Here is a 57671-nt window from a genome sequence, read left to right as displayed (position 1 = left end):
AAATACCGCCACCAGCACCCGCGGCGTGCCCTTCACGCCTTCGACCGTAAACGAAGGCGCCTTCAGGTAGCGCACGCTGAACAGGTAGAACACCTCCATGCAGACCAGCGTGTTGACCGCCACGGTTCGCGCTGCCTCAACCGTTGCACCTTGACCGCGCATCCACTCAAACATACCGAAAATGCCCGCCAGGAACAGCGCAGAGACGAAGAAGATCCGCCAGATAACGAATCGCGACAGCATCGGCTCGCCCTGCCGCCGCGGCGAACGCTGCATGACATCCGCCTCGGTGGGCTCGAACGCCAAGACCATCGCCAGCGCCACCGAGCTGACCATATTCACCCACAGCACCTGCACCGGCGTGATCGGCAAGGCGATACCGAGCAGCACAGCCAGCAGCAACGACAACGACTCGCCGCCATTGATGGGCAGAAGGAAAGTCACCGTCTTGCGCAGGTTGTCATAAACGGTGCGGCCTTCTTCCACGGCATGCGCGATCGAGGCAAAGTTATCGTCCGCCAGCACGATGGCACCGGCCTGCTTGGCCGCCTCGGTGCCCTTCATCCCCATGGCTACGCCCACATCCGCCTGCTTCAACGCCGGCGCGTCGTTGACGCCATCGCCGGTCATCGCGACCACTTCGCCATTGGCCTGTAGCGCCCGCACCAGCCGCAGCTTGTGCTCCGGGCTGGCGCGCGCGAACACGCGGGCTTCGGCGACTGCCTGACGCATCGCCGTTTCGTCCATCCGTTCCAGCTCAGGTCCGGTGATGGCCTTGATGTCATCCCCCATGCCGAGCTGTCTGGCAATGGCACTGGCAGTGACGCCGTGGTCACCGGTAATCATCACCACCCGGATGCCGGCAGCGCGGCACTCCGCAACGGCGCGTATCGCCTCCTCGCGCGGCGGATCGATGATGGCGACCAGCCCGAGCAGGGTGAGCCCGTTGGCCACATCGGCATGCTCGAGCATGTCCTTGCCGGCGGGCAGTTGCCGACGAGCAAGCGCTAGAACGCGGCGGCCGGCTTGCGCCTGCACCTCGACCTTCGCATGCCACAGGTCCGGCTCCAGGAGCCGCTCTTCGCCATCGGCCATCATCTGCTTGGCGCACATGGCCAGAATGCGCTCCGGCGCGCCCTTGATCAGCACCTCGCTGCCGCTATCAGTTGCGTGCAGCGTCGCCATGAAACGGTGCTCGGACTCGAAGGGGATCACATCCAGCCGAGGATGATCGACATGCAGATTAGTCGGTGACAACCCAGCTTTCATTGCCAGGGTCAGCAGTGCGCCCTCGGTGGGATCGCCGGCCAGCGTCCACACCTGATCCTTCTCGTGCAGGCTGGCGTCGTTGCACAACGCTGCCACGTGCATCAATTCATTGACCGCAGGCGATCGGGCCAGAAATGCAGCCGGCTCGATGGGCACAGTATCGACCCGCAGCGCGCCATGCGGTGCATAGCCGGCACCTTCGACCTCCAACGATTGGCCGGCGCAGATCACCTCCTGCACGGTCATTTCGTTACGTGTGAGGGTGCCGGTCTTGTCGGAGCAGATCACCGTCACCGAACCCAGCGTTTCGACTGCGGGCAGCCGCCGGATCACGGCGTTACGGGTCGCCATCCGCTGCACACCAATGGCCAGGGTGATGGTCATGATCGCCGGCAGCCCTTCAGGAATTGCCGCCACTGCGAGCCCTACCGCCGCAATGAACATTTCGCCGGCGCCCATGCCGCGTACCAGCGTGCCGAACAGGAAGAGCACGGCGCTGGTAGCGAGAATCACCATCGTCAGGATGCGGCCGAACGCCTCCATCTTGCGCAGCAGCGGCGTGGTGCCCTGCTCGACCGACTCCAGCATGCGACCGATGCGACCGATTTCTGTGGCCGCGCCCGTGGCGACGACCACGGCGCGGGCCTGCCCCTGGGTCACCAGCGTGCCGGCGTAACCCATGCAGAGACGATCCCCAATGGGCGCGTCATCGGCCACGGCCTCGACTTGCTTGTCCACCGGGACAGATTCACCGGTGAGCGCCGACTCGTCGATACACAGGTTGCGCGCCTGCAGCAGCCGCACGTCTGCCGGCAGGCTGTCGCCGGATGCCAGCAGCACCACGTCACCGGGGACCAGTTCAGCCGCATCGATATCCTGCTGATGTCCGTCGCGAAGTACCACCGCATGGGGCGCCAAAAGGTGGCGGATGGCCTGCAACGCTTTCTCCGCCTTGCCTTCCTGGACGAACCCGATAGCGACGTTAAGCACTACCACCACCAGGATCACGAAAGTATCGACCCAGTGCCCCATCAAACCGGTGACCAGCGCGGCAGCAATCAATACATAGAGCAGCACGTTGTTCAGATGGCGCAGCAGCCGTTGCAAGACGCTCGCGGGCGATGCTTCATCGAGACGGTTCGGCCCGTAGCTGGCGAGCCGATCCTTCACCTGATCGGGAGTCAGGCCTGCGGGCGACGCTTCAAGCTCACGCAATGCCTCATCAACCTGACAGGCGTGCCAGCAGTTCGCTCGGGTTTGCTGTTCGGGCATGGGATCCCCCTTGGTCTTGATTCGCTTGTGCCCAATGCGGCAACGCAGTGGTCTCATGAGAGCCGCATACAGACCAACATAGCTATCGCGGGGACACGCGTTGCAACACAGAGGCAGCGGTTGAATGTCGCAGCAGCACCGCGCAGCCTGTCGCTACGCCAAGCTATGCTTGGCCACTACTCTCAGGTGCGAGGATCTCTCATGAACAAAACGGTACTCATCATCGGCGCATCGCGCGGCCTCGGGCTAGGCCTCGCCAAGCAATTTTCCAGCGAAGGCTGGCAAGTCATTGCCACCGTACGCACCCCGCAGCAGGCCGACGCGCTCAGCCAGATTCCACGAGTGAGCGTGGAAACACTCGACATGAACGATGCGGCAAGCGTCGATGCGCTGGCCAGGCGGTTAGAGGGCACACAGCTGGATGTGCTGTTCGTCAACGCTGGCGTTGCCGGGCCGCAGGGCAAGCCGGCCAACCTGGCAACTGAAACGGAAGTCGGCCATCTGTTCTATACCAACGCCGTTGCGCCGTTGCGCCTGGCCGAACGGCTGCTGCCGCTGGTCAATACCAAACAAGGCGTGGTGGTGTTCATGAGCTCGATCCTCGGCAGCGTCGAGACCGGTCCAGGAATGGGCATGTCGCTCTACGGTGCGAGCAAGGCCGCGCTCAATCACATGACCCGCACTTTCGTGGCGGAGTTGGGCGAGACCGGAGTGACCGTGCTGTCGATGCATCCCGGTTGGGTAAAGACCGACATGGGCGGCGAGCAGGCGCCGCTGGAAGTCGAAACCAGTGCACGCGGCATGGTCGAGCAGGTTACCAAGGCACTGGGCACTGGCGGCCATCGGTACCTGGATTATCAGGGCGATCTGCTGCCCTGGTGATCCTGGCGCCGCTTCAACCACTTCACGAAGCATGAAGGCGCGCGCTGCGTACCGAAGCTGCGCAACGAAGTCTGGGGCGGCCTAATTACTCGGCCGCCTGCAAAACCACCCAATATCCGTCAGCCTCGCTGTGGTGCCTTGCGCACAGGGGAGCCCTTGGCGACGTAGTAGGCTGCGGTACTGCGTGGCAATGGCTGCCGCCCACGAATCCGGTCGGCAATTTTCTCGGCGATCATGATGGTGGTCGCATTGAGGTTGCCGGTGATGATCTGCGGCATGATCGACGCATCCACCACACGCAGGCCTTCCACGCCGTGGACACGACCCTGACCATCGACCACCGCCATCTCGTCCGTGCCCATCTTGCAGGAGCAGGATGGGTGATAGGCCGTCTCGGCATGCTCACGGACGAAAGCGTCCAGATCCGCATCACTCTGGGCCTCCACCCCCGGGCTCAGTTCCTTGCCACGGAAAGGATCGAGAGCCGGCTGGTTGATGATCTCGCGCGTCAGGCGGATGCCATCGCGAAACTCCTGCCAGTCCTGCTCGTGGGCCATATAGTTGAAGAGGATGCTCGGATCGACTTTCGGGTCGGTCGAACGAATCTGTATCCGTCCCCGACTCGGTGAGCGCATCGAGCCCACATGGGCCTGAAAGCTATGGCCGTCGTAAGCATTACTGCCGTTGTAGCTGACCGCAACGGGCAGGAAGTGGAACTGGATATTCGGCCAATCGAACTCATCGCGACTGCGAATGAAGCCGCCCGCCTCGAACTGATTGCTGGCGCCGATGCCGGAGCCGGCGAACAGCCACTGAGCGCCGATTGCCGGCTGATTCCACCATTTCAAAGCGGGATACAGCGAAACCGGTTGCTTGCATTCGTACTGCAGGTACATCTCGAGATGGTCTTGCAGGTTTTGGCCGACGCCAGGCAAGTCATGAACCACCTCGATACCGAGCCCCTTGAGCAGCGACGCCGGGCCAACCCCTGAGCGCTGCAGCACCTGAGGCGAGGCAATGGCACCGCCGCAGAGCAGCACCTCGCGGCGCGCTCGTGCAGTGGTCGCCTGCTCACGGCCGCGCAGATATTTCACGCCGACAGCGCGCTTGTTTTCGAACAGCACGCGGTCCGTCACGGCGTGAGTGACGATGGTCAGGTTCGGGCGATCCTTGGCCTGATCCAGGTAGCCACGCGCCGTGCTGGCGCGACGACCATTGGGCGTGACGGTGCGGTCCATCGGGCCGAAGCCTTCCTGCTGGTAGCCGTTCAGATCCTCGGTTTTGGGATAGCCGGCTTGTACGCCTGCCTCCACCATGGCGTGGAACAGGACATTGTTGCCGGGCTTGGGCGTGGTCACGCTGACCGGCCCATCGCCACCGTGATAGTCGTTGGGACCGATGTCGCGGGTTTCGGCCTTACGGAAATATGGCAGGCAATCCAAGTAGGACCAGTCCTCGAGACCGGGCATGGTCGCCCAGTTGTCGTAGTCCAACGCGTTGCCCCGGATGTAGCACATACCGTTGATCAGCGATGATCCGCCCAGACCCTTGCCGCGGCCACAGTCCATGCGGCGGTTGTTCATGTGGGGTTCTGGATCGGTCTTGTAAGCCCAGTTATAGCGCGTGCCTTGCAGCGGGTAGGCCAGTGCCGCCGGCATCTGAGTGCGGAAATCGAGGCGATAGTCAGGACCGCCGGCTTCCAGCAGCAGGACACTGACATCCGCGTCCTCGGTCAGGCGTGCAGCCAGGGTATTACCCGCAGAGCCGGCACCGATGATGATGTAGTCGTATTCCATGAATCCTCCTGTCGCGTTGGCGAGCGCTGTCCTGCGCTCGTCTCAGCCTGCTCGCTTAGAAAACCGACGCGAACTCGCCCAGCTCTACCTGTACGGACTTCAACCGCGTGTAATGCGCCAGCGACGAGATACCATTTTCGCGGCCAATTCCGGACTGCTTGTAGCCGCCGACGGGCATCTGCGCGGCAGATTCACCCCAGGTATTGATCCAGCAGATCCCGGCTTCCATCTGATGAATGATGCGGTGGGCGCGCGCCAGATCACGGGTGACAACACCGGCGGCCAGACCGTAGTCGCTGTCGTTGGCGCGGCGCACTGCCTCGTCCTCATCGTCGTAGGCCAGCAGACTGAGCACCGGACCGAAAATCTCTTCACGGGCGATGATCATGTCGTCGGTGCAGTCACTGAAGATGGTCGGCTCGATGTAGGCGCCACGGCCGAAATCGCCACCGGTGGCGCGCTCACCGCCGCAGAGCAGACGCGCGCCCTGCGCCTTGCCCTTGGCGATATAACCGAGCACGTTCTGCATGTGGGCGAAGCTGACCATGGGGCCGAATGTGGTCTGCTCGTCTTGCGGGTCGCCCATGCGGATGCGTTTGACCCGCTCGAGCAGCTTCGCCTCGAACTCACCCAACAAAGTGCGCGGCACGAAAACGCGGGTGCCGTTGGTGCAGACCTGACCGGAGCTGAAGAAATTGGCCATCACAGCGATATCGGCGGCGCGATCCAGATCGGCGTCGTCGCAGACGATCAACGGCGACTTGCCGCCCAGCTCCATGGTCACGTCCTTGAGCGATGAGCTGGCCGCACTGGCCATGACTTTTTTGCCCGTTGTCACACCACCCGTAAAGGACACCTTGGCGATGCGCGGATGCTCGGTGAGCAAGGCGCCGATTTCGGCACCCGTGCCGGTCAGCACATTGAACACGCCTGCGGGCAGCCCGGCTTCGGTGAAGATTTCGGCGAGCTTCAGCGCGCTCAAGGAAGTTACTTCGCTCGGCTTGAAGATCATCGCGTTGCCCGCGGCCAGAGCGGGTGCGGCTTTCCACAATGCGATCTGGATCGGATAGTTCCAGGCGCCGATCCCGGCCACCACACCCAACGGCTCACGGCGGGTATAGACGAAGCTGGTGTCGCGCAGCGGGATCTGTTCGCCTTCGATGGCCGGCGCCAGGCCTGCGTAGTACTCGAGCACGTCAGCACCGGTGACAATATCGACGCTACGGGTCTCCATCAGCGGTTTGCCGGTATCGAGAGTTTCCAGCAGCGCCAGCTCATCGTTACGCTCACGCAGGATGTCGACCGCCTTGCGCAGCACACGCGAGCGCTCCATGCCGGTCAGTGCGGCCCAGATCTTCTGGCCTTTCTCTGCGCTGACAACTGCTCGTTCCAGGTCGGCACTCGACGCCTGAGCCACTTCGGCAAGTACTTCGCCGTTGGCCGGGTTGATGCTCTCGAAGACCTGTCCACCGCTGGCCTCAATGTGGCTGCCATCGATATAGAGTTGTTGCCGTGGATAACGGGCCATGATTTACCTCTTCGAATGTCTGGGTGGCAACGGCCGGATAAGCCGCCGCCACGTTTCAGGTGCCACGACGAACCTGTAGGTTCGCCGTGATCGCAGTCAGGTGGCGCTTGCGGTGCCTGGTTCGGATGAGCCGTCCGCCAGGCTGCCTTTCTCGCGCTGCAGATGCAGAAATTGCATGTGGTGTTCGTAGTGATCGAGGATGTCTTCGATCAGCTGACGCTTCGAGTAGCCCATCAGGTCGTAGCCCAGGCTGCCCTGACGCAGGTGCACCTCAAGCCGGTAATAGTGCGCACTGCTGCTGGAGGTGCGTACCGCAAACGACGGCATGGAGCTGCGCACTGGCCAGATCTGATAGGTGAAGTCCATTTCACTGCCCAGATTCACGTTGAAAATCAGGTGCTCGTTGCCCGCCTCGCCTTCGATGATTTCCACCGGCACGCCTTTCTCTCCGAGCGCCTTCTGGATCTCTTCCATGGCTGGCCGGCATGTCTCTTTGAGGTAGCGGCGAATCTGCGACAGGCTCGGGAAGCTCATCGCGCGCGACAGCCGCTGGCTCCAGTTCATGTGGGCATGTTCAAGCGTTGCGCGGCCGGAAAGCTGCCCAGAAAGGCTCTTCTGATAACTGTCCGCCATCACCCCTTCGACGTGCAACGCCTTGAACAGACCGACCATCATGAACAACAGCACGATGGAGAACGGCAGCCCCATGATCACCACGGTGCCCTGCAGCGCACTCAGCCCGCCGGCAATCAGCAGCGCCAGGGTCAGCACGCCAATGATCCCGGCCCAGAGCACACGCATCCAGACCGGCGCATCGCTATTGGCGTCCTTGAGAATCGACGTGAAATTGGATAGCACCAGCGAGCCCGAGTCGCCCGAAGTCACGAAGAACACAATGGCCAGAATAGTGGCGACCGCCGTTGTCAGGCCTGCCCAAGGCAAGCTCTGCAGAAACAGATAGATCGAGGAGCCAGGATTGCTGACTGCCTGCGCGCCGAACTCAACGGCACCGTTCATGACCATGTCGATGGCACTGTTACCCATGATCGACATCCACGCCATCATGAAGGCCAGCGGCAGCAGCAGCGTACCAATCACGAACTCACGGATGGTGCGGCCTCGCGAGATGCGCGCCAGGAACAGTCCGACGAAGGGGCCCCACGCGATCCACCAGGCCCAGAAGAAGACTGTCCAGGCATTCAGCCAATCGGTGGGCTGGTCATAAGCGTAGGTATCGAACGACAGGCTGATGAAATTGGAAAAGTAGTCGCCAATGTTCATCACCAACGCGTTGAGCAGGAAGGTGGTCTTGCCGGCGAACAACACGAACAGCAGCAGCAATACCGCGAGCAGCATGTTGAATTCGGAGAGCCGACGGATGCCCCGCTCCACCCCGGTCGCCGCCGATATCGCGGAGAACACCACGATCAACACGACCAGCACCGACTGAGTCAGCGTGCTTTCAGGCACGCCGAAAATGTAGTTGAGGCCGAAGTTGAGCTGAATGATGCCAATGCCCAGACTCGTGGCGATGCCGAACACCGTACCCAGCACCGCCGCCGTGTCCACGGTATGCCCGATGGGCCCGTAGATGCCTTTGCCGAAGATCGGGTACAGCGACGAGCGGATCGAAAGGGGAAGCCCTTGGCGAAAGCTGAAGTAGGCTAGCGACATGCCCACCAAAGTGTAAACACCCCAGCCAGACAGCCCCCAATGCAAGAAAGTCAGCTCCATGGCATGCCGCGCCGCCTGCGCGGTGCCGCCTACGCCTACCGGCGGTTCCAGGTACTGGGTAATCGGTTCGGCGATACAGAAAAACAGCAAGTCAATGCCGATACCGGCGGAGAACAGCATCGCCGCCCAGGTAACGACATTGAATTCCGGTTTCGAATGATCAGGGCCTAGCCTGATTTTGCCGTAGCGCGTGGTTGCAATGACAATCACGAACAGTAGGTACACCAGTACGGCTAGAAAGTAGAACCAGCCAAAGGTGTTTGAAATCCAGCCCAGGACGGTATTGATGACCGTCAGGGATGGCTCCGTGAAAAACATCGTCCAGATCGCAAACAGTACGATGGCAACCGCCGAACTGTAGAAAACGACCGGGTTGATGCGATCCCGTGTTGAGTCGGTGTGGTCGGGTGAGAGCTCAGCCTCGTTCATCAGTTCTATCTCCGGAACTTGTTCTGGCTTTTAGGACATCGCGATGCGACGAAATGCGGCGGTCACGTTTCGCGACTGCCAAAGCGGCTGCACTGCTGCTGCCTGTATGCGGGGCTACGTCAGGGGCGACGTGCCAAAAACCGCCGTATAGCTCTGGCGAGCACGGCGCTGGAAAGGGGTGAAGCGTAGAGCCGTAAAACAAACCTAGCCTATGTTCGAAAAAGGGCGCGCATCCTACACGAATTTTCCAAACGCCGCACCTCTCGGCCGCCTCCGCGCGAGTGAAGTTCGATTCATAAAGAACGCATCCGCGCGGGCTAGCACCGCTGATCGGAGCTAGCAGCCGGGGCGCATGGCGCGACCCGCTACCGCAACGAGTAAGATGGCAGCCCCGCGCCTGGATGGTCAGCATGTCCTACTCCGTCTCCCCAATCGGCTTTGTCCACTCCTGCTTCAAAGAGAAGTTCGCGATTCCGCGCCAGCCGCAGCTGGCACCCGCTGCTCGCGGCGTGCTGGAGCTGGTCGCACCGTTCGACCAGCCCCACGCGCTGGAGGGATTGGAACAGGTGAGCCATGTCTGGCTACTGTTTCTTTTTCATCAAGCGCTGGAGGCCGAACCCCGGCTACGGGTGCGCCCGCCACGCCTGGGCGGCAATCGGATGGTTGGCGTTTTCGCCACACGTGCGACACACCGACCCAACGGCATCGGGCAGTCAGTGGTAAAGCTCGACCGAATCGAGCCAGGACGCCTTCATCTATCAGGGATCGATCTGCTCGACGGGACGCCCGTACTGGACATAAAGCCCTACGTCCCCTACGCCGACGCGATCACAGATGCCCATAATGGCTTGGCCGAGGACGCGCCCAACCTCATCGCCGTGCACTGGACCGAATCCAGCCTGCAGCAAGCGCAGAGCGAAGCGGCAAGGCTGGGCGAACCTCTGCAAGCCCTGATCGAGCAATGCCTGGCGCAAGACCCGAGGCCGGCCTACCAGACCCCAGCTCCGGAACGTCGTTACGGTACCCGTCTCTGGGATGTCGAGGTCCGATGGCACTACCCGAAGCCATCAACCATCACGGTATTGGAAGTGACACGAGCGGCCAGCTAGGCTGAGCTGAACCCGCGCAAGCGGCTCAGGAACGCCCTGCGTAGCGGCTCGAGCAGGTGCTCCTCAGCCCAGCGCACACGACAGGTAACCGTCATGCCCACATTCGTCGGTATCTACATTTACCCCGACGTCGAGGTGCTCGACTTTACCGGGCCCTATGAAGTGTTCAGCACCGCGACGCGTTTGGCGTTGCGTGACGGTCAGCCACCGCCCTTCTCGACCTCGACCATCGCTGCACGCAAGGGCCTGGTTCGCGCCAGGGCCGGACTGGTCGTGCAACCCAACTACAATTTTGCTAACCATCCACCCATCGACCTGCTGATCATTCCGGGTGGCGTGGTTACGAGCGAACTGGAGAACCCCGAGGTGGTGCAGTGGATCGAGAAAACCGCCGCGCAGGCCGGACTCACCGCCTCGGTATGCACCGGCGCATTCCTGCTGGCGAAAGCCAACGTGCTTTACGCACACAAAGTGACCACCCATTGGGAAGACGTCAGAGAGCTGAAATCTATGTTTCCGTTGTTGAAGGTGGTCGAAGGATGTCGCTGGGTGGACACCGGACGCTACGTGACCTCGGCGGGCATCTCCGCCGGTATCGACATGAGCCTGCACTTGGTCGAGCGGATCGCTGGCCACGAGCTGGCACCAGCCACCGCGCGGCAGATGGATTTCGATTGGCATAAGAACAGCTGACCCGCAGCGACGTCAGATCCCGCCTCGTTCACAGGCCACTACACTATTTAGGCGACGGCGTGAGCAACAACCGCTGAGTACCGTAGACCTTGTCCAGGTTCTCGGATTTGAACGGAAAGCTCATGTAACCACCCTTCAACCAGGCCTCGATGCCGTCTGCGTAGTGGGGGCTGGCCGGGTTGCCGGACTGACCCGTACTGTTGAGGCCGATCATGGGCTCGTCACGTCCGAAGTCGACAATGATCCGCATCGCCGGAATCAGCCAGGTATCGAAATTGTCGCCCCAGCGGTAAGCCGACACGTTCAAGGTGCTGTGATCGCCACCGGCCGCGACCGGGCCACGATCCAGATAGCCGCTGATTGCATTGATGCCGGCACGCTGGCTTGTCGACATGTGAGGCGCCAGTTGCGTAGTGCCGGTCTTCCAGGTGTAGGTATGCAGCTGCCCCCACTGCCAAGCACTTCGGTCCGCACCCAGGGCAGTTTCCACACGACTGACCGAGGCGGCAAGCGAACGCGCAAGAATGGCCGGCTTGTCTTCTTTACCCGGCGTGCCGACGTCATCCCAGAAAGGGCTGTCGTCGCGAGCCAGCAGGTGATCGGCTTGCGCCGAATAAGAGGCGTTCGCGGCCTCGACCAGCGCCCTCCATGCAGCGCTGTTATCAGGCCCCAGCTCGTCGAGAAAGGTCTGGCGCGCCGTCTCCATCAGGAAGGTTTCATACAGTGCAGCATCCGCAGAACTGGCGGCGAGCTTGCCATCGAAGCGCAGAAGGGTCGAAAGCGCTTCACGTGCCCGGCGCCGCTCAGGCTCGGCAAGCGTACCGATGGCGGATTTCAGCGGCTCCGCCATGCCCGGCGCCTGCAGCATCGTCTGCAGCTTGGCAGCAAATGTCGTGGTCTGGTCGTACTGCATCGCGATCACGCTGCGTGTGTCCTGCTTGCCTTGACCAAGCAGCTCGGCCATGCGCTCGGCGCGCTCGGGGTAGTACCAGGAATTGGACAGCTGCATGCCGTAGCCCTTGGGCACGGTGCGCTGATTGGCGGTTCCCAGCCAGCCTTGTATCGGATCCTGATCATAGGGGTGAAGCATGGGATCGGCGTAACCATCCCAGTCATAGCGCCCTTCCCAACCGGGCGACGGAAGCAGGCCCAACCCCTCACGCCGGTTCGGATAACGTCCGGTGACCTGCCAGCCGGTACTCTGCTGGTCGGCAAACACGATGTTCAGCGCCATAGCGCGGATGTCACGAGTCGCCTCGAACGCCTGATCGACGGACTGCGCACGGGTCAGGTCAAAAAATGCATCTAGCGTCTGATCAGCCTCGAACTGGTTGGTCTTCAGGGCCAGCCCGTAACCACTGCTCAACTGCAGCGGCTGCAAAGGATGTTTTCGCTCGCCTAGAACGCTGTTCAGCAGCGGCCCGTTGCGTGTCTCGTAGATCGTTTCGCGGATTGGGCGGCCGCCCTTGATAAAGAAGGTTTCATGTCGTTCACGAGCTGGTACCCACTTGCCATCGGCCAGGTAGAGCAACTGGCTGCCCTCGCGCCGCACCTGCTCGAGAAACAGGTCCTGGGTATCGCCCATGACCATGGTCATGCCCCAACCCAGCTTGCCGTTGAACCCGGAGACCACGGCAGGCACGCCGGCAATCGTCACGCCCGCAGCCTGGAATTTCGGCGAGCGAATCTGCACGTAGTTCCAGTACGAAGGCATCGACAGCGGCAGGTGCGTGTCATTTGCCAGGATCGGCTTGCCGCTACGGGTATTGCTACCGGAGATGGCCCAATTATTCGAAGCGGCGACGCCCAGCATGTTCAATGAAGCAACCTGGGTGGCAGCGCTATCGAGCGCTGCAAGCCCCGCAATATCGCCACTCAGCTTCAGCCCTTTGAGCTTCTCGGCCTCCTCGAACGGCAACGCCTCGTCGGGGTAGGTCGGCAGCAACCAGGCGACCTTATCCGCACCGACTTTCTGCGCCATGACCAGCGATGCGATTTCTTCCTGAAGATTGACCGCCAGGCCGAAATTCAACAGACAGAACACCAGCGCTGAATCTTCAGCCTTCCAGTATTCAGGCGTATAGCCGGCGGCGGCCAGGTCCATCGGCAAATTGTTGCGATGGCGGAAGATGTACGCGTTGACGCCTCTGGCATACACCTCGAAGAAGCGCTTCATTCGCGGCGAGCTTTCCTGATACAGCATCGCAGCGCTCTGCCGAAGATTCACAGCACGCATGAAGCGGTCCACCTCAAGCACGCCGGGTCCGGCCATTTCAGCCAAGCGCCCTTGTGCCATGAGTCGCATGCTGACCATTTGGCTCAGGCGGTCGGTGGCGTGTACATAGCCCAACCCGAACAGCGCGTCATGAAAGTTCGCCGTTTCGATCAGCGGCATGCCCAGCGCATTGCGACGGATGCTCACACTTTTGTCCAGACCGGTAATCGCCTGAACGCCGTGAGCAGGCGGCAGGCTGTCGCTGTAGCGACTGTCCAGATAGGCCTGGCAGCCGCTAAGGGCTCCACCTACAAGTGCGGCGCCCAAAAACAGGCGAACCAGAGAAAACGGCAGACGCAGTGGCATCAACGGCTCCTTGCAGGCAGGGCAGTACGGGTATGAAAAGGATGTGATCAGCCGTCGCGCTCAGGCGGCTTGGTGATTCTTTGGCAGTGCTTCGTCGAGCAGCCAGCGGGCGGAGCGGCGCGCCTCGGCCTTGTGCTGCAGTTCGAGCGCGCTGAAGCGGGCTTCATGATGGCGACGCTCGGAGCGATCCAGCGCTTTCCAGGCTTCATGCGTTGGTACCTGCGCGGTCTCCTCGAAGAGTACCTGGAAAACCTGGCAGCGCGGATCCTGGCCTAGCGTGGCGTCGTAGTTGTCCAGCAGTACCTTGATCCGGATCGCGCCTTCGATCAACGGGACCTGCTCGTCGAGCAAGCTACCTGCAAGTACACGCAGATCCGCGGCTAGTGCTGTGTGCTGTTGCGATTGCATATCCGCGAGCTGTTGCTCCCTGCGCCACACCTTGCGCCATAGGTGCAGGGCGTATCCGGCCAGGACGGCAACCAGCAGCAGCGCAGCGATAAGCAACAGTGTGGCGAAGGGCGTCATGCGCGGATCAGGCTCCGTGGCACTTCTTGAACTTCTTTTCGCTACCGCACGGGCAGGGATCGTTCCGACCAACATCCTTCAGCGGATTACGCACCGGATCGTGGCTGTGGTTGCAATGCGGGCCGTGGACATGACCATGATCGTGGTGTGCGTGGCCGTGATCATGATCATGGTTGCAATCGGGACCGTGCACGTGGGCTTCGTGGTTCATCGGTACTGCTACTCCGGGATAAAGTTGCCAGGGATTATCTCGCCATTGGTGGAGATGTGCACGCGCCGCCCGAGCATCAGGCCGGTTTTCAACTCGCCATCCAGACGATAGGCGATGGGCCGGTCCGGCTTCTCAAGTAAACGCACAATGTATTTCATGTGCCGCCAGAGATTGGTATGGATCGGCACCTCGTAATACTCGAAGCCGTTTCCAGGAACGGTTGTCCAGCCGCTGGACTCACCGCTAGCCAGCTCGATATCGTTGAGGTGCACCGTATAGACCAGGCCGCGAACCGGCAGGCTCTGCTCGTTGGGGTTGTCGATGCGAAAGCGCAGCATGAACTGCTGTTCGAGCAGCCTGGCTTTGATGATCTCGACGTTTTTTAGTTGAACGCGGGGATCCCGGAAATCACTGCTGAACCAGGTGGAACAGCCTGCAAGGCCGGCCAGCAGACTCAACAACATCACCGTTCTGGATATTCTTCTTATGGGTGCGTGGCAAAGCATTCCGGTACTCCAAAGGACGGCCAAGTGTAGCAAGCAGCGGATCGCCCGCAATGGTGTTTGGCGAAATTAGCAGCCGCGTGCTACGTCTTTGCGACCGTTCTGGGAGGCGTTCCCGCCCGTCGTGCCTTTACCGCCATCGCGCCACTCGCTTGCCAAGACAATAGGCACGTCCTTACACTCAACCAACCAGCGCGCGTGCCAGCACCGCACGCACCTTGACGATTCCGTCAGCCAGCGCGGCCTCGATTTGCGCCATGGTGATGACCCCGCTCGTCTTGCCCGCGGCCGGATTGACCACCAGAGCCAGACAGGCATATGGAAGCTCCAGCTCACGCGCCAATACTGCTTCAGGCATACCGGTCATCCCGACGATATCGCAACCATCACGCTCCATCCTGGCGATTTCGGCAACCGTTTCCAGCCGCGGCCCTTGAGTGCAGCCATACACGCCGTGGCTGCTGAACAGACAGCGCTCAGCTGCCAGACCGGCAATCAGGCGCTGACGCAAGAGTTCGTCATAGGGGTAACTGAAATCGACGTGGGTGACATGCTCGATGTCACCCTCGAAGAATGTGTGCTCGCGGCCAAAGGTGTAATCGATGAGCTGATGCGGCACACATAGATGGCCGGCACCCATGGCCGGATGAATGCCACCAACGGCGTTCACTGCGATGACCGACTCTGCGCCAGCGCGCTTCAATGCCCACAAGTTGGCGCGATAGTTCACCTGATGCGGCGGAACCCGGTGAGGATACCCGTGACGCGCGAGGAACAGCACTTCGTGACCGGCATAGTAGCCGCGCAGAATATCGGCCGACGGCGGCCCGTACGGCGTCTGCATGGAAACCGCCTCATGCAGGGACAGCCCAGGCAGCTCGGTAAGCCCGGTCCCGCCGATAATGGCATGGACAGTCATCTATGTTCCTTTGGTCAAACGATCAATTCGGCTGTTTTGAGCGCAGCGATGGAGGCGCGCCAACGCGGGTCCTGCTTGTACATCGAAGAGTCTGACGCGCGGCTGCGCATCCGGCCCAAAGCCGGTGACGGCCGCGCTCCGAGACGCTGCAGGGCAGACAATGCCAGCTCGGCGGCCGCTCGATCGTTGCACACCAGTCCCATGTCGCAACCCGCTGACAGCGCCGCCTCGATGCGGCTCGCAGCATCACCTGCCACATGCGCACCGGCCATCGACAGGTCATCACTGAAGATCACTCCGCGGAAACCCAGCTCCTTGCGCAGGATGCCCTGTAACCAGCGCTGGGAAAAACCGGCCGGCTTGTCATCCACCTGCGGATAGATCACATGCGCCGGCATTACGGCGTCAAGCTGGTTCGCCAGCCTGTAGAAAGGAACAAGATCCTGATTACGAAGCTCATCCAGCCCGCGTTCGTCGACCGGTATCGCCACATGGGAATCTGCTTCTGCCCAGCCATGGCCGGGAAAGTGTTTGCCGGTGGTTGCCATTCCGGCGCCATGCATACCCTTGATGAAGGCGCCTGCCAACTCACTGGCGCGTTGCGGGTCGCCCTCGAATGCACGTGTGCCCACCACTGCACTGCGCTGATGATCGAGGTCCAGCACTGGCGCAAAGCTGAAATCCAACCCGACAGCAAGCACCTCGGTCGCCATGATCCAACCGCATACTTCTGCCAGTTCCTGCGCGTTGGCATGCGAGGCGAAATCGCGCATCGCTGGCAGTCGAACGAAATCACGCCGCAGCCGCTGGACGCGCCCGCCCTCTTGATCGACTGCTAGCAAAAGATCAGGCCGCACCGCCCGAATGGAGCGGCAAAGCGCCTCAACCTGACGCGGATTTTCGATATTGCGGGCAAACAAAATCAGCCCACCTACTTCCGGCTGGCGTAATAGCTGGCGATCCTCGGCGGTCAGCCAGGTACCCGCTACGTCCAGCATCAAAGAGCCTTGCATGTCAGTCGGCGAATCCTTGAATAAGTGTTGCGCTCGACCAGTCCGGACATGCTGCTTCGCCGATATGCACGGCACAACCAGCGGGCACACGAGGGAAAAGCTCGAGCAGATCGGCATTGCGCATCCTGATGCAGCCATGAGAGCGCGGTATGCCCATAGGCTCAGAGTCCGGCGTGCCATGCATATATATATAGCGACGGAAGGTATCCACCGACCCCATCCGGTTATAGCCAGCCTCACAGCCGCTAAGCCATAGAATTCGGGTCAGAATCCAGTCACGGCCAGGATACTGGTCATGTAGGTCAGCATTCCATACCTCACCGGTCCAGCGTCGTCCACGCAACACCGCGCCCAAAGGCAGGCCCTCACCAATACGCGCACGCACCCGGTGGCGACCTCGCGGCGTACAACCAGAGCCATTACGCTCGCCTACGCCATTAAGCGCAGTCGACACTGGCAACCGGAGCCGCAGGCGGGAACCGGTAAAACCGTACAGCATCTGGTCAGCGATCGAAACGTGGAGGAAATCGAGGTCAGTCATGGGCGGCTAGCTTAGCTGATCGCGCTCTGAGGATGCACCCTAACCCTTGGTCGGCATCGCCAGCGCGTTACGCCGGGCAATCGGATGTGCCTGAACAAGTCCAGGATCAGCCACACCTGAATCGGCCCGCATTCCCGCAGCAAGGAACGGCACCATCATGCGCATGACCTGTTCGATTGAAGTCCTGGCGCCAAAATCGTTCTCGGCGATCGCCCGAAGAGCCTTGATCCCCGACATGCTGAACGCGGCTGCGCCGAGCATGAAATGCACCCGCCAGAACAATTCAATTGGTGGGATTGATGGAGCGGCCTCGTGGACTCGATGCATATAGCGGCGGAATACCTTGCCGTACATGTCCTCAAGATAACGACGCAGGTGACCCTGGCTCTGACTGAACGAAAGCCCGAGCAGGCGCATGAAAATGGACAGGTCATCGCCACTGCGTGGCGTTACTGCCAGGGCCTGCTCAACCAGAATCTCAAGCAGCTCCTCGAGACTTTCCTTCCTGTCGGATTGCGCTTCGCGTCTGTCGAGCTCACGCTCGAGGCTCACGCAGAATGGACCCAGAAAACGCGAAAAAACAGCCTGAATAAGCGCTTTTTTTGAGCCGAAGTGATAATTCACGGCGGCCAGGTTGACGCCCGCTTTGCTGGTGATCAGACGCAGCGACGTCTCGGCGAACCCCTTCTCAGCGAATAGCTGCTCCGCCGCGTCCAGAATACGCTCGACTGTTTCGGACTGCGCCATGCCCTCTCTCCCGACAAACATCTGTTTGAAACTTACGTTTCAACCTACCCCAAGTCAACCGACATAACGCCAAATAACTCTGGCAACGGGTTCAAAGCGTGATCAGAGATAGCCTGCGTCTACTTCAAACAACGATTGCCAAGCAATCGGCACTGTATATAATCCCAGTCACTGTATAAAAGAACAGAGACCCATTCGATGATCAAACTGACCCCTCGCCAGTCGGAAATTCTCGCGTTCATCAAGCGCTGCCTTGAAGACAACGGCTACCCGCCGACCCGTGCCGAGATTGCTCAGGAACTGGGTTTCAAATCACCCAACGCGGCGGAGGAACACCTCAAGGCTTTGGCTCGCAAAGGAGCCATCGAGATGACGCCCGGCGCTTCTCGCGGGATACGTATTCCGGGTTTCGAGCCTGCTGCAGAGGACAACGGTTTACCGGTAATTGGCCGGGTTGCTGCCGGTGCGCCAATTCTGGCGCAGCAACATGTCGAAGAATCTTGCCAGATCAATCCTTCATTTTTCCAGCCGAAGGCCGATTATCTACTGCGCGTGCACGGCATGAGCATGAAGGATATCGGCATATTTGATGGGGACTTGCTAGCGGTCCATACCACGCGCGAAGCGCGTAATGGACAGGTAGTCGTGGCTCGCATCGATGACGAAGTAACCGTTAAGCGTTTCAAACGTGAAGGCAGCAGGGTCTGGCTGCTCGCTGAAAATCCCGAGTTTGCGCCTATTGAAATTGATCTCGAACAGCAAGAGTTGGTTATCGAAGGTTTGAGCGTCGGCGTCATACGCCGCTAAGGAGAGGTTCATGCAGTACCATCCGCACCCCACCGCAGGCAAACCCCCGCAGCTTCCCTTGTTCGATGGGTTAATCGCGCATCGCCTGACACCGTTCGGCGAGGTACCTCAAGCTCCACATCCCGCCGACGACTGCCTGAGCGAAATGACGCTGACCGGTAGCGGGGATCACTGCCGCCAGCTGCTCGCCCCCATACTGCGCGATCTCAGTGAGGCAGCAGATACGCGCTGGCTCACCGTGATTGCTCCACCTGCGTCGATTTCACAAAGTTGGCTGCGAGAAACCGGACTGAATCGTGACCGTATCCTGTTGCTCCAAGCTCGTGAAAGTCAGACTGCCCTTGAACTGGGATGCAAGGCATTGGTATCAGGCTGCAGCCACACGGTCATTACCTGGTTCCCACGACTCGATAAGGCGAGCCGACTGAAGCTTCGTGTAGCGGCCGCTCAGGGTAATGCACAAAGTTTGAATATACGTCTGGGTAGCTGATACGCCCCAGCCACTCGGCATAAGGATGTGCCGAAACCCGCCAGGTGCCGCAAAGGCAACCAGGCATCCAAGCCTCAATGCAGTACGCGCGGCCCCTCTTCCTCCCGCTCGAAGTCACCTTCCGATACCCGACCCGCCATCTGCACGCCAGTGTTGAACATAGCCTTGGCAATCTCGACATGCTGACCTTGCAGGAACGCCTTGGCATCGTCGGAAAAATCCAGCGTGACCAATACGCCTTCGTCCTCGGCGCGACGCAGCACAATGCTGCCGTCGGGTAGCTCGACGATCTCCAGAAAAGACGTTGGCATGAGCATGCTCCCTTGAAAACGGCGCATTGTAACAGCCGACCGGCCTGCCGGCAGCCTTTGGGTCTAGCTGCCGAGACGCGATGCTGGATCACCGCACAGTCTCGCGCAGGCAGAAGCAGATGCGCAGTAACGCGACGGCACAGTAGGATAGCGGCCAATCGTGGACCGGATCGTAGAATGACGCTAAGAACCCTGCTATTGACTGCGCTGGCCATGTTTGCCTTCGCCGGTAACTCACTGCTTTGCCGTGCAGCACTACGTGACAGTCAGATCGATCCGGCCAGCTTCACAGCCCTGCGCCTTTTTGCTGGGGCACTGGTGCTGTGGCTATTGGTATGTCTGCGCAAACGACCTTCTTCGTCCTTAGCCAGTTGGCGCGGCGCCTTTGCACTGTTCACTTATGCAGTCTCGTTTTCCTATGCCTATCTCAACCTTGATGCGGGTGCTGGTGCGCTGTTGTTGTTCGGAGCCGTGCAGTTGAGCATGATCGCCTGGGGGATACTGAAGGGCGAGCGCCTGCATTGGAGGCAGAGTGTCGGAATGCTTTTGGCAGGCGCTGGCCTAGTAGCACTCCTGCTACCCGGCACGAGTACGCCGCCGCTATCGGCTTCGCTGCTGATGGTGCTGGCCGGCGTGGCGTGGGGAACCTATTCGTTATTGGGTAAGGGTACGGCGGACTCGCTGGCTGCTACCGCCGGCAACTTCATTCGCACCCTGCCAATCGTCATCTTGCTATGCCTGCTTGCGCTGAACAATCTGGAGTGGGACAGCGCCGGAGTGGTCTTTGCGCTGCTGTCTGGCGGTTTGACCTCTGGCATCGGTTATGCCATCTGGTATGCAGCACTCCCCGGCCTCGGAGCTATCCAGGCTGCCAGCGTGCAACTGAGCGTGCCGCTAATTACAGCGCTGGCGGGGAGCCTGTTGCTAGGGGAGCCCTTGACCGGAAAGTTGCTGATCGCCGGCCTTGCGATTCTCGGCGGTATCGCTCTGGTTCTAGGGTTCAAGCAACGCAGCTGATGCAATCGCAAACTTCGTTCCGTTGCACCTCATTCGCTTACCACTCGGTAAGCGACTCGCGAAAGCGTAATGCCAGCTCTTTCAAACTGCGGCGCCAGGCCTCCAGCTCTTCCCGCGCCAATGCTGGCACTTGTTCTTCCACACTGACGGCCTCGATCAACGGCATGGTTGGATCGGTCTTGGCCTTGGCAGGTTCACGAGGCGGCTCGAATAGTGCCGAGTGTGCTTTCAGCAGTTGCGCCAACCATGTTTCGGAATGCTCGGCCAGCTCGATCAGCTCAGCGAGTTCGGGGCTTGATGATGAGCCCTGTGCAGAGGGCGCCAGCAGCAATTCTGGACGCGGTGCGCTGGCTTCGGGCAGGCGATAGTAGCCAGCGATCTCGTGACACAATCCCAACAAGGCGCCGTACAGATGAAAAAGGCTAGCCTCGCGCTCTGCCTGGATAAGGCCTGGTGCATTCATCGCACCGTTCTCTTCGACCCGCCGCCAGTTTTCGAGTGCGAGTCCGGCGAAGTAGATTTTCTGGTTGGTGCGGGTGTACAGCTCATGAGCCATGGCGACGGTCTCCCAGGAATTGAAACGCTACGAGTCGAAGCCCGTGGAAAACCGGGTTCCGACTCGCGATTGCCAGTTACTTGCCGGTGCTCTTGTCCTCTACCTTCCACTTGCCGCCATCAAAGAACGCCTTCCAGCCGGTCGGCTTTCCATTGACCTCTGTTTGGACGTATTGCTCCTTGGTCTTGCGGCTGAAGCGGATCACCGCTGCGCGCCCTTCCGAGTCCTTCTTAGGCGCGGTCAGCAGAAAGTGATACTTCGGGTCGATCTCGTCCTTATGGGGGATCAGCTCCAGCACCAGGGGTGCGCGGGTCTCACGGTTTTTCGGGAACTGGCTGGCGGCCAGGAACAAACCGGACGCGCCGTCACGCAACACGTAGGTGTCGTCGACCTTTTCACATTTAAGCTCAGGCATCTTCACCGCATCCATCTTCGGCGGAGCCGCCTCACCGCTTCTGAGCAATTTACGCGTGTTCTTGCATTCGGCGTTCGTGCAGCCGAAGAACTTGCCAAAGCGGCCCGTCTTGAGCTGCATTTCACTGCCGCATTTGTCGCATTCCAGGCTCGGCCCCTCATAGCCCTTGATGCGGTACTGACCCTCTTCGATTTCGTAACCGGTGCAGTCGGGGTTGTTGCCACAGATATGCAGCTTATGGGTTTCGTCGAGCAGATAGGCATCCATCGCCGTGCTGCAGATCGGGCAACGATGTTTGCCCAACAGCACTCGGGATTCGGACTCACCTTCGTCATCAGCGGCAATCTCATCGCCAGGGATGAGGTTGACCGTGGACTTGCAGCGCTCCTTAGGCGGCAGGCTGTAGCCGGAACAACCGAGGAAGACGCCGGTTGACGCTGTGCGAATCATCATCGGCCGACCGCAAACCTTGCAGGGAATGTCGGTCAGGGTCGGCTGGTTTGCACGCATGCCATTCTCGCCGGCCTCGGCCACCTCGAGCTTTTTCTTGAAATCGCCATAAAACTCATCGAGTACGTGCTTCCACTCCCGCTCGCCCTGGGCAACGTCGTCGAGGTTTTCCTCCATGCCGGCTGTAAAACCGTAATCCATCAAATTGTTGAAGCTTTCTGACAGGCGCTCGGTAACGATGTCGCCCATCTTCTCGGAATAGAACCGGCGGTTGTGCAGAGAGACGTAGCCGCGGTCCTGAATCGTCGAGATGATCGCCGCATAGGTCGATGGACGGCCGATGCCACGCTTCTCCATCTCCTTGACCAGGCTCGCTTCCGAATAGCGCGCCGGCGGCTTGGTGAAGTGTTGGCTCGGGTCGAGCTTGATCAGCTTCATCCCATCGCCCTTGTTCATCTCCGGCAGCACGTCGTCTTCGCCGCTCTTGCTTTGCTGCGGCATGACCTTGGTGTAACCGTCAAATTTGAGAATGCGGCCCTTGGCGCGCAGCTCGAAGTTGCCGGCAGTGACCGTCACGCTCGTCGACAGATACTGGGCAGATGGCATCTGGCACGCGACGAACTGGCGCCAGATAAGGTCATAGAGGCGCTCGGCGTCTCGTTCCATTCCCGTCAGCTGCGCTGGGCGCAGATTAACGTCCGATGGACGAATCGCCTCGTGAGCTTCCTGAGCGCCTTCCTTGCTGGAGTAGAAGTTGGGCTTTTCCGGCAGATACTTGCCGCCAAACTCGTCTTCGATGAATCCACGAACCATCGTCAGCGCATCGGCCGACAGATTGGTCGAGTCGGTACGCATGTAGGTGATGTAGCCAGCCTCGTAGAGACGCTGCGCCATCATCATGGTTTTCTTAACGCCAAACCCTAATCGGTTGCTCGCCGCCTGCTGCAGAGTTGATGTGATGAACGGCGCGGACGGCTTGCTGCTGGTCGGCTTGTCCTCGCGCTTGGTGACGCTGTAGCTCGAATCCTTGAGCTGCTCGAGCGCCGCCATGGCATGCGCTTCGTTGAGGGGTTTGAAGGCTTCGCCATTCTCGCGAGAGACCTCGAAGCGAACGTTGGCATTGCCGCTCGTACCGAGGTCCGCGTGTACTTCCCAATATTCTTCCGGAACGAACGCCCGGATCTCTCGCTCGCGCTCTACCACCAGCTTCACGGCAACCGACTGAACGCGACCGGCCGAAAGCCCACGGGCAATCTTCGACCAGAGCAGCGGCGAGACCATGTAGCCCACGACACGATCGAGGAAGCGCCGCGCTTGCTGAGCATTGACGCGGTTGATATCCAGGTCGCCCGGCTTGGAGAAGGCCTCCTGGATCGCCTTCTTGGTGATCTCGTTGAACACCACGCGCTTGTAGCGACTGTCATCGCCGCCAATGGACTCGCGCAGGTGCCAGGCGATGGCCTCCCCTTCTCTATCCAAGTCGGTCGCGAGATAGATGGTGTCGGCTTCCTTGGCCAGGCGACGAAGCTCATCGATGACTTTTTCCTTGCCCGGCAGGATTTCGTACTTCGCCTTCCAGCCATGCTCGGGGTCGATGCCCATACGGGTAAACAGCTGACGCTTGGCCTTCTCCTTCGGCGAAAGCGCCGGAGCTTCGGCCGCAGCAGCCTTACCGCGCTTGACCGGCTCCTTGTTGGCAGAGCCGCTGGTGGGAAGGTCGCGGATGTGGCCGATACTCGACTTCACCACGTATTGGTTGCCCAAATACTTGTTGATTGTCTTGGCCTTGGCCGGTGATTCCACGATGACCAGCGATTTACCCATGGAGAGGAGAGTTCCTGAATCGAGAGGTGAACTGAGATTGTTGAACCGGCAACAGCCCGACGTTGAAACGTCATCCGGCCTGCCAATATAAGAAGCGAAGCAGCCTTACCAGCCGCGAGAGCAATCAACTGCCCCAAAAAACATTTGCACCCATGACCGAAAATCCATTGGCAGCCTAGCTGCCCGGTTGGGTTTTATCGTCCTAAACCGAGGAGCGTCATCTTCACTCGGTCCGAAAGCACCGCTATATATAGTGGCGATAGAGCCGAGGTCAAGCGCAGGGGTTAAGCCAGCTCCTGCAGATATTGCTTAAAAACGAGCGGGCTCGGCTTCGATCAGGGCAAAACGGGGAAGCGTTTCGCCGTCGACCTCGACCGTTTCGGTAAACATCGAGAGCGGACGAACCCATAGCCCGAAATCGCCGTATAGCGCCTGATAGAAGACCACTGACTCTTCCGTTTCGGAATGTCGAGCGACTGCGTATACGCGATACTCGGGGCCTTTGTAATGGCGGTAACGGCCTGGCGTGACTTGCATCGCGGCTGCCTCTGAAAAAATCACTCATCAAAAATAAAAACCGGGGCACAAGGCCCCGGCTTCCGTGCCGCCAAATAGCTTAGACGCGTTCGAACACCGTGGTGATGCCCTGACCGAGGCCGATGCACATTGTGGACACGCCCAGCGTACCGCCGTTCTGTTTCATCACGTTCAACAGGGTGCCCGAAATACGAGCGCCCGAGCAACCGAACGGGTGACCCAGCGCGATGGCGCCACCATGAAGGTTGACCTTCTGCTCCATCTTGTCGAGCAGCTTGAGATCCTTCAGCACAGGCAATGCCTGAGCGGCGAAGGCTTCGTTCAGCTCGACGAAATCAATGTCGTCCATGGTCAGACCAGCACGCTTGAGCGCCTTCTGAGTCGCCGGCACCGGGCCGTAACCCATGATTGCCGGGTCCACACCCGCCAGGGCCATGGAGCGAATCACAGCCATCGGCTGGATGCCCAGATCCTGCGCACGCTGCGCCGACATGACGATCATGCAGGACGCACCGTCGGTGATCTGCGAAGACGTACCAGCAGTCACGGTGCCGCCCTTCGGGTTGAAAGCAGGCTTCAGCGCCGCCAGGCTTTCGAGGGTGGTCTCGGGGCGAATGGTTTCGTCGTAGTCGAAGACCTTGAGGAAACCATTTTCGTCGTAGCCTTCCATCGGGATGATTTCATCCTTGAACATGCCGTCGACGGTGGCCTTGTGCGCCAGACGATGCGAACGCTCGCCGAAGGCATCCTGCTGCTCGCGGGTGATGCCATGCATCTTGCCCAACATCTCAGCGGTCAGACCCATCATGCCGGACGCTTTGGCCGCGTACAGCGACAGCTGCGGGTTCGGATCGACACCATGCATCATGCCGACGTGGCCCATGTGCTCGACACCACCGACGACAAAGACGTCACCGTTGCCGGTCATGATCGCCTGAGCAGCGGTATGCAGCGCACTCATGGAGGAGCCACACAGGCGGCTGACGGTCTGCGCAGCGCTGGTGTGCGGGATTCGGGTCAGCAGCGAGGCCATGCGGGCCACGTTCCAGCCCTGCTCCAGGGTCTGGTTGACGCAGCCCCAGATCACGTCCTCCACTTCAGCTGGATCAACCTTGGAGTTGCGTGCCAGCAAGCCATCGATCAGGTGCGCGGACATGGTCTCGGCGCGGGTGTTGCGGTGCATGCCGCCCTTGGAACGACCCATCGGGGTACGGCCGAAGTCGACAATGACGACGTCTCTCGGATTAAGGCTCATATCTCTTTTTTCCTCAATTAACCGTAGAAGCGCTGGCCGTTGGCAGCCATTTCACGCAGCTTCGCAGTCGGCTGATACAGCGGACCCAGGTCGGCGTACTTGTCGGCCAAGGCCACGAACTCGGCGACACCGATCGAATCGATGTAGCGCAGTGCACCACCACGGAAGGGAGGGAAACCGATGCCGTAGATCAAGCCCATATCAGCTTCGGCAGCGGTTTCGACGATGTTGTCTTCCAGGCAGCGGACCGTTTCCAGGCACAGCGGGATCATCATGTAGTTGATGATGTCCTCGTCGGACAGCTCGCGAGTCTCGCTGACCACCGGCTTGAGCAGCTCGTAGGATTGCGGATCGACCACCTTCTTCGGCTTGCCCTTCTTGTCCATCTCGTAGACATAGAAGCCCTTGCCGTTCTTCTGACCGAGGCGGTTGGCGTCATACATCACATCAACAGCCGTACGGGTGTCATCCTTCATGCGATCCGGGAAGCCTTCGGCCATGACGTCACGACCGTGATGGCCTGTGTCCATGCCGACGACGTCCATCAGGTAGGCCGGGCCCATCGGCCAGCCGAACTTCTCCATCACCTTGTCAGCGCGGACGAAGTCCACACCGTGAGCGATGGCGCGGGCGAAGCCGCCGAAATATGGGAACAGGACGCGGTTGACCAGGAAGCCTGGGCAATCATTGACCACGACAGGGCTCTTACCCATTTTCTTGGCGTAAGCAACGGTGGTGGCGATCGCGGTTTCGCTGGTCTTCTCGCCACGGATCACTTCCACCAGCGGCATCATGTGCACCGGGTTGAAGAAGTGCATGCCGCAGAAGTTTTCCGGACGCTTGAGCGCCTGGGCCAGCAGGCTGATGGAGATGGTCGAGGTGTTCGAGGCGATGATCGCATCATCACGCACCAGACCTTCGACTTCGGCCAGTACCGACTGCTTGATCTTCGGGTTTTCGACAACAGCTTCGACGACGATGTCGACGTGACCGAAGTCACCGTACGACATGGTGGGACGAATGGCATTGAGCGCCTCGGCCATCTTCGCTGGCGTCAGGCGACCTTTCTCGACGCGCTTGCCGAGCAGCTTGGAGGCCTCGTTCAGGCCCATCTGGATACCCTCTTCGCGGATATCCTTCATCAGGATCGGCGTGCCTTTGACAGCCGACTGGTAGGCAATACCGCCACCCATGATGCCGGCACCCAGTACGGCAGCCAACTTCACGTCACGGGCTTGCTTGTCGTAGGCCTTGGCTTTTTTCTTCAGCTCCTGATCGCTCAGGAACAGGCCAACCAGGCTTTGCGCAACCGACGTCTTGGCGAGTTTGACGAAGCCAGCGGCCTCGACTTCGATCGCTTTGTCGCGCCCGAAATTGGCGGCTTTCTGAATGGTCTTGATCGCTTCAACCGGCGCCGGGTAGTTCGGGCCCGCTTGACCAGCCACGAAACCCTTGGAGGTTTCGAAAGCCATCATTTGCTCGATGGCGTTGAGCTTGAGCTTGTCCAGCTTCGGCTGACGCTTGGCCTTGTAGTCCAGCTCGCCGGAGATGGCGCGCTTGACCAGATCCAGCGCGGCGGCCTGCAGCTGCTCGGGAGCAACCACAGCGTCTACGGCGCGAACCTTGAGCGCGTCTTCAGCGCGGTTTTCCTTGCCGGAGGCAATCCACTCGACAGCGTTATCGACGCCGATCAGACGCGGCAGGCGAACGGTCCCGCCGAAGCCTGGGTAGATGCCAAGTTTCACTTCCGGCAGACCAACTTTCGCCACGGTAGACATGACACGGTAGTCCGCCGCCATGCACATCTCGAAACCACCGCCCAATGCGATGCCGTTGATGGCAGCGACCGTCGGGACACCCAGGTCTTCGAAATCACTGAAGATCTTGTTCGCTTCGAGGTTGCCGGCGACCAGCTCCTCATCGGACAGCTTGAAGTTCTCGACGAATTCGGTGATGTCCGCACCGACGATGAATACATCCTTGCCGCTGGTAACGATAACGCCTTTGACGGAGCTGTCGGCCTTGATGGCGTCGACGGCCTGACGAAGGTCATTGAGGGTGAGGCGATTGAACTTGTTGACGGACTCACCCTTGAGGTCGAAATTCAATTCGACGATGCCGCTCTCAAGAGCCTTAACCGTGATGGCTTTACCTTCGTAAATCATCAACTGATCTCCACGGTATGGAAGCTAAACGTTACGTGTCGCACGTCATCGGCCCGAAGACCGTCACCGTTACCAGTGAAACGACACCCACCGACACGATAAACCGGGCTGACGGCATTTGCGTGGCAAACGCTCGATTCATACGCCCGTTTGATTTGGGTGAGCACACCTTCATGGAAAAGCGATCCATTGTCAATCGGCTGACCGATCACACCAAGGTGCCCATGAGCGATCAGACCGGTAAGCCTAGCCAAGGCCGGTAATGCTGCAGCTGAACGCGAGCGTTTTTGTTCATTGACGTGCATTCACACCGCTGATGCGCGCGGGAGGGTCAATGAACCCTCACAGCATAGGATCGTCACAAACTGGCAAGGCGTTAGTACACTCGCCGCCTGCCACCCATTTCGTAACGCTGCGCCAGTACGCAGCTGCGCTCAGGAGTTTCACATGTCTGCCCCGATTGCTCGTACGGATGCTGGTGTTGATCCGTATAAATGGCTGGAGAGTCGTGACGCACCCGAGGTGCTCGATTACCTCAAGGCCGAGAACGCCTATTTAGAGGATCAGCTTGCCGACCAGGCGGGGCTGCGTGAGGCACTGTTTCAGGAGATCAAGGGCCGCATCCGCGAGACAGACCTTTCACTGCCGTCACCCTGGGGGCCTTGGCTTTACTACCAGCGCACCACCGCCGGTGATGAGTATCCGCGTCACTACCGCTGCCCCCGACCCGCAGACGGCTCGTTCACTGTGGACGAAAGTGCCGAGCAGCTCTTGCTCGATCCCAATGAATTGGCAGCCGGAGGGTTCCTGTCGCTGGGCGCGTTCAGCGTCAGCCAGGACCACAGCAAACTGGCTTACAGCCTCGACACGCAAGGTGATGAGATTTATCAACTGTTCGTCAAGGATCTGCACACCGGCGAGGTGACTGCCCTGCCCTTCGAAGATTGCGACGGGAGCATGACTTGGGCTAACGACAATCAGACGCTGTTCTACGGCGAACTCGACGATACTCACAGGCCTCACAAGATCTATCGCCATCGTCTGGGGTACGGCGAGCGCACCGAGGTCTACCACGATCCGGACGGCCGCTATTTCGTTCACTGCTACCGAGCCAGCTCCGAACGTCAGCTGGTGATTCTTTCCAACAGCAAGACCACCAGCGAAGCCTGGGTGCTATCAGCGGATGAGCCTGATGGCGACTGGGATTGCCTCGCGCCACGCCAGGAAGACCATGAATACTACCCCGACCATGGCTTGCTGGATGGAGAATGGCGCTGGCTGATTCGTAGCAACCAGGCCGGGATAAACTTCGCGCTTTATCACGCACCAGAGGCCACGCCACAGCGCGATCAGTGGCAAGAACTGATCGGCCACAGCGACTCGGTGATGCTCGAGGACGTCAGCCTGAACGCAGGGGCGGTCACGCTGAGCCTGCGGGAATCGGGACTGCCCATCATCGAGGTTCGGCCCGCAGAGGGCAGCCATTATCGGGTGCAATTACCCGACGCGGCTTACAGCCTGCATGTTCATAACACACTGGAATTCGATAGCCCGGTCATTCGGCTGCGCTATGAGGCCCTGAACCGTCCCGCGCAGATTCGCCAGTTGAACCTGGTCGACGGCGATCAGAAGGTGCTCAAGGAAACACCGGTCGAAGGCCCGTTCGATGCCGATGCCTACGAAAGCCGCCGCATCTGGGCGACGGCCGCCGACGGTACCCAGGTACCGATCAGCCTGGTCGGTCGCCGCGAGCTTCTCGGCAAACCAGCGCCGCTGTATCTCTACGGTTACGGCGCGTACGGCCACAGTCTCGATCCGTGGTTCTCTCATGCACGCTTGTCTCTACTAGATCGCGGATTCGTGTTCGCCATTGCCCACGTTCGAGGCGGTGGCGATCTTGGCGAAGCCTGGTACCGCGCCGGAAAGCTGGAGCACAAGCCGAACACCTTCGGCGACTTCATTGCCTGCGCCGAGAAACTGATAGGCGATGGCTACACCGAACCAGGTCGACTCGCGATTAGTGGTGGCAGTGCCGGGGGATTGCTGATCGGCGCGGCGCTGAATCTACGACCTGAACTGTTCGGCGCCGCGATTGCCGAGGTGCCCTTCGTCGATGTGCTGAACACCATGCTCAACGCGGACCTGCCGCTGACGGTCACCGAATACGACGAATGGGGCGATCCAAATCAGCCAGAAGTTCATGCCCGAATAAAGGCATATGCCCCTTATGAAAACGTGCGCAATCAACCCTACCCGGCGATACTCGCCGTGGCTGGCTACAACGACAGTCGCGTGCAGTATTGGGAAGCTGCGAAATGGGTAGCCAAACTGCGCGCCAACAAAACCGACAACAACCTGCTGCTGCTCAAAACCGAATTCGGTGCCGGGCATGGCGGCATGAGCGGTCGTTATCAAGCGCTCAAGGACGTCGCGCTGGAATACGCGTTCGTGCTCAAGGTCTTCGGCATGGCTGATCGGTAAGCGGGCCGCCATGTGGCAGTGCCGTTCAATACTCACACTCGGAGCTCGTCCGCCGACTTGCGGTCGGAACGGCACCAGCGTGCCGAGGTCACCTCTCATACCACTATTTGGAGTGTATAGGCATGAGCAGGACATCGCAGAACGTGCAGGGCTGGGAGCGCGCCGCATCCATCATCGGCGGGCTGTACTTTGTTGGCAAAGGCCTCGGCCGGGGCGGCTTGGGCGGGCTGGTTCAGCTGGCCATAGGTGGCATGGCCCTGACGCGCGGCTTCACCGGCCACTGCGAAGCCAAACGCGTACTTTGCGAAGTGAGTGAGCATGCCAAAATGGCAGAAGGCAATTCCCGGAGCATGCCACTCGAGCGCAGTGAAGCGGACGATGTTCGCTTGAAAGCCAACGCTCAGGCCGCTACCGGCACTGCCACCGTGACCGGCAACGACTCGCTTAGCAACCCGCCAACCGGGGTCTGATCAGTCTGCTGCTGGGGCCGCCACCAGCGGAACAGAGCCGCAAGAAAGCTTTGTCCTGAGGGCAAAGCTCTAGCACCACTCATGAACAGCCATATCCAGCTTGCTTATGGTGGTATGCGCCCGCCAGCGGCCGAAACTAAATGCTTCCGATAAAGGCGAAAGCCTGGCCGCCGGCTGCAATGTGCTTCAGCAGCAGCCGGACGTAGTCAACTCAGCCTCGCGGAACGACGATCAGTCCAGCGCGTTCACCGATCGCGACGTCGGCCAGCGGAAACAGGATATGCGCGTCCGGCTCTTCAACCACCCAGCGAACGCCTTCATCCTCGGCCAGCAGCGTACCGATTGGTAACGCGGTGAAGTTTTCAATATCCGCTGGCAGGCGCAGGGCGAACCGCTCGCTGCGCTTGATGATTTCCCGCGACAACCGGAACGCCTTCGGGGGTTGCTGCATATGCAGTTGCCCCGAAGGCGCCGCTTCGATCCAGTGACGGGCGGCCTGCAGAAACCCGTCGAGGCAATCAGGCCATGTGCCTTCGGCCGCCTCTGCCATTTCCAGGGTAAACGCCTCGGCACCGTGACGCGTCGCGGTGTGGGCGCTGAAGGTTCCTGACGGCTTTTCCTGCACCAGCACCGCCTCTACCGCTGCCTGCCGAAGGCGCAGCAGGCTTTCGGTCGAGACTTCACGATCCGGCACCCAGGGACAGACCGCGAATTGCGGCAGCTTCGATGCACGCATCGCGGAGTGCAGGTCATAGTGCCAACGGCGACGGCCAGACTCGGAAAAAAACTGCGCCACCCACGCTTCAAGTTGCGCGGCGCGGCTCGCCTCGTCGCTGAGGTTATCGGCATGCCTGCCACAGAACAGCCGATTCAGATCCGAGCCGACCCTACGTACGCCCTGACGCATCGCGGGCGGGTTGCAGAACAACAGCAACAGTCGCGCCCGCGGTCGGATCTCGTTGCGTCCGATTGCCTGGATCAGGCGATCCAGCAATTCGATCGGGATGAGTTCACAGCCGTGCACGCCTGCCGACAGCACCAGATCGAGCCCAGTATCCTGGCCGTTCGCCGGCGTGACCTCCAGCGCACCCTCGCCCAGCCATTGCAGCCGGGCACCGTCATCCGTGAACTGTACGCTCTCAGCCGGCACCTGGCCGGCAACCGTCAGCGCCAACAGCCGGCCCAGTGCCAGCATTTCGGCGCCGTCAGTGGTCGTGGTTACAGTCCGGGCCATGGACGTGGTCATCCTCGCCGGACTCAACCGGCTCCATTTCAAGCTCAAGGCTAACCAAGTTGGTCGCCAACGGCCGCAGCAGCAGATTGGCGTACTCGGTGTCGCCGTCTTCGACGTCAACACCAATCATCAACTGATTGTTGCCAACCTGCTGAATCCAAACCTCACGCCCCTGCCACATCACGGCGAAACGGGTGCAGGAGGTCTCCAGCTGGGTACCGTCTACGTCTTCAAGGATTAGTTGCAGGCTATCGCTCATGGCAGATTCTCAATAGGGAAAAGGTGCAGGACAGCGCGCCGTCCTGCCAAGGGTAGACCTGGAATTCAGGCCTGGGTCAGCTTCGCAGCGGCACGGTCGAAGCGGGCAAGACCTTCCGCGATATCGGCCTCTTCGATGATCAGGCTAGGGGCCAAACGGATTACGTCGGGCCCAGCCTGCAGAATCATCAGCGCTTCGCGCTCTGCCGCATCGAAGATTTCACGTGCGCGACCTTTCCAGGCATCGTTCAGCACGCAGCCAATCAACATGCCCATGCCACGCACCTGGCTGAACAAACCATAGCGCTGGCCAATCTCCAGCAGGCCACGCTTGAAGCGCTCATGCCGATCCCTGACACCGCCCAGCACCTCAGGAGTATTGACGATATCAACCACCGCCTCGGCCACTGCGCACGCCAGCGGATTGCCGCCATATGTGGTGCCATGGGTGCCGACGCTGAAATGCGCAGCGATTTCGTTGGCGGTCAACATCATGCCGATCGGGAAGCCACCACCCAGACTCTTGGCGTTGGTCAGGATGTCTGGCGTAACGCCGTAATTCATATAGGCGAACAGCTCACCGGTACGGCCCATGCCGGTCTGGACTTCATCCAAGATCAGCAGTGCGTTGTGCTGGTCGCAGAGCTTGCGCGCGCCTTCGAGGTACGCCTGATCGGCCGGCAGAACGCCGCTTTCACCCTGAATCGGTTCCAGCACCACCGCGCAGGTCTTGTCTGATATGGCCGCGGCGAGCGCATCGAGATCGTTGTAGGCGACATGGCTGATGCCTTGGATCTTGGGCCCGAAACCATCGGAATACTTTGGCTGCCCGCCCACCGTCACCGTAAAGAGCGTCCTACCATGGAAGCTGTTAACCGCAGAGATGATTTCGCATTTCTCCGGCCCGAATTTGTCATGAGCGTAACGGCGCGCCAGCTTGAAGGCCGCCTCGTTGGCTTCGGCACCGGAGTTACAGAAGAAGGCCCGGTCGGCGAAAGTAGCGACAGTCAGCTTCTTGGCGAGACGCAACGCCGGTTCATTGGTAAAGATATTGGAGATGTGCCAGAGCTTGCCCGCCTGCTCGGTCAACGCGCTTACCAGTGCCGGATGAGCATGGCCAAGCACGTTGACCGCGATGCCGCCGGTGAAGTCGATCAGTTCTCGCCCGCTCTGATCCCAGACTCGCGAGCCCTGTCCACGTAGGGGGATGAAGGCAGCAGGTGCAAAGGTGGGAACAATGACCTGGTCGAAATCAGCGCGTTCTACCGGGGTGTGCGGGGCGGACATCAGGACTCTCCTGCGATGCGACACGAATAGGAAATAAAACGCCCCGCCATGGCGGGGCGTTGCATGCGCAGTTTAAACGCAGGCCCGCCAGCAATGGGCGGCCCGGCGAAAATTCTCTTCAGGACACGATCGAATGCTGCTGATCGAGCTCAATGGCCCGCTCCAAGGTTTCGAGCAAGGCCTTGCGTGCCTTGAGCTTGGTGTTCTTGTGCGCAGTCATGTTGATCTTCTTCAACTGGGTCGCCGCCGCTTTGGCGGCATCCATCAGCTCACTGGCCGGCACTATCTTGTCAAGGAAACCCGCCTCGACTGCAGCTTGTGGATTGAAGATTTCGCCATTGATTACCGAGCGCTGAAAAGCCGGCTTGGTCAGACGGTCACGAGCCAGTTCGATACCCGAATGGTGCATGGTCATACCGATCTGAACTTCATTCAGACCGATATTGAACGCGCCCTCGACACCGATGCGGTAATCCGACGAGAGCAGCAGGAAGGCGCCTTTGGCAATCGCGTGCCCCGAACAGGCGGCGACGATCGGGAAAGGATGAGCCAGCATTCGCAACGTAAACTTCGAGCCCGTGGTTACCAGCGAAATGGCGTTTTCCGGCCCCGAGGTCATGACCTTGAGATCATAGCCACCGGAGAGAATGCCCGGCTGCCCAGTGAGGATCACCACGGCGCGGTCCTGCTCGGCGCGGTCGAAAGCCGCGTTGAGCGCGTCGAACATGGCCGGAGACAGTGCATTGACCTTGCCGTTATTCAGCGTCAGCGTGGCGATGCCGTCTTCGATTTCGTAGGAAACCAGATCACTCATGACGAATATTCCTTGTTGATAGTCCACAGACGTTACCCAGCAGAACCCGAGAGGTAAAGCATCGTGACTGACCGATAAGTCATGGTTTGCAACTGGCAGCGCCTGGCGACACAGGGGCAAAACTAACAGTCGTCGACTGGCTCCGGTTCGAGCTCGAAGACTGCAAGCAGTTCGGGATGCAGGATTGCCTGCAACTGAGGGTCAGCAATGAACAGACCGTGGGAGCCGTCCGGAATCCCGCTGCTGATCCTGTAAGGCGTTCCATCGGCATCGACTGTCAGCTGGGACAGGTCGAGATAACGAGGCTCACAAGGCATCTTGTTCGCATCACGCAACACCACGACCTTCGGCCTAAGGTGCAGTTGTGCATGCTTCTCCAGCACCAACCCGACCTCTCCCGTGTGCAGCTCCACCAATGTTCCTACCGGAAACACGCCGAGCCAGCGGATGAATTCATGAACCAACGCTTCGTCGAATTGCTGCCCGGCGCTGCTGCGCAACACGTCGTACGCTGTCTGGATCGGGCGTGCATCGTCATAGGCACGGTGGCTGGTAATCGCATCGAAGGCGTCGACTATAGTAATCACCCGAGTGACAAACGGGATCTGGTACTGGTCAAGCCCCTGCGGATAACCTTTGCCATCCAACCGTTCATGATGGCCATGCGCCGCGTGAACCGCAGCGGCAGGAATGTCTTCCTGACTGCACAGGGCCTGAAAACCAAACGTCGGGTGCAACTTGATGTGCTGGAATTCTTCCTCGGTCAGCTTGCCCGGCTTGTTCAGGATCGCCGGATCGATCTTCATCTTGCCTACATCATGTAGCAGCCCCGCAATGCCCAATAGTTCGATCTTGTCGTCGGCCAACCCTAGGTGCGTTCCAAATCCCATTGCCAGGATAGATACAGAAAGGCAGTGCAGACTCGTATAAAGATCCTGAGTCTTCAGACGCGTCAACCAGAGCATGGCGCTTTCGTTACGAAGCATGCTTTCGAGGTTTCGCTTAACCAATGCCTGACAAGCCTTGGTATCAATCGCCCGACCCTGCTGGACGTCCAGTAGAACCTGATCCAGAACCAGCGTACTGCTGATATAGGCCTCGCGCGCTTCCTCCACCTCAAGCGACAGCGGGATGCGGGCCATCTTGCGCGTCACGCGCAGCGGCGTCGCCGAAGGTACGATCATCTGTCCCTGATCGATCATCACGCGGCGAGTGTCATCAACGAACACGTAATCACAACGTTCGCGCACCGCCTGGATGTGCTCGAGCTTAAGCAAGGGGAAGCCTTGGAACAGGAAGTCCGTCTGCCGCCACGGCCGATCCAACTCACAGATATACATCCCGAGTACCAAATGGCTGACATGCAGGCGACGTTTGGTGGGGATCTCTGCCACCTCAGGCCGCTTACGCTTTGTTCTGAATAACTTCATCGAAGCCTTTCCTGGCTCTCACTATTCACTGCGCATAATTGCGCACAGGCTTACAGCAGTATCTTCGCCGTTCGAACCCTAGAGCAACGATAGGTTCATTACCACGCTAGCCTACCCGGTTTTCCAACATCCTCCTTAACCGCATGAAAAAACTAAAAAACTTTTTGCCATCCGCTGGTTCTTCGGCTACATTAGCGCGCCTCGAAGGACATCGCGCCTTTCGAGACCCGGTGAGGTGTCCGAGCGGTTGAAGGAGCACGCCTGGAAAGTGTGTATACGAGAAATCGTATCGTGGGTTCGAATCCCACCCTCACCGCCAGATCAAACACAAAGCCTCGTTTATCGAGGCTTTGTCGTTTCTATCACATACGTTTCGAAAAGGCATCCCGCGTTTACGCGCTGAATCTGAGTCAATCATTCAGGGACAAGCGCAACGCTGCACGGCTGCCCTTGGTGTTTCGATTCCACCCGCATTGGAAGCTTCGAAAAAGAAGACGTTTCCAATCGAGCCATCCGGCGATGCGGCATCCAAAGTCACCGAGCGGCTTCTCGCTGACGATGATGCAGACACTTCGTCCCGAGGCTGGCCGCGCCCATATAGGCTAGAGCTAGGCGAGACCAGCCGCGCTCGAAGTCGAAACCACAGCACTCTAGTCGAAGCCCCCGCTACGCAATCAGATTGCCAGCAGCCCGCGAGGGCAGCGCCACGCCACTGACGGGGCGCACTAAACAACCATCGGTTTTGCGTGGCCCGCATATTGCTTTCTTTAACGAAAGCTTGAATTACAACTCGCAAGCTCGAGATCGGTCTGGGACAGCGAGGCTGCCCCTGAGAATAACCAGAACAATTAAAAGGCCGCCATCATGTTCAAACAGAAGAAGGTTAGACAGGCTACGATGATCCTGTTCGCCACAGCAGTAATTCTGATATTGCCGAACCTCACGCGTCTAATCAGTTGATACCGCCAGAATGAGGCACCCTATGAAAACGCTGTCCCGACTGTTATTTCTAATGACTGCAACGGTAGTGACCACTGCCGCCAATGGAGGTCAGGTCGAGCAGCCAGCCGCGCTGGAAGCATTGCAGCGAGCGGACAGCGTCCTGATCGACGTGCGCACCGAACAGGAGTTTGCCGAAGGCGCCTTACCCGGTGCCACGCGTATCGAGACGGAAGATCTTACTGAGCACATCGCCACTATTGCCCCAGATAAAAATGCTCCCGTAGTGCTCTACTGCCGCAGCGGCCGCAGAGCATCAGCCGCACAGGCTCTGCTCCAGGAGTTGGGTTATAGCCAGGTAATCAACGCTGGCGGTTATCAGGAGTTGAACGGGCTCGTGCCGCTTCGCTGAAAGCACTCACCTTACGCCGCGCGCGCGCCTTCCTCTTTCACCTCCCTTCTGCTGGGAACTATTGCGCTGCAGTGGCTACTGAAAAAGGAGCCATTGCTTAAGCGCTTGGTCGCGCATACCGGGAGGAAACCAGTTTGATGAATTGGGACGTAGTGTTGAACGAAGGCCTCTGGATCAACATCGCCATAATTGTTGGCATCACGCTTGTCAGCTATCTCATCCTGCAGGCCATCCTGCGGATCATCACCAACCGTCTTCGCAAGATGGCAAAGGGCTCCAGAAGCGGTTTTGTTGGCATCGCCGCAGAGATGCTCAGCCGAACCAGTCACGTTTTGCTGATCGCCCTATCGCTGCTGATCGCTCTTAAGATCGTCGACCTGCCAGAGCGCTGGGAAACAGCGATGTCACACGGCTGGTTCATCGCACTGGCGTTCCAGATCGCTTTGTGGATGGACACGGCGGTTCGCCTGTGGATGGAAAGCCTGACCCAAGACGGCAAAGCGCGAAATCCGGTCACCACGACCATCATTGGAATCATGGTCCGAATCGTTATCTGGACAATGATGTTGCTGTCGATTCTGGCGAACCTGGGCGTCGATATCACGGCGATGGTCGCCAGTCTGGGTGTCGGCGGTATTGCCATTGCCCTCGCGGTGCAGACGCTGCTCAGCGATATCTTCGCTTCGCTGTCGATCGGCGTCGACAAGCCTTTCGAAATCGGCGACTTCGTCGTCTTTGGTGCAGTCGCCGGGAACATCGAGCACATCGGGCTCAAGACGACGCGGATTCGCGCCCTCAGCGGCGAACAGATCGTCTGCGCCAATGCCGATCTGCTCAAGCAAATCCTGCACAACTACAAGCGCATGAACACGCGTCGCATCGTGTTCAAGTTCGGAATCACCTACAACACGCCATCGGACAAGGTGCGCGAAGTTTCGGCGTTGGTGAAACGCATCATCGATGGCATCGAAAACGCCAACTTCGACCGCGCGCATTTCCTGGCCTTCGACGACAGCCAGCTGACGTTTGAAGTCGTCTACATCATGCAGGTCTCGGACTACAACGCCTACATGGACGCCCAGCAGGAGATCAACTTGCAGCTGCTGGACGGCATCCGCCAGATGGGCCTGCAATTCGCCTTCCCCACCCGCAGTGTCGAGTTCATCGGCGGGCAGTTTCCAGAGGTGACGGTGGCGGGTGTGCCGCAGGAAAAACCGGCCGCCAACCAGGAGACGCAAAGCCAACGGGCGAATTGAGGGTTCCCATGGCGCCCTGACCCTAAGGCCGGGGTCGTCAACCCATCAACTCATCGGAGACATTTTCTTGTGCGTTTCGATCAGCTGCGGCACCACGCCAGGATCGGCCAAGGTCGAGATATCGCCCAAGGCGTCGTACTCGTCGGTGGCGATCTTGCGCAAGATGCGTCGCATGATCTTGCCTGAACGTGTCTTCGGTAAGCCCGGCGCCCACTGGATCGCATCGGGCACAGCAATTGGCCCGATCTCCTTGCGCACCCACTGTTGCAGTTCCTGGCGCAGCTGATCAGAAGGCTCCTCCCCAGCCACTAGCGTGACGTAAACATAGATACCTTGCCCCTTAAGCGGATGCGGCACGCCGACCACAGCCGCCTCGGCCACCTTGCGGTGAGCGACCATGGCGCTTTCGATTTCCGCAGTACCCATGCGATGCCCGGAAACGTTCAGCACATCATCGACCCGACCCGTGATCCAGTAGTAGCCGTCCTCGTCGCGCCGGGCACCATCACCGGTGAAATACATACCGCGAAAGGTCTTGAAGTAGGTATCGACGAAGCGATCGTGGTCGCGATAGATGCCACGCATCTGCCCAGGCCATGAGTCGAGAATGACCAGATTGCCCTCGGTCGCCCCTTCGAGCAGGTTGCCAAGGTTGTCCACCAACCCAGGTACGATGCCGAAGAACGGCCGTGTCGCGGACCCTGGTTTCAGAGCCGTTGCGCCTGGCAACGGGCTGATCAGAATGCCCCCCGTCTCGGTTTGCCACCAGGTGTCGACGATCGGGCAGTGTGATTTGCCGACCGTCTCGTAATACCAGTGCCAGGCCTCAGGATTGATCGGTTCACCCACGGTACCGAGCAAGCGCAGACTCGAACCATCGGCGCCCTCCATCGCTGCCGGGCCTTCGGCCATCATCGAACGAATTGCAGTCGGTGCGGTGTAAAGGATGTTCACCTGATGCTTGTCGACGATCTTCGCGATCCGCGTGACATCCGGATAGTTCGGCACTCCCTCATATATCAGCGTTGTGGCGCCATTAGCCAGCGGCCCGTAAAGGATGTAGCTGTGCCCGGTGATCCAGCCGACGTCGGCAGTACACCAGTAGATCTCGCCCGGCCGGTAATCAAATACCCGCTCGTGGGTCAGGGCTGCGTAGAGCAGGTAACCGCCGGAGGTATGCAGCACGCCCTTCGGTTTGCCGGTCGAGCCCGAGGTGTAGAGGATGAACAGCGGCTCCTCCGCACCCATCTCCTTTGGCGCGCAAACATCCCCAGCCACGCGCATCAGGTCTTCGTACCAGATGTCGCGATGCGGATGCCAGCGGATGTCACCTCCGGTACGCCGCACCACGATAATCTTCTGCACACAACGCGTCTGCGGGTTGGTCAGCGCCTCATCCACATTGGCCTTCAACGGCACCCGTTTACCACCCCGCAGCCCTTCATCGGCAGTGATCACTACCTTGGAATTGCCATCGATGATCCTTCCGGCCAAAGCTTCTGGCGAGAAACCACCGAAGACCACCGAGTGAATCGCGCCGATGCGTGCACATGCCAGCATCGCCACGGCAACTTCGGGGACCATCGGCATGTAGAGGGTAACCACGTCGCCCCGATGCACATCCTGCCCACGTAATGCATTAGCGAACTTGCTCACCTCATGATGCAGCTCGCGGTAGGTGATTTCACGGTGTTCGGCCGGGTCGTCACCTTCCCAGATGATCGCAATTTCATCGCCGCGGGTTTCGAGATGGCGATCCAGACAATTGGCCGCTACGTTCAGGGTGCCATCGGCGAACCACTTGATGTCGACATGGTGGTCATCGAAGGACGTCTGCTTGACCTGCGTGAACGGCTTGATCCAGTCGATACGTTCGGCCTGCTCACGCCAGAAGCCGTCAGGGTTGACCACAGACTGTTGATACATGGCTTTGTAAGTGGCTTCATCGGTCAGCGACTGAGCAGCCGCCTCTGGACTTACCGGATACAGGGACGTAGCACTCATGGCGAATACCTCATTCGTCGGTCTTGTTATCGTCTCGAACAACCCTGTCTCACAGGCGAACCATACGAATCAAACCAAGCGCCTGAGCGACTTCACGTTGGAGCTACACGGGCCTAATAGCGTTCCCCATAGACTGAACCAACCAGGAACGCATCGCTGCTATAAAGCATAGACGCTTCGGCCAAGCTGTACTTTGCCGCCTGCGGTGGTCATAGATATGCCGGGGCACGCGCCCTTCATGCCGAGGTTCAAGGATGTCAGATCCAGCCAACGTGTTCTTTCGTGTCGTTAAACGCATCAGGGAGAGCATCGCCCTCTACCCGGTCCTGATCCCCGCCGTTTACTTCGTCATCGCCACCCTGGTGTTTGCCTTCGAGTCGACGTCCATTGCCGCATCACTACACGACGAGCTACCGCCGGGCCTGATCGATGCCGATAACAGCCGTGAAATCCTCGGCACGCTGATTACCGGCATCATCTCGCTCACGGTCTTTAGCTTCTCCATGGTCATGGTCGTGCTCAATGGCGCTGCGGCCCGCCTGTCACCGCGGGTGCTTCCCGGTCTGATCAGCGACACGCGCAATCAGGTGATCCTCGGCGTCTACCTGGGCAGCATCGTCTACTACCTGCTGATGATCGGCGCCCTGAACAAGAACGACCCGGCCAGCGTCCCGGCGCTTGGGCTGCTGCTGGCGTTGCTGTTCGGCATGCTGTGCATGGCATTGTTCGTCGTGTTCATTCGTTCGGTGTCGCAATCGATTCAGGTCGACTGGATCCTCAGCCAGCTCTATAACGATGCATCAGCCAACCTGGACAAGCGCAGGCGGCGCATCGCTGGCGTCATCGGGATTCCCGACACGACCGACTGGTGGTGCCTATCCGCAGCCCGGCCGGGGTATCTGCGCGAGGTGAACGAACGGCGCCTGGGCAAGCTGCTGCGTAAACGCGAAATGGTTGCCGTGATTCAGGTAGAGCCGGGCTTCTTCCTGATCGAGGGCTACCCATTGATCAAGTTCAGTGAGTCGCTGAGCGACGAAGAGGCTAACGAAGCACTCGACTGCTTCGACTTCCACGACAATGAATTTGCCGGCGCCAATGTCTCCTACGGCATGCGACAGATCTCGGAAATCGCGGTCAAGGCCATCAGTCCCGCCATCAACGACCCCGGTACCGCAATGCGTGCCGTCAATCTGATCGGAGTACTGCTGAAACGACTCGGCGGCGTACTTCCGTTTGATGTCGGTTGCGTCGATGAGGGTCGTCCGCGGCTTTTCTATCCGCAACTCAAGATGCTTCAGATACTGCAGACCGCTATCGCGCCGATCCGTATCTACGGTGGCCATGACCCCCAGGTGTTGATCACGCTGTTGCAATGCATCAAGAACGCGCTGCATGGCAACCCAAGCGACGAGCAGCTCGAAGCGCTTCATGACGAAATCTGGGCGTTGCGAACAGATGCTGATGTCAAGGTGGGAAATCCCCGTGATCGTCGAGCGGTAAACGAAGCGATCGAGCGCTTGGCAGAACTCCGGACCGGATCACCGGCCGTAACCCCTCTGCCGCTCCACCGGAAGCACCCAACCAGCCCATCGACGTAAACACCGCCTGCTCGCCTCGGATGCTTCTGCGTTAATGGCCCGTCTTCAAGCTTTGCGGTTTGACTGTGCGGGTTGGTCACTCGACGCGCGCGCAGGCAACGAGCAATTTGTAGGCGCCCGCCCTGGAGGCGAAACGTTTGTCACGAACGACAGCAAGTCTCAACCCGTTACCAGATGTGCGTCCCCCAGCGGGACTGCCGGTAGTCTGGGCGGTAGATTGCGGTGGCTACTGCGTCGGTCGACCGCTTCGGTTGCTCATCAGGTCGAGTCCGACCTCCCCATTTGCTGTGCTGAAAGCGGCCTGACGGCGAGGTCAGCGCTCGCCCTCCTTACGAGGCCCACCATGGCTATCCGGTAATTGCCCGCAAGCTGGCGCTCGGTCATCCTTCGAAGATGACCCGACCCGCCATAGGTGTTGTGATGAACGGACAGAACGAGAGCAGCTTGCCGCTGCATGGCCTCAAGGTCATCGAGATGGGCCAGCTGATCGCCGGCCCCTTCGCCAGCAAGATGCTCGGCGAATTCGGCGCCGAGGTGATCAAGATCGAGCCGCCGGGCGTCGGTGATCCGCTGCGCAAATGGCGCAAGCTCAAGGACGGAACCTCGCTCTGGTGGCACGTGCAGTCACGCAACAAGCAGTCCGTGACGCTCGATCTGAAAGCCGCCGAAGGCCAGCAGATCGTCCGTCAGCTGGTCGCCGAAGCCGATGTGCTGGTCGAGAACTTTCGCCCCGGCACACTCGAAGCCTGGCGCCTGGGCTGGGACGAACTGTCCAGGCTCAATCCTCGTCTGATCATGCTGCGCATCTCCGGCTATGGCCAGACCGGCCCCTATCGCGACCTGCCCGGCTTCGGTGTGATCGGCGAAGCCATGGGCGGGCTGCGGTACCTGTCCGGTTATTCCGGCCAACCACCGGTACGGGTAGGCGTGAGCATCGGTGATTCGCTGTCGTCGCTGTATGGCGTCATCGGTGTACTGCTCGCTCTGCAGGAGCGCAACCGCAGCGGCAAGGGCCAGGAAATCGATGTCGCGCTGTATGAGTCGGTGTTCGCCATGATGGAAAGCCTGGTACCCGAGTACGACGCCTTCGGCTATGTCCGCGAACCCGCCGGCAGCGCGCTACCTGGCATCACGCCCTCTAACTCCTATCTGTGCAACGACGGCGCGTACGTGTTGATCGCTGGCAATGGCGACAGCATCTATAAGCGCCTGATGACTCTGATGGGCCGACAGGACCTGGCCGACGATGCTCGTTTCGCGCATAACGACGGCCGTGCCCAGCACGCCGAATTGATCGACACCGCGATTGGCGAATGGACCGTGCAGCACAGCCGCGACGAAGTCATCGAGGCACTGAAAGCGGCGCGCGTCCCGGCCGGCTATCCCTACACCGCCGCCGACATCGTGAAGGACCCGCACTACCTGGCGCGGCAGATGATCGAGAAGGTAGAAACCTTCGCCGGGCCGCTCAAGGTCCCGGGCGTGCTCCCCAAACTCAGCCGCACGCCCGGTCGAATTGGCGCGGGCGGGCCTCATTTGGGTGAACACACCGACGACGTACTGGAAGGGCTTGGCCTGAGTGACGATCAAGTTCGCGGGCTGCGCGAACGGGGAATTATCTAACGGTGCCATTCGCCGCGGGCAGCGCTTTATCGGGCATTCGGATCAAGGGTTTCTACGGTACTTTCATCCACGACACCGACATGGCCGAATCGGTATAGATCGAAGACCGAGGCCAAATAGGCCAAAACCCCGCTGGCGCGACGCGGCACTCAAAACGCTCTCCACATTCGAAATGGGGTCGCTCATACCTAACAGAGCTGATACCGCATCGACGCCTCGCATGTCGGTATCTGTGCCGCTCCAACAGCCAACCCGGCGCTAGCGGGTTTCTGCAACGAACGTATTTGGTTACTCGTCTTCGTTAACCCTATCTCGCAGCTCTTTGCCCGGTTTGAAATGCGGGACGAACTTGCCATCGAGCGGAACGGATTGGCCGGTCTTGGGGTTACGACCGACACGGGGCGCGCGGTAATGGAGGGAAAAACTGCCGAAGCCGCGGATCTCGATGCGGTCACCAGTGGCCAGCGCCTGCGCCATCTGCTCGAGCATGGTTTTGATCGCCAGCTCCACATCCTTGGACGAAAGCAGCCCTTGTTGGGTGACGATACGTTCGATCAACTCCGACTTGGTCATGGTTTTCCCTTCGTTTTCAAGCGGCTAGATCATTTGAGTTGCGTTCGTTTGTAGCACGTTGCTCAGACTTTGAACAGCCCGATCAACGGACCCGCCACACGCTTGTGTTGTGCAGCTATATCAAAACGTGCTGAGCGAGAGAGGTACTCCAGTGCGCTAACCGTCTCGGTTGAAAAGAGTTGACTGCCCGACAAAGGTCCAGCGCGCTTGCACGGGCTAGACAGCATGAGTTCGGGAGAAATTAGGGTGACCGTGACGTAGCGATGCCCCTGTGCTGAGGCGAACTCGTCCATCATCAAGCGGCGGGACCCGAAGCTGGTCAATTGAATACGAGGCCAGCGAGAACAGCGCCCGTGAAGTACGGGACAGTATCGAGGCCGTCGAAGATGTTGCCGAGGCGCTTTTCAAGAATGTTTTATTCGCCAACTCCAGCGCAATCAATGACCGAGCGACCAGCTAATACTGCCGACGCGATCAGCGCGTCAGAACTTTAGCGGGCAGGCTGCTGCGCGCCCGCTATCTAACCAGCTAGGCAACCGACGTCGGGATGCGCTAGGAGCGGTCACCAAGTCGGTAGCAGCGTTCTTCCAGGCGCGTAAGTCCACGCTGTAGAAATTTCCAATTGCTTTCGTTCAGTACATCCGCGTGCTCCAGCAATTCGATTTTCCAACGAGCGCTCAACAACTCGCGAACCTCAGCATCAGCCACTGCGAATGGTGGGCCAGACATCTGCTCCTGCTCGTAGTCCAACGTGATCAGCAGCCCCTGGCAGCCCGGTGCTAGGATGCTGACAAGATGTTTGACGTAACGCTGACGCATGTCGGCAGGCAATGCGATCAAGGCAGCCCGGTCGTAGAGTGCCTGGCAGTCAGTCACATCATCGGAGGTCATAGCGAAAAAATCGCCACAGCGGATTTCCACGTTACCCGTTCGGTAGATCTTGAACTCTCCGTGGACCCTGACATCCGGGACCAGCCCATGCTCGGCAAAGAAATCCTCTGCTGCGCGCTCGCTTAGCTCTACACCCAGCACGTCGAAACCCTGCTCGGCAAGCCAAGCCATGTCGAGGCTTTTGCCGCACAACGGCACCAGAACGCGGGCGCCTGGGCCCAACTTCAAGCCGGGCCAATGGCGGCGCAGATAAGGGTTGACCTCGTTTAGATGAAAGCCGATTTCGTTACGTGCCCAGCGACGCTGCCAGAACGCTTCATCCATGTTGAGATCCTCATGAGCGATGTTGGTCGGGCAGCTTATCAGAGCTGTCTTCGCCCGAAACACCGCTTCAGCTGGAGCGCAGTGCTGCTTCTGGATCCAAGCCGGCGTCACGCATCTGAGCGAGCTTGTAACGTAGGGTACGCGCACTGATGCCCAGACGGTCAGCCGTCTCCTTACGGCGCCCGCGCTCCGCGCGCAGGATCTCCAGAATGAGCTCGAATTCGCGACGCCGCAGGTCGTCGCCTAACGCCCCCGTTACTTCGGTTGGCATTGGAGCGACCAAAGGCGGGGTCACGGTTCCGCCCGCAGTGGTTCGCGCCAGCGATGCGAAGCCGGCGGCAGCGGTCAGACAGAGATCGTCCGGTCGGATCAACCCTCCCCGCTGCAGAATCAATGCGCGCTGAATCGCGTTGTCCAGCTCGCGTACGTTGCCGGGCCAGGCATGACCGAGCAGGCACTGACACGCCTCGGATGTCAGTCGCGCGCCGGGCTGACGCATTTTCGCCGCATGATTGGCCAGCAACCGCTCAGCGAGCGGCACGATATCGGCCGGCCTGTCACGCAATGCCGGCCAGGCGAGCGGGAAGACCGAGAGGCGGTAGAACAGGTCTTCACGGAAGCGCCCGTTGCGAACTTCTTCGCCCAGATCGCGGTTGGTCGTGGCGACGATACGAATGTCGAGCGGTATCGGCTTGCGTCCACCAACGCGCTCGACCTCTCGCTCTTGCAACACTCGCAGCAACTTGGCTTGCAATGCCAGCGGCATTTCAGAGATTTCGTCGAGCAGCAGCGTGCCACGATCGGCCAGCTCGAACTTGCCTGGCTGCGTCGCGATGGCGCCAGTGAAAGCGCCCTTCTCATGACCGAAAAGCGTCGCCTCCAGCATGTTGTCTGGAATCGCTGCGCAGTTGATCGCCACGAACGGCTTGTCCGCTCGCGATGACTGCTGGTGAATAAAACGAGCCAGCACTTCTTTGCCGGTTCCGGACTCCCCTGAGATAAGTACGGTCGAATCGCTTTGCGCCACCCGGGCAGCCAATGCCAGCAGCTGCCGACTCGCAGGTTCAACCGCCACAGGCCCCTGTGTATCGGTAGACCCAAGCTGGCCACAGGCATGTCGGCCGACCAGGTCGAGCAAGACTTTGGGTTCGAACGGCTTGACCAAGTAGTCCACAGCCCCCTGACGCATGGCTTCGACGGCGCGCTCGACCGCCCCATAGGCGGTCATTAGCAAAACCGGCATCTGCGGATACCGTTCACGCACAAGCACCTGCAAGGCGTGGCCGTCCATGCCAGGCATATTTACGTCACTGACCAGCAGGCCGAAACTTTCCTGACCCAGCGCGAGTAACGCGGCCTCGGCGCTATCAACCGCGCGGTAGCAATAGCCGCCCAGTTCGAGGGTATCGCCTAATGCTTCGCGCAAAGCGCGGTCGTCTTCAACCAGTAAAACCTTCACACCCATGGTGCTACTCCGAATGGGACCGAGAGAGCAGCGGAAGCAACGGCAACCGCACGGTGGCGCAGGTTCCCCTGCCGGGGCGAGAACGCAGCTCGAGCGCGCCTGAATGGGCGCGCGCTACCGAGTTGACAACAGCCAGGCCGAGGCCGGTCCCGGTCGCCCGGGTGGTGAAAAAGGGTTCGCCGAGTCGGGCGAGCGTTGCTGCATCGATGCCGATGCCGTTGTCGCTGATGCTGATGCGCAACGCCTTGCCACGTGCAAAGAAGTGAATCTTCAGTTTGGTATCGCCGCTCGCAGCCTGGAGCGCATTCTCGATCAAGTTGGCCAATGCACCGACCAAGGTGTCGCGATTGCATAACAGGGCACCGGTCTGGGTGTCACACTGCCAGCGAACGGCGACGCCTTCCAACTTGGTCTCGGTCGCTGCCCTAAGCGCTCCCAGCAACTCGGCAGGGGTCACCCGGTCTTCCAGCGGCAGATCACCGCGAGCGAAAACCAACATGTCACGAACCTGATGCTCCAGTTCGTTCAGCCGGTCCTTCAGGCGACCAGCGAATCGCTGCTGGTGCTCGGCCGACAACCCACCCTGCTCCAGATGGCTTGCATACAGCAGGGCTGTCGATAATGGAGTGCGGATCTGATGAGCCAGCGACGCCACCATCCGGCCCAGCGCAGACAAACGCTCATGGCGCGCCAGCTGGTCTTGCAGCCGCCGCGTCTCAGTCAGATCGGTCAGCAACACCAGCTGCCCCGGCTCAACATTCAAGGATCGGGTAGCGATGGAAACGCGACGCCCATCCTTCAATGAGATCTCGTGACCATCATCCCTACGAGGCGAGAAGCTCCGCGCGATCACCTCACGCCAGAGCGACCCTTCGAGCGGCGCACCCAGCAGCTCAAGCGCAACCGGATTGGCTTCGCGGACCCTGCCCTGGCCATCAATGACGATCACACCGCCAGGTAACAAGTCGAGCAGGCTTTGCAAGCGGTTCGCCAGGCGCTCCTTCTCGTCAAATTCCTGCAAACGCTGCGCAGCGCTTTCCGCGAGCTGAGATTTCAACTCGGCTACCCGTGCGTGCAACATAAACTGGGAATCGCCCAACTGGCTGGACATGTGATGGAACAGTGCGAGCGACTGTTCGAGCTCGTCGCTTGCGCCAGCCTTGGCCGCGCATTGAGCTGGATCGGTGGAGCGGGTCGCTGAAATCACGGGCACACGTATCCGTCAAAAAGATGGTCGGTAACCTGTGAACCAGCAAGGATCATGCCCGTGATAACAGATCCAGAAGGGCTACGCCGCAGGGAGCAGCGGCGTAGCATAACGAGTCACTCGTCGAGATCGTCTTCGCGACGGTTCATCCCGTATTTACGCATTTTCTCTACCAACGTAGTCCGCCGCACCCGCAGCCGCTCCGCGGCCCGTGCAACGACGCCGCCTGCATCTTCGAGTGCCTGCTGGATGAGCCCTTGCTCCAGATTGCCCAGGTAATCCTTCAGATCAAGGCCTTCCACGGGAAGCATGGCGTGCGCGTCCGTGGCGATGATGGGCGCGTTTATCGCAGCGCGTTCTTCCATCTCGTCGTGCAGGTTGGTTGCATATTGCTCGTCGTCATCATCGACATGGCGGAATTTCTTCGGCAGTTCCATAACGCCGATCACGCCATACGGATGCATGATGGCCATTCGTTCAACGAGGTTGGCCAGCTCCCTTACGTTACCGGGCCAATCGTGGCGACAGAGGGACATGATCGCAGCCGAATTGAAACGGATGGAGCCTCGCTTTTCGTGCTCCATGCGCGAGATGAGCTCGTTCATCAGCAGCGGAATATCCTCGATACGCTCGCGCAGCGGGGCCATTTCGATCGGGAAAACGTTAAGCCGGTAATACAGGTCCTCGCGGAAGCTACCGTCCAAGATCATCTTCTCCAGATCTTTGTGCGTCGCGGCGATGATGCGTACATCGGCATTCTGCGTACGGTTGCTACCCACCCGTTCGAAGGTGCGCTCCTGCAGGACGCGCAGCAGCTTTACCTGCATAGGCAGCGGCATGTCGCCGATCTCGTCGAGGAACAGCGTGCCACCTTCAGCCAATTCGAAACGACCGGCACGCGAAGTGATCGCGCCGGTAAACGCACCCTTTTCATGACCGAACAGCTCGCTTTCCAGCAACTCCGCCGGAATCGCCCCGCAATTGACGGGAACGAAAGGACCTTTACGGCGCTTGGAATGGTAATGCAGGTTGCGTGCAACAACTTCCTTACCGGTTCCCGATTCACCTAGGATCAATACACTCGCTTCGGTGTCGGCAACTTGCTGCATCATCTGGCGTACGTGCTGAACTGCACGACTGGTACCCACCAGGCTGCGAAACAGATTAGGCTCACGCTGTCGCCCGCGTGCCTTGGCCTTATCGTTCATTTCCCGGTAGATCTGGGCCCGGTGAAGGGAATCGAGCAGCTTGTTGTAGCTCGGCGGCATTTCCAGGCTGGTCAGCACGCGCTGGCGAATCTCATCTGGCCATTCGGCTGGCACCGGTTCGCCAATCAACAACAGCGGCAGATTTTCGTCCCACTTGCTGATCTGTTTGAGCAACTCAACGGCGCCGCCCTTCGCTGAAACATCGCCAAGCATCACCCCGAGGACGTTGCGGCTTGATTCCAGTGAATCGACCGTAGCCTGCCATTCGCTGCTGACGCATGACAAATGATCTTCGCTGAGAAAGTTCAGAATGACCGTCAGATCCCGGCGACGATCCTGATCGTCGTCTATCAACAAAATTTTGGTTTCACGCCACATCTTGTTTATAGCTCTAGAGGCTGAAAAGAAGCCCGCGCACGTCCTCGGCAGAACGGCAGCGTCATCGGCAGATAGCGTCTAGTTAATTAAAAAAATCAGTCTGAGTCAAATTTATGACGTGATTAAACGACAAAATAGCAAGTAATGCATTTTGGTATTGACTTAGAGCAATTCGCAAACAACGAATCGGGAGATATCTGGCAGGATTTGGCTCGTCTGCGGCGGCCTGGGAGATAGGGGCAACAAACGTCAGATTTCGGTGGAAAGGCTCACTGCACGGCGAAAAACGATGTTGCTGAGGTAAGGGCTCGTTAAAGCTTCCGACGGTTCGACGTCTCGTAAACACCGCCTGCTCACGCCAACTACAAGAGCGACCAATGGTCGCGCTTGTATATTGGATCTTCAACCAAATAACTTGTAGACGTTAGCGCCTTGCTGAGATTGGTTGAGCTGAATCAGCTCCCCTGCCACACGCTGCTTCTCGCTCTGACAGGTGGTGACCAGTTCATGGTAGAGGCTCACCAGTTCCTGCAGACGCTGCCGGATTGCTGATTCGTCCTCACGAGGTTCTACCATTGCAGCCTCGACGACTTGACGGCATTGCAGGTCCAGCACGCTGATCGCTGTCCAGTCCTGCTGTGCCATGGCGTCACGCAAAGCGTTGCCGGTTTCCTCAAGACGTTTGACTGCTGCACTCATGGATCCGCTCCGAATGAACTGGTGACAAGGCCGAACCGGCGCCGCCTGCCGCATGGTTCGCGACGCCTGATCCTTTATCGGCAACCTTCACGTCGCCTTTAATGCCATTGCGGAAAATACGGTGAGTCAGTGCAGGCTGCGAAGCCCCGTCGGAACACTGGGTGGCGCAACAGGCTCCCAGGGACCACCGGGCCGCCCGGCGCAATACCAGTCACCATCCCAGCGGTAGTACAGACGCTCGCGATAGAACAGGTCCTGCCCTTCCACAACGTAGACGCCCAGACGGTTGTCCCAATGCGCAGCGGCATGAGGCGGCGGCGCATAGCGAGGATGGCTTTTCTGAGTAGCGGGTGGGCGAGGTGCCGGTGGGGTACGTACCGGCGGAGGCGTCGTAACAGGCCCGCGAGGCGGTTCCGCCATGGGCGGCGCCGGGTCATGCGTCGGCTCCGACGTCTGATACGGATTGCCTGCACAGGCTCCTAGCAACAACCCCAACGTTACTACTGCGCCGGCTCTCGCCAGGCGCTGAAGCCTTTTTGACACCCGCTCCGCCAGCATCATCAGTCGCTCCCAAACCCTTACGATCAGGGTGTTACTGGTTGGTCAATAGTCAGCGTGATCCCATCCGAGTCCCTCGTTGCCAACGGCTCGCTACTGCCTTGCCACTCACCGCGAGTAGCGTCCCCATCCTTGGATATACGGGCGAACAATCTGACTTGGTCGAAATTGGACAACCGAAGCTGTGGAGTCATTGCATCGGCGTCACTCAAATTGACAGTCGCAGGCAAATCCGCAACGGTCAGACGCTTCACAGCCAACGGCATCGGCGGGCCAGACAAAGCACGTGCGAAGACGAACACGGCATCGGACGGACGAACCTTGTCGACCATCTCGGCAGCCAGTTGCACTTCGACTGTCAGTCCCGCTCCCGTTTCGGCAATCATCTCGCCCGCCGGTTCGGCCACGCTGGCCGAGGCCGGCTCGCCGAGCTGCTCGCGCGCACGAGCGATACCGCCCTGAATGGCTTCACGGGAAGGATCTTCAGCAGCCAGCGTTGAAACCAACCGCTCCCAAAACGCTATCGCATCCGCAAACCGTTCTTCTTCGTAGGCTGCAATACCCAACAGCCCGAGGCTTGTCACCTCGTCGGGATCACCGCGTAAGGCTTCGTCAGTTAGCTGTTGCAGCTGCTCGGACCACTTACGGTCACCGGCGAAATACAGCGCCTGTGCCAACTGTCCCAGAAGCTCCGGTTGGCGCCCTGCCAGTTTGACGACCTGCTGGTAAGCGGCGGCGGCATCCGCGGGGCGCTCCCGGCTCATATAAGTCTTAGCGAGGAAATACCACGCCTCGGCGGACTCGGGTTGAGCTTTCACAGCCCGCTCGAGCCTTCCAACCATTTCTTCCATCGTTGCCGGCTGCTCGGTGAACTCCCTCGCCAACTGAAGTTTGTCGCTCGCGCCCCAGTGTAGGTAAAGGCCATATCCGAGTAATGGCATAAGAATCGCTGCTATCAGCGGCACAGCAAGACCCAGGTGGTTGCTGCGACGGCTGGTGCTGCCTTCGGTGTCGTCTAGCAGCTCTCGAGCCGCATCGGCGCGCCCGGCCTCGAACTGCTCAGGCTCAAGGGTCCCAGCCGCCTGTTGCGTTGCCAGTTCGCCGAGCCGCTCCTGGTAAAGCGCAACATTCAGCGCTGTCCGATCCTCTTCCGCCTGTACACCACGCCCCCGCAGTAACGGCAGCAGCAGGAACGCCAAGGCAGCCAGCAATAACAGGCCTGCGCCTATCCAAAAATCAATCATGGTTCTTTTTTATCCAACAACGTGGCAAGGCGCGCGCGCTCGGCCTCGGAAAGTGTGTTCGATACCGGCCCGCCAGCTCCGCGACGACGGCGCACCAGAATGAATGCCAACACGCCGAAGCCAATCACCAATAGCGCAGCTGGCCCATACCAGAGTACGAGCGTCTTGGAATTGACCGGCGGCTTATAACGGACAAAGTCGCCGTAACGGGCAACCAGGTAATCGACAATCTGCTCGTTGCTCTGTCCCTCTTCCAGCATCCGGAAGATTTCCCGGCGCAGGTCCATCGCGATCGGCGCGTTGGAGTCGGCGATGTTCTGGTTCTGGCACTTCGGGCAGCGCAACTCTTCCACCAACGTGCGATAGCGCTCGCGTTCGGCCTCGTCTTTGAACTCGTAGGCATCAATCGCTGCCGACGCGCTGCCCAGCAGACACAGCGTCAGCACAAGCCCGTGGATTAGCTGTTTCATTCGTCCACCAGTTGCTGATAAAGCGCCGCAAGCTGTTCACGCCAGACGCGCTCGTCGATGACGCCAACATACTTGTGACGAATGATGCCCTGCTTGTCGACTAGGAAGGTTTCAGGCGCACCGTACACACCCAGGTCCAGCCCCAAAGTGCCCTCCTCGTCGCGAATATTCAGCTGGTAGGGATCGTGGAAGTCGCGCAGCCATTTTTGAGCCGATGCGTTCTCATCCTTGTAATTGACGCCATGGATGACCACGCCCTGCTCGGCAAGCTTGTTCAGAACAGGATGCTCGACCTTGCAGGCAACGCACCAAGTCGCCCAGACGTTTACCAAGGCTGGTTTGCCCTTGATGTCCCCGGCAGTAATTACCCGCTGCGGGTCCTCGACCGAGGGCAGCGAGAACGAAGGCAACGGCTTGCCAATCAGAGCCGATGGGAGCTCGGTAGGGTCCAGAAACAGACCTCGATAAAGAAACACAGCGACCAGCAGGAAGATTGCCAGCGGCAGCAACATCAATAATCTCTTCATATCAGGCTCCTTGCTGGGCCAAACCGAGCGCCTCACGAACACGGGTCCTGACTTTCACCCGATAACGTTTGTCACTCACCGACAGCACGCCACCCAACGACATCATCAGAGCACCCAACCAGATCCAGCGAACGAACGGCTTGATATGCACCCGGACGGCCCAGGCGCCGTTCTCCAGCGGCTCACCCAACGCCACGTAGAGATCACGGGTGAAACCTGCGTCGATTCCTGCCTCGGTCATTGGCATTTGTTGCACGGTGTACAGACGCTTCTCTGGATGCAGCGTCGCGACCTGTTTGTCGCCTTCAAAGACGCGAATGGTGCCTTTATCTGAGGTGAAGTTTGGCCCTTCGAAATGTTTGGCCCCGTCGAACACGAAGCTGTAACCGCCCAACTGCAGCGACTCCCCCGGAGCCAGGCGCAGGTCACGCTCGTCGCTCTGCTGGCTCGTCAGCACCACGCCCAGCGCGCAGACCACCAGACCGAAGTGCGCCAGCTGCATACCCCAATAGCTCGGCGCCAGGCTTCGCAAACCTTTCAACAGACCCTTGTGACGAGTCTTATCGAGGATGTCACGCACTCCAGCACTTACCACCCAGCCGGCGAGAAGGCAGACCGCCAGAACCGCCCAATGGAAATCACCAAACAGCATCGACCCCAGGCCGCCCAGGACCGCACTGGTTATCAGCACGGGCATCAGCATGCCGATCAGCCATTTAACCGGTGTGCTTTTCCAACGCACCAGTACGCCCACGCCGAGCGCAATCATCAGAGCGCCAACCAGAGGCAGGAACATCGCGTTGAAATATGGCGGACCGACCGACAGTTTGGTGTCGGACATGGCGTCGAGCAGCAAGGGATACAAAGTACCCAGCAGAATCATCGAGGTAGCAACGACCAACAGCAGATTATTAACCAGCAGTAGCGTTTCACGTGACCACAAGCCAAAGCCGATCTGACTCTTCACCACCGGCGCACGCAGCGCGAACAGAGTGAGCGAACCACCGATTACCACCAGCAGGAACGCCAGGATAAAGACGCCGCGCGCTGGGTCGGTCGCAAAGGCGTGTACCGAAGTGAGCACCCCGGAACGAACCAGAAACGTTCCCAGCAGGCTGAGCGAAAAGGCAGCGATTGCCAGCAGTACGGTCCAGCTCTTGAATACGCCACGCTTTTCCGTCACCGCCAGCGAGTGGATCAAAGCGGTACCCACCAACCAGGGCATGAACGAGGCGTTCTCTACCGGGTCCCAGAACCACCAGCCGCCCCAGCCCAGTTCGTAATAGGCCCACCACGAACCCAGCGCGATACCCGTACCCAGGAACGCCCAGGCGATCAGCGTCCAAGGACGCGACCAGCGCGCCCAGGCCGCGTCCAGGCGGCCACCCAGCAAGGCGGCAATGGCGAACGCAAAGGCAACTGAAAAACCGACATACCCCATATAAAGCATGGGGGGATGCACCACCAGACCGAAGTCCTGAAGCAGCGGGTTGAGATCTCGCCCATCCATCGGCGCTTGCGGCAGCAGCCGCTCGAAGGGGTTGGACGTGACAATCAGGAACAACAAGAAGCCAATGCTGATCAGCCCCATCACACCCAACACCCGCGCCAGCATGTCCTCGGGTAACTGTCGCGAGAAGATCGATACGGCAAAGGTCCAGCCAGCCAGGATGAACGCCCACAGCAGCAGCGAGCCTTCGTGTGCACCCCATACGGCGCTGAACTTGTAGTACCAGGGCAACGCGCTGTTGGAGTTCTGCGCCACATAAGCAACGGAGAAATCATCCATCATGAAGGCATAGGTGAGGCAGGCGAAAGAAAACGCCAAAAAGGAAAACTGCCCCCAGGCAGCCGGTTGCGCCAGCCCCATCCACTGACTGTCGCCCCGCCAGGCCCCGATCAGCGGGAGCGTGCCCTGCACCACGGCGAGGCACAGCGCCAGAATCATTGCCAGGTGACCAAGCTCAGGAATCATTTAGTATCCCCCTGCGCGCTATCGCTGTAAGGCTTGCTTTTGCCACTTTTCTCCAGCGCTGCGGTGACCTCAGGCGGCATGTAGTTCTCGTCATGCTTGGCCAGCACTTCATCAGCAACCAGGACGCCATCAGCGTTCATGCGGCCCAAGGCAACGATGCCCTGCCCTTCACGAAACAGATCAGGCAGGATTCCCTGATACTGGATAGTGACCGCTTCTGCATAGTCGGTGACTCGAAAGGTCACCGTCAGGGAATCGTTGCTGCGCTGAACCGAACCCTCTTCGACCATGCCGCCAGCGCGAATTCGCGTGCCTTCAGGCGCTTCGCCTGCGGCAATCTGCGTCGGTGTGTAGAAGAGGTTGATGTTCTCTTTCAGCGCGGAGAGTGCCAGCGTTACCGCGACACCGACGCCAGCCAGAATGGCCAGAATGATGAACAGACGCTTCTTGCGCACAGGATTCACTTCATTTCCTCCCGGCGCAAACGACGCGCCTCATCTTGCAAATAACGCCGACGCGCCATCATCGGCAGCGCCACGTTGAGAATCAGAACCGCCAGGCTGATGCCGTAGGACGTCCAGACGTACAGGCCATGGTTACCCATGCCGATGAAATCCGAAAATGACGAGAAATTCATGATGCTTTACCCACCAGTTCTTTCACTTCCGCTTTGACCCAACTGCTTCTCGACTCGCGACGTAGCACCTCAAGGCGCATGCGCATCAGCAGAACCAGCGTAAAGAAACAGTAGAACCCCAGCACCATGATCAGCAGGGGCAGCCACATTTCCAGCGGCATGGCCGGCTTTTCCGTCACGGTGAAGGTGGCCGGCTGGTGAAGGGTGTTCCACCACTCGACCGAATATTTGATGATCGGGATATTCACCACCCCGACGATTGAAAGCACGGCACAAGCCTTGGCTGCACTGTCGCGATTGGTAATGGCCTGGCCCAAGGCAATGATGCCGAAATACAGAAACAGCAGGATCAGCATCGACGTCAGACGTGCATCCCACACCCACCAGGCGCCCCAGGTGGGCTTGCCCCACACCGCACCGGTGACCAACGCAATGAAGGTCATCCAGGCACCGATGGGCGCAGCTTGCTGCAGTGCGACATCGGCCAGCTTCATCTTCCACACCAGCCCAACCAGCCCTGCCACCGCTAGCATCACATAGATGGACTGCGCCAGAAACGCTGCCGGAACGTGGATATAGATGATCCGGAAGCTATTGCCCTGTTGGTAATCCTGAGGTGCAAAGGCCAAACCCCAGACCACTCCGACTCCAACCAGCAGCAATGCGGCCCAGGCCAACCATGGCAGCCAACGACCACTGATGCCATAAAACCATTTAGGCGAACCCAGCTTGTGGAACCATGTCCAGTTCATAGAGTCTGCCTCACGCCCGCTATGTATACCGATACTGCGCCGAAACCGGGCAACCGGCGCTTGTTCGAGATCATGGAACCCATCGTTGCGATAACCGCTCGTCTCGCCCCGGCCAACTGCGTTCCGCTACTGGATAAAAACATTCTGCCAATCCGTCATTCGCCGACGCTGATTCTCAGGCCGGCCGCTATTGCAAAGGGTGTCAGCGTAACTGCCAGGGCAGTCAGGCTGGAAAGCCATAATAGATAACCGAGCGCAGGCAGCCCCTGCAGCGCTGCTTGCAACGCGCCACTGCCAAGGATAAGCACGGGGATGTACAGGGGGAGAATAAGCAGCGCCAACAACAGCCCGCCTCGCTTGAGCCCAACGGTCAAAGCCGCTCCGACCGCGCCCAGCAGGCTCAGGACCGGCGTACCCAGCAGCAGCGACATCAGCAACACCGGCAAAGCGCTGACCGGCATACCCAACATGAGGCCCAGCAATGGCGCAAGCAGCACCAGCGCCAGGCCAGAGAACATCCAGTGTGCCAGCACCTTGGCGAGAACCAGAAGCGCCAAGGGGTGCGGCGAAACGACCCACTGCTCCAGCGAGCCATCCTCGAAATCACTGCGAAACAACCCATCCAGCGAAAGCAGCACGGCCAACAACGCAGCGACCCAGATAAGTCCGGGTGAAATGGTCTGCAACAGTTGAGTCTCGGGGCCGACCGCCAGGGGAAACAGTGCGATGACAATGGCGAAGAACACCAATGGGTTGGCCAGCTCCGCAGGCCGACGGAACAATAGTCGGCTTTCGCGAGCCAGCAACAGGGTAAAGACGTTGCTCATGCGGCTCGTTGCCCCAGATCGATTTGGCGGAAGCCCGCCGGCATTTCAACGAGCGAATGATGGGTGGTCAGCACGACCATACCGCCTTGCTCGCAATGAGTAGCCAGATGCCGCTCTAGCTGCGCCACGCCGCCTTTGTCGAGCGCCGTGAAAGGCTCATCGAGAATCCACAGGGGCGGCGGCGACAGATACAGCCGGGCTAGCCCAACCCGGCGTTGCTGGCCGGCGGAGAGTGTATGACAGGGTACATCTTCGAAACCGCGCAACCCAACGGTATCAAGTGCCTGCCAGATAGCATCACGTGACGCTGGCTGATGCAATGCGCACAGCCAGGTGAGGTTTTCTTCGGCGCTTAGCAACCCTTTGATACCTGCAGCATGACCTATCCACAGCAGGTTGCGGGCCAGTTCGCCGCGCTGGCTTTCCAGCGTTTCGCCCTTCAGCAATACCTCCCCGGAGGTCGGCTGCATCAACCCGGACAGCAAGCGCAGCAAGCTTGTCTTGCCACTGCCGTTGGGGCCGGCGATCTGCAACATTTCACCTTTGACGAT

General features: G+C 59.6%; 53 protein-coding genes and 1 tRNA gene (2 of these 54 cut by a window edge). 14 read left to right on the top strand and 40 right to left on the bottom strand.

Features of this window, described 5'->3' with window-relative positions:
• On the bottom strand, window positions 1–2541 hold the 5' portion of the coding sequence (locus BUE09_RS14290) for a cation-transporting P-type ATPase (protein WP_073301633.1). It extends 177 nt beyond the left edge of the window; the window shows 2541 of its 2718 coding nt (coding positions 1–2541); the start codon lies at window positions 2539–2541; its stop codon lies beyond the left edge, outside the window.
• 201 nt (window positions 2542–2742) lie between these two features.
• Here BUE09_RS14290 and BUE09_RS14285 point away from each other — a divergent pair, with 201 nt between their 5' ends.
• The gene (locus BUE09_RS14285) at window positions 2743–3423 is read left to right on the top strand and encodes an SDR family oxidoreductase (RefSeq protein ID WP_073301632.1); all 681 of its coding nucleotides are present in this window, start codon (window positions 2743–2745) and stop codon (window positions 3421–3423) included.
• A 119-nt stretch (window positions 3424–3542) separates the two neighbouring features.
• Here BUE09_RS14285 and betA read toward each other — a convergent pair whose 3' ends face one another.
• From betA to betT, 3 genes are all read right to left on the bottom strand, one after another.
• On the bottom strand, window positions 3543–5219 hold the full coding sequence (gene betA, locus BUE09_RS14280; RefSeq protein ID WP_073301630.1) for a choline dehydrogenase: 1677 nt from the start codon (window positions 5217–5219) through the stop codon (window positions 3543–3545).
• 55 nt (window positions 5220–5274) lie between these two features.
• The gene (gene betB, locus BUE09_RS14275; protein ID WP_073301628.1) at window positions 5275–6747 is read right to left on the bottom strand and encodes a betaine-aldehyde dehydrogenase; all 1473 of its coding nucleotides are present in this window, start codon (window positions 6745–6747) and stop codon (window positions 5275–5277) included.
• A gap of 96 nt (window positions 6748–6843) precedes the next feature.
• Complete coding sequence (betT, locus tag BUE09_RS14270) at window positions 6844–8910, bottom strand: choline BCCT transporter BetT (RefSeq protein WP_073301626.1); 2067 nt, start codon at window positions 8908–8910, stop codon at window positions 6844–6846.
• Between the two features lie 410 nt (window positions 8911–9320).
• Between betT and tsaA the strand changes: the two genes are divergently transcribed.
• Both tsaA and BUE09_RS14260 read left to right on the top strand, forming a co-directional pair.
• On the top strand, window positions 9321–10019 hold the full coding sequence (gene tsaA, locus BUE09_RS14265; protein WP_073302015.1) for a tRNA (N6-threonylcarbamoyladenosine(37)-N6)-methyltransferase TrmO: 699 nt from the start codon (window positions 9321–9323) through the stop codon (window positions 10017–10019).
• 93 nt (window positions 10020–10112) lie between these two features.
• A complete protein-coding gene (locus tag BUE09_RS14260) occupies window positions 10113–10712 on the top strand; it encodes a DJ-1/PfpI family protein (RefSeq protein WP_073301624.1) in 600 nt (199 codons plus the stop codon).
• Between the two features lie 43 nt (window positions 10713–10755).
• Here the strand turns inward: BUE09_RS14260 and BUE09_RS14255 are convergent, their stop codons facing one another.
• The 8 genes from BUE09_RS14255 to BUE09_RS14220 form a co-directional block, all read right to left on the bottom strand.
• Window positions 10756–13293: a penicillin acylase family protein gene (locus BUE09_RS14255; RefSeq protein ID WP_073301622.1), complete on the bottom strand. Its 2538-nt coding sequence runs from the start codon at window positions 13291–13293 to the stop codon at window positions 10756–10758.
• A 60-nt stretch (window positions 13294–13353) separates the two neighbouring features.
• Window positions 13354–13818, bottom strand: coding sequence for a DUF2489 domain-containing protein (locus BUE09_RS14250; protein WP_073301620.1), 465 nt, complete (start codon window positions 13816–13818; stop codon window positions 13354–13356).
• 7 nt (window positions 13819–13825) lie between these two features.
• Entirely contained in the window at window positions 13826–14029 is a 204-nt protein-coding gene (locus tag BUE09_RS14245; protein ID WP_073301617.1) for an SEC-C metal-binding domain-containing protein, read from the bottom strand.
• 8 nt (window positions 14030–14037) lie between these two features.
• Entirely contained in the window at window positions 14038–14535 is a 498-nt protein-coding gene (locus BUE09_RS14240; RefSeq protein WP_073301615.1) for an LEA/WHy family protein, read from the bottom strand.
• 178 nt (window positions 14536–14713) lie between these two features.
• On the bottom strand, window positions 14714–15451 hold the full coding sequence (locus tag BUE09_RS14235; protein ID WP_073301613.1) for an S-methyl-5'-thioinosine phosphorylase: 738 nt from the start codon (window positions 15449–15451) through the stop codon (window positions 14714–14716).
• 14 nt (window positions 15452–15465) lie between these two features.
• Window positions 15466–16464 (bottom strand): beta-N-acetylhexosaminidase, encoded by a 999-nt coding sequence (gene nagZ, locus BUE09_RS14230; protein ID WP_073301611.1) that lies wholly within the window; start codon window positions 16462–16464, stop codon window positions 15466–15468.
• A 1-nt stretch (window position 16465) separates the two neighbouring features.
• On the bottom strand, window positions 16466–17005 hold the full coding sequence (locus BUE09_RS14225; protein ID WP_073301609.1) for a L,D-transpeptidase: 540 nt from the start codon (window positions 17003–17005) through the stop codon (window positions 16466–16468).
• 39 nt (window positions 17006–17044) lie between these two features.
• The gene (locus tag BUE09_RS14220; protein WP_073301607.1) at window positions 17045–17752 is read right to left on the bottom strand and encodes a TetR/AcrR family transcriptional regulator; all 708 of its coding nucleotides are present in this window, start codon (window positions 17750–17752) and stop codon (window positions 17045–17047) included.
• Window positions 17753–17950: 198 nt separating this feature from the next.
• On the opposite strand from BUE09_RS14220, the gene lexA reads away from it, so the two are divergent.
• The gene (lexA, locus tag BUE09_RS14215) at window positions 17951–18559 is read left to right on the top strand and encodes a transcriptional repressor LexA (protein WP_073301604.1); all 609 of its coding nucleotides are present in this window, start codon (window positions 17951–17953) and stop codon (window positions 18557–18559) included.
• 10 nt (window positions 18560–18569) lie between these two features.
• A complete protein-coding gene (gene sulA / locus BUE09_RS14210) occupies window positions 18570–19049 on the top strand; it encodes an SOS-induced cell division inhibitor SulA (protein ID WP_073301602.1) in 480 nt (159 codons plus the stop codon).
• 74 nt (window positions 19050–19123) lie between these two features.
• Here the strand turns inward: sulA and BUE09_RS14205 are convergent, their stop codons facing one another.
• Window positions 19124–19360, bottom strand: a complete 237-nt coding sequence (locus tag BUE09_RS14205; protein WP_073301600.1) for a hypothetical protein — start codon at window positions 19358–19360, stop codon at window positions 19124–19126.
• Between the two features lie 177 nt (window positions 19361–19537).
• Here BUE09_RS14205 and BUE09_RS14200 point away from each other — a divergent pair, with 177 nt between their 5' ends.
• A complete protein-coding gene (locus tag BUE09_RS14200; RefSeq protein WP_073301597.1) occupies window positions 19538–20377 on the top strand; it encodes a DMT family transporter in 840 nt (279 codons plus the stop codon).
• A 37-nt stretch (window positions 20378–20414) separates the two neighbouring features.
• Here the strand turns inward: BUE09_RS14200 and BUE09_RS14195 are convergent, their stop codons facing one another.
• From BUE09_RS14195 to fadB, 5 genes are all read right to left on the bottom strand, one after another.
• Window positions 20415–20933, bottom strand: a complete 519-nt coding sequence (locus BUE09_RS14195; RefSeq protein ID WP_073301595.1) for a DUF6586 family protein — start codon at window positions 20931–20933, stop codon at window positions 20415–20417.
• Window positions 20934–21009: 76 nt separating this feature from the next.
• Complete coding sequence (topA, locus tag BUE09_RS14190) at window positions 21010–23622, bottom strand: type I DNA topoisomerase (protein WP_073301593.1); 2613 nt, start codon at window positions 23620–23622, stop codon at window positions 21010–21012.
• Window positions 23623–23931: 309 nt separating this feature from the next.
• Window positions 23932–24159 (bottom strand): DUF1653 domain-containing protein, encoded by a 228-nt coding sequence (locus tag BUE09_RS14185; RefSeq protein WP_073301591.1) that lies wholly within the window; start codon window positions 24157–24159, stop codon window positions 23932–23934.
• 79 nt (window positions 24160–24238) lie between these two features.
• Window positions 24239–25414 carry an acetyl-CoA C-acyltransferase FadA gene (fadA, locus tag BUE09_RS14180; RefSeq protein ID WP_073301589.1) on the bottom strand — a complete coding sequence of 392 codons (1176 nt, stop codon included), beginning with the start codon at window positions 25412–25414 and terminating at the stop codon, window positions 24239–24241.
• 17 nt (window positions 25415–25431) lie between these two features.
• Entirely contained in the window at window positions 25432–27579 is a 2148-nt protein-coding gene (fadB, locus tag BUE09_RS14175) for a fatty acid oxidation complex subunit alpha FadB (RefSeq protein ID WP_073301587.1), read from the bottom strand.
• Between the two features lie 17 nt (window positions 27580–27596).
• Here fadB and BUE09_RS20280 point away from each other — a divergent pair, with 17 nt between their 5' ends.
• The 3 genes from BUE09_RS20280 (at window position 27597) to BUE09_RS14160 (ending at window position 30530) form a co-directional block, all read left to right on the top strand.
• Window positions 27597–27842 (top strand): hypothetical protein, encoded by a 246-nt coding sequence (locus tag BUE09_RS20280; protein WP_073301585.1) that lies wholly within the window; start codon window positions 27597–27599, stop codon window positions 27840–27842.
• 184 nt (window positions 27843–28026) lie between these two features.
• Window positions 28027–30060 carry a S9 family peptidase gene (locus tag BUE09_RS14165; RefSeq protein WP_073301583.1) on the top strand — a complete coding sequence of 678 codons (2034 nt, stop codon included), beginning with the start codon at window positions 28027–28029 and terminating at the stop codon, window positions 30058–30060.
• A 122-nt stretch (window positions 30061–30182) separates the two neighbouring features.
• Window positions 30183–30530: a YgaP family membrane protein gene (locus BUE09_RS14160; protein ID WP_073301581.1), complete on the top strand. Its 348-nt coding sequence runs from the start codon at window positions 30183–30185 to the stop codon at window positions 30528–30530.
• 211 nt (window positions 30531–30741) lie between these two features.
• Here BUE09_RS14160 and BUE09_RS14155 read toward each other — a convergent pair whose 3' ends face one another.
• The 5 genes from BUE09_RS14155 to BUE09_RS14135 form a co-directional block, all read right to left on the bottom strand.
• Entirely contained in the window at window positions 30742–31725 is a 984-nt protein-coding gene (locus BUE09_RS14155) for a succinylglutamate desuccinylase (RefSeq protein WP_073302013.1), read from the bottom strand.
• Between the two features lie 10 nt (window positions 31726–31735).
• Window positions 31736–32023, bottom strand: a complete 288-nt coding sequence (locus BUE09_RS14150; protein ID WP_073301579.1) for a topoisomerase II — start codon at window positions 32021–32023, stop codon at window positions 31736–31738.
• A 65-nt stretch (window positions 32024–32088) separates the two neighbouring features.
• Entirely contained in the window at window positions 32089–33309 is a 1221-nt protein-coding gene (locus BUE09_RS14145; RefSeq protein ID WP_073301577.1) for an aspartate aminotransferase family protein, read from the bottom strand.
• A gap of 118 nt (window positions 33310–33427) precedes the next feature.
• On the bottom strand, window positions 33428–34123 hold the full coding sequence (locus BUE09_RS14140) for a crotonase/enoyl-CoA hydratase family protein (protein ID WP_073301575.1): 696 nt from the start codon (window positions 34121–34123) through the stop codon (window positions 33428–33430).
• Between the two features lie 122 nt (window positions 34124–34245).
• Entirely contained in the window at window positions 34246–35553 is a 1308-nt protein-coding gene (locus BUE09_RS14135; RefSeq protein WP_073301573.1) for an HD-GYP domain-containing protein, read from the bottom strand.
• A 229-nt stretch (window positions 35554–35782) separates the two neighbouring features.
• Between BUE09_RS14135 and BUE09_RS14130 the strand changes: the two genes are divergently transcribed.
• The 3 genes from BUE09_RS14130 to BUE09_RS14120 all read left to right on the top strand — a co-directional run bounded on the left by BUE09_RS14130 (window position 35783) and on the right by BUE09_RS14120 (window position 38160).
• Window positions 35783–35872, top strand: a tRNA-Ser gene (locus BUE09_RS14130).
• 663 nt (window positions 35873–36535) lie between these two features.
• Window positions 36536–36904, top strand: a complete 369-nt coding sequence (locus BUE09_RS14125) for a rhodanese-like domain-containing protein (RefSeq protein ID WP_073301571.1) — start codon at window positions 36536–36538, stop codon at window positions 36902–36904.
• A 137-nt stretch (window positions 36905–37041) separates the two neighbouring features.
• Complete coding sequence (locus tag BUE09_RS14120) at window positions 37042–38160, top strand: mechanosensitive ion channel family protein (protein WP_073301569.1); 1119 nt, start codon at window positions 37042–37044, stop codon at window positions 38158–38160.
• Between the two features lie 45 nt (window positions 38161–38205).
• On the opposite strand, the gene acs is transcribed toward BUE09_RS14120, so the two are convergent.
• Window positions 38206–40164, bottom strand: a complete 1959-nt coding sequence (gene acs / locus BUE09_RS14115; RefSeq protein WP_073301566.1) for an acetate--CoA ligase — start codon at window positions 40162–40164, stop codon at window positions 38206–38208.
• 254 nt (window positions 40165–40418) lie between these two features.
• Here acs and BUE09_RS14110 point away from each other — a divergent pair, with 254 nt between their 5' ends.
• Window positions 40419–41762 (top strand): DUF2254 domain-containing protein, encoded by a 1344-nt coding sequence (locus tag BUE09_RS14110; RefSeq protein WP_073301564.1) that lies wholly within the window; start codon window positions 40419–40421, stop codon window positions 41760–41762.
• A 420-nt stretch (window positions 41763–42182) separates the two neighbouring features.
• On the top strand, window positions 42183–43385 hold the full coding sequence (locus BUE09_RS14105; protein ID WP_073301562.1) for a CaiB/BaiF CoA transferase family protein: 1203 nt from the start codon (window positions 42183–42185) through the stop codon (window positions 43383–43385).
• A 288-nt stretch (window positions 43386–43673) separates the two neighbouring features.
• Here the strand turns inward: BUE09_RS14105 and ihfB are convergent, their stop codons facing one another.
• The 16 genes from ihfB to ccmA all read right to left on the bottom strand — a co-directional run.
• Window positions 43674–43958 carry an integration host factor subunit beta gene (gene ihfB / locus BUE09_RS14100; protein ID WP_019340642.1) on the bottom strand — a complete coding sequence of 95 codons (285 nt, stop codon included), beginning with the start codon at window positions 43956–43958 and terminating at the stop codon, window positions 43674–43676.
• A gap of 552 nt (window positions 43959–44510) precedes the next feature.
• A complete protein-coding gene (locus BUE09_RS14095; protein ID WP_073301560.1) occupies window positions 44511–45173 on the bottom strand; it encodes a thiopurine S-methyltransferase in 663 nt (220 codons plus the stop codon).
• 67 nt (window positions 45174–45240) lie between these two features.
• A complete protein-coding gene (locus tag BUE09_RS14090) occupies window positions 45241–46638 on the bottom strand; it encodes a sigma-54-dependent transcriptional regulator (RefSeq protein ID WP_073301558.1) in 1398 nt (465 codons plus the stop codon).
• A 4-nt stretch (window positions 46639–46642) separates the two neighbouring features.
• Window positions 46643–47749: a sensor histidine kinase gene (locus BUE09_RS14085; protein ID WP_231975604.1), complete on the bottom strand. Its 1107-nt coding sequence runs from the start codon at window positions 47747–47749 to the stop codon at window positions 46643–46645.
• A gap of 212 nt (window positions 47750–47961) precedes the next feature.
• Window positions 47962–49431: a sigma-54 dependent transcriptional regulator gene (locus tag BUE09_RS14080; protein ID WP_073301554.1), complete on the bottom strand. Its 1470-nt coding sequence runs from the start codon at window positions 49429–49431 to the stop codon at window positions 47962–47964.
• 402 nt (window positions 49432–49833) lie between these two features.
• Entirely contained in the window at window positions 49834–50130 is a 297-nt protein-coding gene (gene fliT, locus BUE09_RS14075) for a flagellar protein FliT (protein ID WP_073301552.1), read from the bottom strand.
• A 126-nt stretch (window positions 50131–50256) separates the two neighbouring features.
• On the bottom strand, window positions 50257–50688 hold the full coding sequence (locus BUE09_RS14070) for a hypothetical protein (RefSeq protein WP_073302010.1): 432 nt from the start codon (window positions 50686–50688) through the stop codon (window positions 50257–50259).
• Window positions 50689–50714: 26 nt separating this feature from the next.
• Window positions 50715–51932 carry a c-type cytochrome biogenesis protein CcmI gene (ccmI, locus tag BUE09_RS14065; protein WP_073301551.1) on the bottom strand — a complete coding sequence of 406 codons (1218 nt, stop codon included), beginning with the start codon at window positions 51930–51932 and terminating at the stop codon, window positions 50715–50717.
• On the bottom strand, window positions 51929–52402 hold the full coding sequence (locus tag BUE09_RS14060) for a cytochrome c-type biogenesis protein (RefSeq protein ID WP_073301548.1): 474 nt from the start codon (window positions 52400–52402) through the stop codon (window positions 51929–51931). Before BUE09_RS14060 ends, ccmI begins: the two co-directional genes overlap by 4 nt.
• On the bottom strand, window positions 52399–52929 hold the full coding sequence (locus BUE09_RS14055) for a DsbE family thiol:disulfide interchange protein (protein WP_073301546.1): 531 nt from the start codon (window positions 52927–52929) through the stop codon (window positions 52399–52401). Before BUE09_RS14055 ends, BUE09_RS14060 begins: the two co-directional genes overlap by 4 nt.
• Window position 52930: 1 nt before the next feature.
• Window positions 52931–54904, bottom strand: a complete 1974-nt coding sequence (locus BUE09_RS14050) for a heme lyase CcmF/NrfE family subunit (protein ID WP_073301544.1) — start codon at window positions 54902–54904, stop codon at window positions 52931–52933.
• Window positions 54901–55368, bottom strand: coding sequence for a cytochrome c maturation protein CcmE (gene ccmE, locus BUE09_RS14045; RefSeq protein WP_019340632.1), 468 nt, complete (start codon window positions 55366–55368; stop codon window positions 54901–54903). Before ccmE ends, BUE09_RS14050 begins: the two co-directional genes overlap by 4 nt.
• Entirely contained in the window at window positions 55365–55541 is a 177-nt protein-coding gene (ccmD, locus tag BUE09_RS14040; protein ID WP_073301543.1) for a heme exporter protein CcmD, read from the bottom strand. The genes ccmE and ccmD overlap by 4 nt, the downstream gene beginning before the upstream one ends.
• Window positions 55538–56293: a heme ABC transporter permease gene (locus BUE09_RS14035; RefSeq protein WP_073301542.1), complete on the bottom strand. Its 756-nt coding sequence runs from the start codon at window positions 56291–56293 to the stop codon at window positions 55538–55540. Before BUE09_RS14035 ends, ccmD begins: the two co-directional genes overlap by 4 nt.
• A gap of 155 nt (window positions 56294–56448) precedes the next feature.
• Complete coding sequence (gene ccmB, locus BUE09_RS14030; protein ID WP_073301541.1) at window positions 56449–57120, bottom strand: heme exporter protein CcmB; 672 nt, start codon at window positions 57118–57120, stop codon at window positions 56449–56451.
• Window positions 57117–57671 carry the 3' portion of a cytochrome c biogenesis heme-transporting ATPase CcmA gene (gene ccmA / locus BUE09_RS14025; RefSeq protein WP_073301540.1) on the bottom strand. 81 nt of this gene lie beyond the right edge of the window, so 555 of the gene's 636 nt are visible here — the last part of the coding sequence; its start codon lies off the right edge, out of view; its stop codon occupies window positions 57117–57119. Before ccmA ends, ccmB begins: the two co-directional genes overlap by 4 nt.

The organism is Stutzerimonas xanthomarina DSM 18231 (assembly GCF_900129835.1).
GTDB classification, from domain to species: Bacteria; Pseudomonadota; Gammaproteobacteria; order Pseudomonadales; family Pseudomonadaceae; genus Stutzerimonas; species Stutzerimonas xanthomarina.
The sequence above is the reverse complement of the archived record's forward strand: the minus strand, read 5'-3'. Positions and strand labels throughout refer to the sequence as shown.

Coding starts and splice junctions, on each gene's coding strand:
- BUE09_RS14285 (WP_073301632.1), top strand. CDS start 2,743: ATGAACAAAACGGTACTCATCATCGGCGCATCGCGCGGCCTCGGGCTA.
- betA (WP_073301630.1), bottom strand. CDS start 5,219: ATGGAATACGACTACATCATCATCGGTGCCGGCTCTGCGGGTAATACC.
- betB (WP_073301628.1), bottom strand. CDS start 6,747: ATGGCCCGTTATCCACGGCAACAACTCTATATCGATGGCAGCCACATT.
- betT (WP_073301626.1), bottom strand. CDS start 8,910: ATGAACGAGGCTGAGCTCTCACCCGACCACACCGACTCAACACGGGAT.
- tsaA (WP_073302015.1), top strand. CDS start 9,321: ATGTCCTACTCCGTCTCCCCAATCGGCTTTGTCCACTCCTGCTTCAAA.
- BUE09_RS14260 (WP_073301624.1), top strand. CDS start 10,113: ATGCCCACATTCGTCGGTATCTACATTTACCCCGACGTCGAGGTGCTC.
- BUE09_RS14255 (WP_073301622.1), bottom strand. CDS start 13,293: ATGCCACTGCGTCTGCCGTTTTCTCTGGTTCGCCTGTTTTTGGGCGCC.
- BUE09_RS14250 (WP_073301620.1), bottom strand. CDS start 13,818: ATGACGCCCTTCGCCACACTGTTGCTTATCGCTGCGCTGCTGCTGGTT.
- BUE09_RS14245 (WP_073301617.1), bottom strand. CDS start 14,029: ATGAACCACGAAGCCCACGTGCACGGTCCCGATTGCAACCATGATCAT.
- BUE09_RS14240 (WP_073301615.1), bottom strand. CDS start 14,535: ATGCTTTGCCACGCACCCATAAGAAGAATATCCAGAACGGTGATGTTG.
- BUE09_RS14235 (WP_073301613.1), bottom strand. CDS start 15,451: ATGACTGTCCATGCCATTATCGGCGGGACCGGGCTTACCGAGCTGCCT.
- nagZ (WP_073301611.1), bottom strand. CDS start 16,464: ATGCAAGGCTCTTTGATGCTGGACGTAGCGGGTACCTGGCTGACCGCC.
- BUE09_RS14225 (WP_073301609.1), bottom strand. CDS start 17,005: ATGACTGACCTCGATTTCCTCCACGTTTCGATCGCTGACCAGATGCTG.
- BUE09_RS14220 (WP_073301607.1), bottom strand. CDS start 17,752: ATGGCGCAGTCCGAAACAGTCGAGCGTATTCTGGACGCGGCGGAGCAG.
- lexA (WP_073301604.1), top strand. CDS start 17,951: ATGATCAAACTGACCCCTCGCCAGTCGGAAATTCTCGCGTTCATCAAG.
- sulA (WP_073301602.1), top strand. CDS start 18,570: ATGCAGTACCATCCGCACCCCACCGCAGGCAAACCCCCGCAGCTTCCC.
- BUE09_RS14205 (WP_073301600.1), bottom strand. CDS start 19,360: ATGCCAACGTCTTTTCTGGAGATCGTCGAGCTACCCGACGGCAGCATT.
- BUE09_RS14200 (WP_073301597.1), top strand. CDS start 19,538: ATGACGCTAAGAACCCTGCTATTGACTGCGCTGGCCATGTTTGCCTTC.
- BUE09_RS14195 (WP_073301595.1), bottom strand. CDS start 20,933: ATGGCTCATGAGCTGTACACCCGCACCAACCAGAAAATCTACTTCGCC.
- topA (WP_073301593.1), bottom strand. CDS start 23,622: ATGGGTAAATCGCTGGTCATCGTGGAATCACCGGCCAAGGCCAAGACA.
- BUE09_RS14185 (WP_073301591.1), bottom strand. CDS start 24,159: ATGCAAGTCACGCCAGGCCGTTACCGCCATTACAAAGGCCCCGAGTAT.
- fadA (WP_073301589.1), bottom strand. CDS start 25,414: ATGAGCCTTAATCCGAGAGACGTCGTCATTGTCGACTTCGGCCGTACC.
- fadB (WP_073301587.1), bottom strand. CDS start 27,579: ATGATTTACGAAGGTAAAGCCATCACGGTTAAGGCTCTTGAGAGCGGC.
- BUE09_RS20280 (WP_073301585.1), top strand. CDS start 27,597: ATGGAAGCTAAACGTTACGTGTCGCACGTCATCGGCCCGAAGACCGTC.
- BUE09_RS14165 (WP_073301583.1), top strand. CDS start 28,027: ATGTCTGCCCCGATTGCTCGTACGGATGCTGGTGTTGATCCGTATAAA.
- BUE09_RS14160 (WP_073301581.1), top strand. CDS start 30,183: ATGAGCAGGACATCGCAGAACGTGCAGGGCTGGGAGCGCGCCGCATCC.
- BUE09_RS14155 (WP_073302013.1), bottom strand. CDS start 31,725: ATGCTGGCACTGGGCCGGCTGTTGGCGCTGACGGTTGCCGGCCAGGTG.
- BUE09_RS14150 (WP_073301579.1), bottom strand. CDS start 32,023: ATGAGCGATAGCCTGCAACTAATCCTTGAAGACGTAGACGGTACCCAG.
- BUE09_RS14145 (WP_073301577.1), bottom strand. CDS start 33,309: ATGTCCGCCCCGCACACCCCGGTAGAACGCGCTGATTTCGACCAGGTC.
- BUE09_RS14140 (WP_073301575.1), bottom strand. CDS start 34,123: ATGAGTGATCTGGTTTCCTACGAAATCGAAGACGGCATCGCCACGCTG.
- BUE09_RS14135 (WP_073301573.1), bottom strand. CDS start 35,553: ATGAAGTTATTCAGAACAAAGCGTAAGCGGCCTGAGGTGGCAGAGATC.
- BUE09_RS14125 (WP_073301571.1), top strand. CDS start 36,536: ATGAAAACGCTGTCCCGACTGTTATTTCTAATGACTGCAACGGTAGTG.
- BUE09_RS14120 (WP_073301569.1), top strand. CDS start 37,042: ATGAATTGGGACGTAGTGTTGAACGAAGGCCTCTGGATCAACATCGCC.
- acs (WP_073301566.1), bottom strand. CDS start 40,164: ATGAGTGCTACGTCCCTGTATCCGGTAAGTCCAGAGGCGGCTGCTCAG.
- BUE09_RS14110 (WP_073301564.1), top strand. CDS start 40,419: ATGTCAGATCCAGCCAACGTGTTCTTTCGTGTCGTTAAACGCATCAGG.
- BUE09_RS14105 (WP_073301562.1), top strand. CDS start 42,183: ATGAACGGACAGAACGAGAGCAGCTTGCCGCTGCATGGCCTCAAGGTC.
- ihfB (WP_019340642.1), bottom strand. CDS start 43,958: ATGACCAAGTCGGAGTTGATCGAACGTATCGTCACCCAACAAGGGCTG.
- BUE09_RS14095 (WP_073301560.1), bottom strand. CDS start 45,173: ATGGATGAAGCGTTCTGGCAGCGTCGCTGGGCACGTAACGAAATCGGC.
- BUE09_RS14090 (WP_073301558.1), bottom strand. CDS start 46,638: ATGGGTGTGAAGGTTTTACTGGTTGAAGACGACCGCGCTTTGCGCGAA.
- BUE09_RS14085 (WP_231975604.1), bottom strand. CDS start 47,749: ATGTCCAGCCAGTTGGGCGATTCCCAGTTTATGTTGCACGCACGGGTA.
- BUE09_RS14080 (WP_073301554.1), bottom strand. CDS start 49,431: ATGTGGCGTGAAACCAAAATTTTGTTGATAGACGACGATCAGGATCGT.
- fliT (WP_073301552.1), bottom strand. CDS start 50,130: ATGAGTGCAGCAGTCAAACGTCTTGAGGAAACCGGCAACGCTTTGCGT.
- BUE09_RS14070 (WP_073302010.1), bottom strand. CDS start 50,688: ATGCTGGCGGAGCGGGTGTCAAAAAGGCTTCAGCGCCTGGCGAGAGCC.
- ccmI (WP_073301551.1), bottom strand. CDS start 51,932: ATGATTGATTTTTGGATAGGCGCAGGCCTGTTATTGCTGGCTGCCTTG.
- BUE09_RS14060 (WP_073301548.1), bottom strand. CDS start 52,402: ATGAAACAGCTAATCCACGGGCTTGTGCTGACGCTGTGTCTGCTGGGC.
- BUE09_RS14055 (WP_073301546.1), bottom strand. CDS start 52,929: ATGAAGAGATTATTGATGTTGCTGCCGCTGGCAATCTTCCTGCTGGTC.
- BUE09_RS14050 (WP_073301544.1), bottom strand. CDS start 54,904: ATGATTCCTGAGCTTGGTCACCTGGCAATGATTCTGGCGCTGTGCCTC.
- ccmD (WP_073301543.1), bottom strand. CDS start 55,541: ATGAATTTCTCGTCATTTTCGGATTTCATCGGCATGGGTAACCATGGC.
- BUE09_RS14035 (WP_073301542.1), bottom strand. CDS start 56,293: ATGAACTGGACATGGTTCCACAAGCTGGGTTCGCCTAAATGGTTTTAT.
- ccmB (WP_073301541.1), bottom strand. CDS start 57,120: ATGAGCAACGTCTTTACCCTGTTGCTGGCTCGCGAAAGCCGACTATTG.